At 72.8% G+C, this 55,082-nt stretch carries 52 protein-coding genes and 6 pseudogenes (1 of these 58 running past the window's edge); 31 read left to right on the top strand and 27 right to left on the bottom strand.

Translation table 11 applies throughout. From position 1 onward, the window contains the following. On the top strand, nt 1-58 hold the end of the coding sequence (locus AB0J04_RS16475) for a PIG-L deacetylase family protein (protein WP_363169110.1). The gene continues 686 nt to the left of window position 1, outside the view; the window shows 58 of its 744 coding nt (coding positions 687-744); its start codon lies beyond the left edge, outside the window; the stop codon is at nt 56-58. Between the two features lie 25 nt (nt 59-83). Continuing rightward, nucleotides 84-950: a pentapeptide repeat-containing protein gene (locus AB0J04_RS16470; protein WP_363169109.1), complete on the top strand. Its 867-nt coding sequence runs from the start codon at nt 84-86 to the stop codon at nt 948-950. Here the strand turns inward: AB0J04_RS16470 and AB0J04_RS16465 are convergent. Then, entirely contained in the window at nt 912-2,453 is a 1,542-nt protein-coding gene (locus AB0J04_RS16465) for a cytochrome P450 (RefSeq protein WP_363169108.1), read from the bottom strand. The genes AB0J04_RS16470 and AB0J04_RS16465 overlap by 39 nt on opposite strands. A gap of 108 nt (nt 2,454-2,561) precedes the next feature. Between AB0J04_RS16465 and AB0J04_RS16460 the strand changes: the two genes are divergently transcribed. The 3 genes from AB0J04_RS16460 to AB0J04_RS16450 are packed head-to-tail and all read left to right on the top strand — an operon-like array spanning nt 2,562 to nt 4,669. Continuing rightward, nucleotides 2,562-3,176: a TetR/AcrR family transcriptional regulator gene (locus AB0J04_RS16460; protein WP_363169107.1), complete on the top strand. Its 615-nt coding sequence runs from the start codon at nt 2,562-2,564 to the stop codon at nt 3,174-3,176. A gap of 23 nt (nt 3,177-3,199) precedes the next feature. After that, entirely contained in the window at nt 3,200-3,916 is a 717-nt protein-coding gene (locus tag AB0J04_RS16455; protein ID WP_363169106.1) for a hypothetical protein, read from the top strand. A gap of 27 nt (nt 3,917-3,943) precedes the next feature. Continuing rightward, nucleotides 3,944-4,669 carry a DUF2470 domain-containing protein gene (locus AB0J04_RS16450; protein WP_363169105.1) on the top strand — a complete coding sequence of 242 codons (726 nt, stop codon included), beginning with the start codon at nt 3,944-3,946 and terminating at the stop codon, nt 4,667-4,669. On the opposite strand, the gene AB0J04_RS16445 is transcribed toward AB0J04_RS16450, so the two are convergent. From AB0J04_RS16445 to AB0J04_RS16435, 3 genes are all read right to left on the bottom strand, one after another. Next, nucleotides 4,637-5,905 carry a lactonase family protein gene (locus tag AB0J04_RS16445; RefSeq protein ID WP_363169104.1) on the bottom strand — a complete coding sequence of 423 codons (1,269 nt, stop codon included), beginning with the start codon at nt 5,903-5,905 and terminating at the stop codon, nt 4,637-4,639. The genes AB0J04_RS16450 and AB0J04_RS16445 overlap by 33 nt on opposite strands. Before the next feature lie 103 nt (nt 5,906-6,008). Next, on the bottom strand, nt 6,009-7,067 hold the full coding sequence (locus AB0J04_RS16440; protein WP_363169103.1) for a hypothetical protein: 1,059 nt from the start codon (nt 7,065-7,067) through the stop codon (nt 6,009-6,011). Between the two features lie 45 nt (nt 7,068-7,112). Beyond that, entirely contained in the window at nt 7,113-8,366 is a 1,254-nt protein-coding gene (locus AB0J04_RS16435; RefSeq protein WP_363169102.1) for an FUSC family protein, read from the bottom strand. 253 nt (nt 8,367-8,619) lie between these two features. Here AB0J04_RS16435 and AB0J04_RS16430 point away from each other — a divergent pair, with 253 nt between their 5' ends. Then, nucleotides 8,620-9,996 (top strand): erythromycin esterase family protein, encoded by a 1,377-nt coding sequence (locus AB0J04_RS16430; protein ID WP_363169101.1) that lies wholly within the window; start codon nt 8,620-8,622, stop codon nt 9,994-9,996. Here AB0J04_RS16430 and AB0J04_RS16425 read toward each other — a convergent pair. From AB0J04_RS16425 to AB0J04_RS16410, 4 genes are all read right to left on the bottom strand, one after another. Then, nucleotides 9,960-10,076, bottom strand: coding sequence for a CGNR zinc finger domain-containing protein (locus AB0J04_RS16425; protein ID WP_363169147.1), 117 nt, complete (start codon nt 10,074-10,076; stop codon nt 9,960-9,962). The genes AB0J04_RS16430 and AB0J04_RS16425 overlap by 37 nt on opposite strands. Nucleotides 10,077-10,086: 10 nt before the next feature. Then, entirely contained in the window at nt 10,087-10,503 is a 417-nt protein-coding gene (locus AB0J04_RS16420; protein WP_363169100.1) for an ABATE domain-containing protein, read from the bottom strand. A gap of 278 nt (nt 10,504-10,781) precedes the next feature. After that, nucleotides 10,782-11,381 carry an HD domain-containing protein gene (locus AB0J04_RS16415; RefSeq protein ID WP_363169099.1) on the bottom strand — a complete coding sequence of 200 codons (600 nt, stop codon included), beginning with the start codon at nt 11,379-11,381 and terminating at the stop codon, nt 10,782-10,784. Nucleotides 11,382-11,404: 23 nt separating this feature from the next. Beyond that, nucleotides 11,405-12,199, bottom strand: coding sequence for an alpha/beta hydrolase (locus AB0J04_RS16410; RefSeq protein WP_363169098.1), 795 nt, complete (start codon nt 12,197-12,199; stop codon nt 11,405-11,407). A gap of 137 nt (nt 12,200-12,336) precedes the next feature. On the opposite strand from AB0J04_RS16410, the gene AB0J04_RS16405 reads away from it, so the two are divergent. Next, entirely contained in the window at nt 12,337-13,317 is a 981-nt protein-coding gene (locus tag AB0J04_RS16405; RefSeq protein WP_363169097.1) for an aminoglycoside phosphotransferase family protein, read from the top strand. A 19-nt stretch (nt 13,318-13,336) separates the two neighbouring features. On the opposite strand, the gene AB0J04_RS16400 is transcribed toward AB0J04_RS16405, so the two are convergent. Both AB0J04_RS16400 and AB0J04_RS16395 read right to left on the bottom strand, forming a co-directional pair. Beyond that, nucleotides 13,337-14,332, bottom strand: coding sequence for an SDR family NAD(P)-dependent oxidoreductase (locus AB0J04_RS16400; RefSeq protein ID WP_363169096.1), 996 nt, complete (start codon nt 14,330-14,332; stop codon nt 13,337-13,339). Between the two features lie 255 nt (nt 14,333-14,587). Beyond that, a complete protein-coding gene (locus AB0J04_RS16395; protein ID WP_363169095.1) occupies nt 14,588-15,598 on the bottom strand; it encodes a PHP domain-containing protein in 1,011 nt (336 codons plus the stop codon). Nucleotides 15,599-15,722: 124 nt separating this feature from the next. On the opposite strand from AB0J04_RS16395, the gene AB0J04_RS16390 reads away from it, so the two are divergent. After that, nucleotides 15,723-15,959, top strand: coding sequence for a hypothetical protein (locus AB0J04_RS16390; protein ID WP_363169094.1), 237 nt, complete (start codon nt 15,723-15,725; stop codon nt 15,957-15,959). Between the two features lie 10 nt (nt 15,960-15,969). Here the strand turns inward: AB0J04_RS16390 and AB0J04_RS16385 are convergent, their stop codons facing one another. Both AB0J04_RS16385 and AB0J04_RS16380 read right to left on the bottom strand, forming a co-directional pair. Beyond that, nucleotides 15,970-16,602, bottom strand: a complete 633-nt coding sequence (locus AB0J04_RS16385) for a VanZ family protein (RefSeq protein WP_363169093.1) — start codon at nt 16,600-16,602, stop codon at nt 15,970-15,972. A 47-nt stretch (nt 16,603-16,649) separates the two neighbouring features. After that, nucleotides 16,650-17,339, bottom strand: a complete 690-nt coding sequence (locus AB0J04_RS16380) for a DUF4230 domain-containing protein (RefSeq protein ID WP_363169092.1) — start codon at nt 17,337-17,339, stop codon at nt 16,650-16,652. Between the two features lie 299 nt (nt 17,340-17,638). Here AB0J04_RS16380 and AB0J04_RS16375 point away from each other — a divergent pair, with 299 nt between their 5' ends. The 4 genes and pseudogenes from AB0J04_RS16375 to AB0J04_RS16360 all read left to right on the top strand — a co-directional run bounded on the left by AB0J04_RS16375 (nt 17,639) and on the right by AB0J04_RS16360 (nt 19,952). Next, entirely contained in the window at nt 17,639-18,043 is a 405-nt protein-coding gene (locus tag AB0J04_RS16375; protein WP_363169091.1) for a hypothetical protein, read from the top strand. Beyond that, nucleotides 18,040-18,303, top strand: a pseudogene (locus tag AB0J04_RS16370) (alpha/beta fold hydrolase); the annotation flags it as partial. The gene AB0J04_RS16375 and the pseudogene AB0J04_RS16370, both read left to right, overlap by 4 nt. 169 nt (nt 18,304-18,472) lie before the next feature. Further along, nucleotides 18,473-18,787 carry a hypothetical protein gene (locus AB0J04_RS16365; protein WP_363169149.1) on the top strand — a complete coding sequence of 105 codons (315 nt, stop codon included), beginning with the start codon at nt 18,473-18,475 and terminating at the stop codon, nt 18,785-18,787. Between the two features lie 199 nt (nt 18,788-18,986). Next, a complete protein-coding gene (locus AB0J04_RS16360; protein WP_363169090.1) occupies nt 18,987-19,952 on the top strand; it encodes a ribose-phosphate pyrophosphokinase in 966 nt (321 codons plus the stop codon). On the opposite strand, the gene AB0J04_RS16355 is transcribed toward AB0J04_RS16360, so the two are convergent. Together AB0J04_RS16355 and AB0J04_RS16350 are read right to left on the bottom strand one after the other, a co-directional pair. Continuing rightward, on the bottom strand, nt 19,947-20,327 hold the full coding sequence (locus AB0J04_RS16355; protein ID WP_363169146.1) for an anti-sigma factor antagonist: 381 nt from the start codon (nt 20,325-20,327) through the stop codon (nt 19,947-19,949). The genes AB0J04_RS16360 and AB0J04_RS16355 overlap by 6 nt on opposite strands. A gap of 157 nt (nt 20,328-20,484) precedes the next feature. Further along, complete coding sequence (locus AB0J04_RS16350) at nt 20,485-20,877, bottom strand: MarR family transcriptional regulator (RefSeq protein ID WP_363169145.1); 393 nt, start codon at nt 20,875-20,877, stop codon at nt 20,485-20,487. 176 nt (nt 20,878-21,053) lie between these two features. On the opposite strand from AB0J04_RS16350, the gene AB0J04_RS16345 reads away from it, so the two are divergent. Both AB0J04_RS16345 and AB0J04_RS16340 read left to right on the top strand, forming a co-directional pair. Continuing rightward, complete coding sequence (locus AB0J04_RS16345) at nt 21,054-22,508, top strand: aldehyde dehydrogenase family protein (protein ID WP_363169089.1); 1,455 nt, start codon at nt 21,054-21,056, stop codon at nt 22,506-22,508. A gap of 44 nt (nt 22,509-22,552) precedes the next feature. Continuing rightward, nucleotides 22,553-23,659 (top strand): NAD(P)-dependent alcohol dehydrogenase, encoded by a 1,107-nt coding sequence (locus AB0J04_RS16340; protein ID WP_363169088.1) that lies wholly within the window; start codon nt 22,553-22,555, stop codon nt 23,657-23,659. A gap of 3 nt (nt 23,660-23,662) precedes the next feature. On the opposite strand, the pseudogene AB0J04_RS16335 reads toward AB0J04_RS16340, so the two are convergent. Then, nucleotides 23,663-23,893, bottom strand: a pseudogene (locus tag AB0J04_RS16335) (zinc-binding dehydrogenase); the annotation flags it as partial. On the opposite strand from AB0J04_RS16335, the pseudogene AB0J04_RS16330 reads away from it, so the two are divergent. Next, nucleotides 23,892-24,371, top strand: a pseudogene (locus AB0J04_RS16330) (helix-turn-helix domain-containing protein); the annotation flags it as partial. The pseudogenes AB0J04_RS16335 and AB0J04_RS16330 sit on opposite strands and share 2 nt — an antisense overlap. 61 nt (nt 24,372-24,432) lie before the next feature. Further along, nucleotides 24,433-25,296 (top strand): hypothetical protein, encoded by an 864-nt coding sequence (locus AB0J04_RS16325; RefSeq protein ID WP_363169087.1) that lies wholly within the window; start codon nt 24,433-24,435, stop codon nt 25,294-25,296. A gap of 7 nt (nt 25,297-25,303) precedes the next feature. Here the strand turns inward: AB0J04_RS16325 and AB0J04_RS16320 are convergent, their stop codons facing one another. Both AB0J04_RS16320 and AB0J04_RS16315 read right to left on the bottom strand, forming a co-directional pair. After that, nucleotides 25,304-25,867 carry a TetR/AcrR family transcriptional regulator gene (locus AB0J04_RS16320; RefSeq protein ID WP_363169086.1) on the bottom strand — a complete coding sequence of 188 codons (564 nt, stop codon included), beginning with the start codon at nt 25,865-25,867 and terminating at the stop codon, nt 25,304-25,306. Further along, nucleotides 25,864-26,226 carry a DUF1304 domain-containing protein gene (locus tag AB0J04_RS16315; protein WP_363169085.1) on the bottom strand — a complete coding sequence of 121 codons (363 nt, stop codon included), beginning with the start codon at nt 26,224-26,226 and terminating at the stop codon, nt 25,864-25,866. The genes AB0J04_RS16320 and AB0J04_RS16315 overlap by 4 nt, the downstream gene beginning before the upstream one ends. 92 nt (nt 26,227-26,318) lie before the next feature. Here AB0J04_RS16315 and AB0J04_RS16310 point away from each other — a divergent pair. Both AB0J04_RS16310 and AB0J04_RS16305 read left to right on the top strand, forming a co-directional pair. Then, a pseudogene (locus AB0J04_RS16310) lies at nt 26,319-26,747 on the top strand (GNAT family N-acetyltransferase); the annotation flags it as partial. 99 nt (nt 26,748-26,846) lie between these two features. Continuing rightward, complete coding sequence (locus tag AB0J04_RS16305; RefSeq protein ID WP_363169144.1) at nt 26,847-27,311, top strand: pyridoxamine 5'-phosphate oxidase family protein; 465 nt, start codon at nt 26,847-26,849, stop codon at nt 27,309-27,311. Nucleotides 27,312-27,496: 185 nt separating this feature from the next. On the opposite strand, the gene AB0J04_RS16300 is transcribed toward AB0J04_RS16305, so the two are convergent. Continuing rightward, nucleotides 27,497-27,958, bottom strand: coding sequence for a nitroreductase family deazaflavin-dependent oxidoreductase (locus tag AB0J04_RS16300; RefSeq protein ID WP_363169084.1), 462 nt, complete (start codon nt 27,956-27,958; stop codon nt 27,497-27,499). Between the two features lie 120 nt (nt 27,959-28,078). Next, complete coding sequence (locus AB0J04_RS16295) at nt 28,079-28,705, bottom strand: LysE family transporter (RefSeq protein WP_363169083.1); 627 nt, start codon at nt 28,703-28,705, stop codon at nt 28,079-28,081. A 354-nt stretch (nt 28,706-29,059) separates the two neighbouring features. Between AB0J04_RS16295 and AB0J04_RS16290 the strand changes: the two genes are divergently transcribed. Then, complete coding sequence (locus tag AB0J04_RS16290) at nt 29,060-30,292, top strand: cytochrome P450 (RefSeq protein WP_363169143.1); 1,233 nt, start codon at nt 29,060-29,062, stop codon at nt 30,290-30,292. Nucleotides 30,293-30,379: 87 nt separating this feature from the next. Then, nucleotides 30,380-30,574, top strand: coding sequence for a ferredoxin (locus AB0J04_RS16285; RefSeq protein WP_363169142.1), 195 nt, complete (start codon nt 30,380-30,382; stop codon nt 30,572-30,574). A gap of 1 nt (nt 30,575) precedes the next feature. Here the strand turns inward: AB0J04_RS16285 and AB0J04_RS16280 are convergent, their stop codons facing one another. Further along, the gene (locus tag AB0J04_RS16280; protein ID WP_363169082.1) at nt 30,576-31,121 is read right to left on the bottom strand and encodes a TetR/AcrR family transcriptional regulator; all 546 of its coding nucleotides are present in this window, start codon (nt 31,119-31,121) and stop codon (nt 30,576-30,578) included. 112 nt (nt 31,122-31,233) lie between these two features. Between AB0J04_RS16280 and AB0J04_RS16275 the strand changes: the two genes are divergently transcribed. The 3 genes from AB0J04_RS16275 to AB0J04_RS16265 are packed head-to-tail and all read left to right on the top strand — an operon-like array spanning nt 31,234 to nt 33,223. Continuing rightward, nucleotides 31,234-31,695 carry a nuclear transport factor 2 family protein gene (locus tag AB0J04_RS16275; protein ID WP_363169081.1) on the top strand — a complete coding sequence of 154 codons (462 nt, stop codon included), beginning with the start codon at nt 31,234-31,236 and terminating at the stop codon, nt 31,693-31,695. A 9-nt stretch (nt 31,696-31,704) separates the two neighbouring features. Continuing rightward, the gene (locus AB0J04_RS16270; protein WP_363169080.1) at nt 31,705-32,220 is read left to right on the top strand and encodes a flavoprotein; all 516 of its coding nucleotides are present in this window, start codon (nt 31,705-31,707) and stop codon (nt 32,218-32,220) included. Between the two features lie 34 nt (nt 32,221-32,254). Next, nucleotides 32,255-33,223 carry an aldo/keto reductase gene (locus AB0J04_RS16265; protein WP_363169079.1) on the top strand — a complete coding sequence of 323 codons (969 nt, stop codon included), beginning with the start codon at nt 32,255-32,257 and terminating at the stop codon, nt 33,221-33,223. A gap of 49 nt (nt 33,224-33,272) precedes the next feature. On the opposite strand, the pseudogene AB0J04_RS16260 reads toward AB0J04_RS16265, so the two are convergent. Beyond that, nucleotides 33,273-34,094 (bottom strand): annotated as a pseudogene (locus AB0J04_RS16260) (phytanoyl-CoA dioxygenase family protein); the annotation flags it as partial. 74 nt (nt 34,095-34,168) lie between these two features. On the opposite strand from AB0J04_RS16260, the pseudogene AB0J04_RS16255 reads away from it, so the two are divergent. Next, nucleotides 34,169-35,083 (top strand): annotated as a pseudogene (locus tag AB0J04_RS16255) (helix-turn-helix domain-containing protein). Between the two features lie 358 nt (nt 35,084-35,441). After that, on the top strand, nt 35,442-37,427 hold the full coding sequence (locus AB0J04_RS16250) for a ricin-type beta-trefoil lectin domain protein (RefSeq protein ID WP_363169141.1): 1,986 nt from the start codon (nt 35,442-35,444) through the stop codon (nt 37,425-37,427). Nucleotides 37,428-37,435: 8 nt separating this feature from the next. Here the strand turns inward: AB0J04_RS16250 and AB0J04_RS16245 are convergent, their stop codons facing one another. Then, a complete protein-coding gene (locus AB0J04_RS16245) occupies nt 37,436-38,731 on the bottom strand; it encodes an SLC13 family permease (protein ID WP_363169078.1) in 1,296 nt (431 codons plus the stop codon). 70 nt (nt 38,732-38,801) lie between these two features. Next, on the bottom strand, nt 38,802-41,210 hold the full coding sequence (locus tag AB0J04_RS16240; protein WP_363169077.1) for a SpoIIE family protein phosphatase: 2,409 nt from the start codon (nt 41,208-41,210) through the stop codon (nt 38,802-38,804). Nucleotides 41,211-41,446: 236 nt separating this feature from the next. On the opposite strand from AB0J04_RS16240, the gene AB0J04_RS16235 reads away from it, so the two are divergent. Further along, on the top strand, nt 41,447-44,533 hold the full coding sequence (locus tag AB0J04_RS16235) for a glycoside hydrolase family 2 TIM barrel-domain containing protein (RefSeq protein ID WP_363169076.1): 3,087 nt from the start codon (nt 41,447-41,449) through the stop codon (nt 44,531-44,533). A 68-nt stretch (nt 44,534-44,601) separates the two neighbouring features. On the opposite strand, the gene AB0J04_RS16230 is transcribed toward AB0J04_RS16235, so the two are convergent. Continuing rightward, the gene (locus AB0J04_RS16230; RefSeq protein ID WP_363169075.1) at nt 44,602-45,168 is read right to left on the bottom strand and encodes a cysteine hydrolase family protein; all 567 of its coding nucleotides are present in this window, start codon (nt 45,166-45,168) and stop codon (nt 44,602-44,604) included. 180 nt (nt 45,169-45,348) lie between these two features. Here AB0J04_RS16230 and AB0J04_RS16225 point away from each other — a divergent pair, with 180 nt between their 5' ends. From AB0J04_RS16225 to AB0J04_RS16210, 4 genes are all read left to right on the top strand, one after another. Further along, nucleotides 45,349-47,589 (top strand): glycoside hydrolase family 9 protein, encoded by a 2,241-nt coding sequence (locus AB0J04_RS16225; RefSeq protein WP_363169074.1) that lies wholly within the window; start codon nt 45,349-45,351, stop codon nt 47,587-47,589. Between the two features lie 121 nt (nt 47,590-47,710). Then, the gene (locus tag AB0J04_RS16220; protein WP_093770867.1) at nt 47,711-47,956 is read left to right on the top strand and encodes a hypothetical protein; all 246 of its coding nucleotides are present in this window, start codon (nt 47,711-47,713) and stop codon (nt 47,954-47,956) included. A 3-nt stretch (nt 47,957-47,959) separates the two neighbouring features. Next, a complete protein-coding gene (locus tag AB0J04_RS16215; protein WP_363169073.1) occupies nt 47,960-48,337 on the top strand; it encodes a toxin Doc in 378 nt (125 codons plus the stop codon). Between the two features lie 452 nt (nt 48,338-48,789). Beyond that, a complete protein-coding gene (locus AB0J04_RS16210; RefSeq protein WP_363169072.1) occupies nt 48,790-50,439 on the top strand; it encodes an RICIN domain-containing protein in 1,650 nt (549 codons plus the stop codon). A gap of 156 nt (nt 50,440-50,595) precedes the next feature. Here AB0J04_RS16210 and AB0J04_RS16205 read toward each other — a convergent pair whose 3' ends face one another. From AB0J04_RS16205 to AB0J04_RS16195, 3 genes are all read right to left on the bottom strand, one after another. After that, complete coding sequence (locus AB0J04_RS16205; RefSeq protein WP_363169071.1) at nt 50,596-51,765, bottom strand: lactate 2-monooxygenase; 1,170 nt, start codon at nt 51,763-51,765, stop codon at nt 50,596-50,598. Between the two features lie 123 nt (nt 51,766-51,888). Next, complete coding sequence (locus tag AB0J04_RS16200; protein WP_363169070.1) at nt 51,889-53,478, bottom strand: cytosine permease; 1,590 nt, start codon at nt 53,476-53,478, stop codon at nt 51,889-51,891. A 157-nt stretch (nt 53,479-53,635) separates the two neighbouring features. Beyond that, nucleotides 53,636-54,229, bottom strand: a complete 594-nt coding sequence (locus AB0J04_RS16195; protein WP_363169140.1) for a hypothetical protein — start codon at nt 54,227-54,229, stop codon at nt 53,636-53,638. A gap of 284 nt (nt 54,230-54,513) precedes the next feature. On the opposite strand from AB0J04_RS16195, the gene AB0J04_RS16190 reads away from it, so the two are divergent. Continuing rightward, nucleotides 54,514-54,948 carry a protease inhibitor gene (locus AB0J04_RS16190; RefSeq protein WP_363169069.1) on the top strand — a complete coding sequence of 145 codons (435 nt, stop codon included), beginning with the start codon at nt 54,514-54,516 and terminating at the stop codon, nt 54,946-54,948. The last annotated feature ends 134 nt before the right edge of the window (nt 54,949-55,082 follow it).

The following is a 55,082-nucleotide window of genomic DNA, read 5'->3' as shown; positions in this document are numbered from 1 at the left end:
CGTCGGCGAGCGGTTCGGCGGCCGCCCGGCCGTGGCCTTCGAGCTGTTCAACCGGTAGACCGCAGGTCAGTAGGGTGGACGGCATGCGAGACACGACGGCGGACGGTGCGGCGGACACGACGGCGGACGAGACGGCGGACCGGGCCGGACTGCGCGGGGACTGCGAGAACTGCTTCGGCCTGTGCTGTGTGGCCCTGCCCTTCGCCCGCTCCGCGGACTTCGCCATCGACAAGCCCGCCGGCAAGGCGTGTCCCAACCTGGGCGAGGACCACCGCTGCGGCATCCACGCCCGGCTGCGGCAGAAGGGCTTCACCGGCTGCACGGTCTACGACTGCTTCGGCGCCGGACAGAAGGTCTCGCAGCTCACCTTCGGCGGCCGGGACCGGCGCACGGCCTCGCGGGAGGACGCCCGCCGGATGACCGACGTGTTCCCGGTCGTCCGGCAGCTCCACGAACTCCTCTGGTACCTCACCGAGGCGCTCACCCTCCCCGCCGCCCGCCCGATCCACGGCGACCTGGGCCGGGCCCTGGAGACGACGGAGGCACTCACCCGGCTGGACCCGGACGACCTGGCCGCGCTCGACGTCCCGGCACACCGACAGAACGTCAACGTGCTGCTCCTGAAGACCAGCGAACTGGCCCGGGCCGGCATCGGCGGGCGCAAGAAGGAGCGCCGGGGCGCCGACCTGATGGGCGCCCGCCTCAAGGGCGCCGATCTGCGGGGCGCGAACCTCCGCGGCGCCTACCTGATCGCGGCCGACCTCACCGGCGCCGACCTGCGCGGAGCGGACCTGATAGGCGCCGACCTGCGCGACACCGACCTCACGGACGCCGATCTGACCGACGCGCTCTTCCTGACCCAGCCGCAGCTGAACGCCGCCCGGGGAAGCACGGGCACCCGCCTGCCCGAGTCAGTCACCCGCCCGGTGCACTGGACACCGCGGCTCTGAGGACGCCCCCGCGGCCTTCTCGTCGACCGGCACGCCTGCCGGCGTCGACGTCGACGCCGGCATCGGTGTGCGCCGCTCCAGGTGCATCCGCAGCCCGTCCGGCATCAGCGTCAGCCGTTCCGTGACCCGCAGCCGGTACGCCGGGTCCGGCCGCAGCTCGTAGCGGCGCAGCAGCAGCCCGAGCACCAGCGTGGCCTCGTGCAGCGCGAACTGCCGGCCGATGCAGGCCCGCGCCCCGGTGCCCCACGGCTTGTAGCTGTGCGCGGCACGCGCGCGTACGGCCGCCGCGTCGAAGCGGTCCGGGTCGAACCGTTCGGCGTCCGGCCCCCACGCCTCGGGATCCCGGTGCAGCATGGCGGTGAGGACCAGCGCCCAGCCGCCCCGCCGCATGGGATGCTCCCCGGCCAGCACCGTGTCCGCCCGGGCCTCCCGCGCGAAGGCGGGCGCCGTCGGCCACAGCCGCAGCGCCTCGTCGAGCACCCGGCGGACGTAACGCAACTTCGCCACCTGCTCGTACGCCGGCACGGCCGTGTCCCCCCACACCCGGTCCACCTCGGCGCGGGCGCGGGCCGCGATCGGCGGGTTGAGGGAAAGGTAGTGCAGGGCGAAGGAGAGCGCGCCGGAGGTGGTCTCGTGGCCGGCCACCAGGAAGGTGATGACCTGCCGCCGTACGTTCTGCGCCGACAGCCGTTCGCCGGTCTCGGGGTGGGCGGTGTCGAGCATCCGGTCGAGCAGATCGCCGTCCCCGCCGCCCGTGTCGCGCCGGGCCCGCACCAGGTCGTCGACGGTGCGGTCGAGGTACGCGATGTCGGCCTCGTTGCGCCGCGTCGCCCGCCGCAGCAGCGCGGGGGAGGGGACCGTGTTGAGGCGCTGGGCGTAGGTGAGGGTGCCCACCATCGCCGTCACGAAGGGGTGCGGCCGGGCGCGCTCGAAGGAGCCGAAGTCGTGGCCGAAGCCGGTGCGGGCGATCGTCTCCAGGGTCAGTTTGGTCATGTCGCCCGGCACGTCCACCGCCCGGCCCGCGGCCAGCTCCCGGTCCCAGTGGCCGGTGAGCCGCTCGGCCACGTCGAGCATCATCGGGTGGTAGGCCGCCATGGCCTCCCGGCTGAAGCCCGGGGCCAGGACGTCGTGCGCCAGCTGCCAGTTCGGCTCGTGGTTGTACGCGGTGAACAGCGCGTCCCCGACGACGGGCCGCAGATTGGCGATGCCGAGCCCCACGTGCTTGGCGAACCGTGTCTCGTCCGCCATGTCGGCGGCCGGCGCCGCGCCCCACACGAACACGAACTCCCGGCCGAACGCCTTGCGCCGGAAGATCGGCCCCAGCTGCCGGGCGTACCGCAGGGAGTCCTGGAGGGGCGTGCGCCGGCTCGCGCCCAGGATGTCGCCGAGCAGCGGGATCCGGCGCGGCGGATGCGGAATGCGCTCCAGCTCGGGCCAGCCCTGCTCCGCGCCGCGGAACCCCTTCGGCAGTCCGCCCTCGGTCGTCGTCCCCGTCTCCGCCATGACGCGATCTCCCTTGATGCAGCGGCAGGTTGAGCATGTTGTACGTGGGTTCAATAACGCGGCTCAGTCTGGTCCTGTCGTTGAACCGGCGTCAAGTAAAGTGCGGGCATGGCCGCGAACCAGGGCGAGCGCACCCGGCGCCGACTCAGCACCGGGGAACGCAGGGAACAGCTCCTGACGGTCGGCGCGCGCCTGTTCTCGGAGAGTCCGTACGACGAGGTCTGGATCGAGCAGGTGGCCGAGATCGCGGGCGTCTCCCGTGGCCTCCTCTACCACTACTTCCCCACCAAGCGGGACTTCTTCGCGGCGGTCGTCGAGCGCGAGAGCGAGCGGATGCTGCGCATGACGGCGGCGGTCCCCGGCATCCCGGTCCGCGAACAGCTCGCCTCCGGCCTCGACACCTACCTGGAGTACGTGGAGACCCACGCGCACGGCTACCGCGCCTTCCACCGCGCGGACGCGGCCGGCGACCAGGCCGTGCGCAAGGTCTACCGGCGGGCGCTCCAGGCGCAGGAACGCCAGATCCTGGCGGCCCTCGGCGCCGACCCGGAGTTCGGCCCGCTCTTCGGCGAGCGCCCCGACGTACGGCTGGCGGTGCGCGGCTGGCTGGCGTTCACGACGGCGGTCTGCCTGGAGTGGCTGCGCGGCTCGGACCTGTCGCGGGAGCAGGTCCGGGAGTTGTGCGCCCGGGCGTTGTTGGGGGTCATTTCCCCACCGGGATGATCGTCGGCGGGGGAGAATGGGGGATGACTTCCTCCGACGCCCCGGACTTCCTCGCGAGCGCCGAAGACATCCACGCCCACCTGGTCGAGCAGGTGAACTCGATGCTGAGACGCCTTGGTATGTACGGGGGCGAGGCGGCCTTGTGGGTGGCCTTCGGGCATCTGGCGTTCGTCGAGCGGGACACCAAAGCGTGGGACGAGCAGTGGCGGTCCTGGCTCGATCGCTCCGGGAGGAGCACGGGGGTGAAGGGCGTCTTCCGGGACATGGTGCCGGGCCACAGGGTCGACAACGACGAACCGGCGTCGGTGTACGCGGAGTTCGCGCGCCGACGCGGCTGGCTTCACCCGGACCGCGTCCTCGACGCGGACGCCCACGCGCGCGTGCGTGACCGGGCGCGCCCGTGGGCGGCCGAGGACCGCACCTGGCCGGACGTCACCACGGAGTTCGGGGAGCCGGCCCTGCTGCTGGGCGGCACCAACCCGTACTACGGCAAGACGCTCGGCTACTTCGGGCCGGATCCCGCGGAGCCGGTGGTGTGGTTCCACCTCTGGAACGGCACGGAGCCGGACGGGGAGTGGCCCCCGAAGCGCGCGCAGCCGATCCTGCTCGCCGTGCGCTGCGGCGACGAAGGCCCCTTCGACGACACCTTCACCTTCACTCCGGAAGGCCGGCGGCTGATGCCCGAACCCGACGGGTGTGGCCACGGCGGTTGGCGCGGGCACGGATCTCCGATAGGTTAGGCAAGGCTTACCTAAGGAGGTTTTGGGATGGGTGACAGCCAAAGCTGGGCTGCCGTGCCTGCCGCTGCCGAGCGGGCCCGTTCGGTGCTCGCGGCCTCGTGGTCCTGCGCGGTGACCGCGGACGGCGGGCGCGAGGAGTTCGTCGGTGCGCACACCGTCGACGAGGACGGGCGGGTGATCCTGCACGTGCCCGAGGACAGCGCCCTGCTCACCGCGGCGATCTGCGCGCCCCGCGGCGAGCCGTCCGCGGTGCTGGAGTTCGGCGACGTCGCCCCCGTCCCCGTCCGCAACCGTATCCGGGCCCGGCTCTGGCTGGCCGGCTGGTTCGCCCCCGAGGACGAGACGCTCGTCTTCCACGCGACCCGCGTGGTGCTGAAACAGCCCTCCGGCGCGGTCGTCGTCGGCCTCGACGAGTTCGCGGAGGCCGAGCCCGACCCCCTCGCCACCGCCGAGGCGCAGCTGCTCACGCATCTCGCCGACTCCCACCCCGACGCCGTGGAGCGGCTCACCCGGCTCGTCGACCGCGACAGCCTGCACGGCGCCGTCCGGGTCCAGCCGCTCGCCGTGGACCGGCATGGGCTGACACTGCGCATCGAGCGCGCCCGCGCCCACGGCGACGTACGCCTGCCCTTCCACAGGCCCGCCGACGACGTCTCCCAACTCACCGAGCGCATGCACGTCCTGCTCACCCAGGCGGCCGCCGCCTCCTGCCCGCGAGCCCTACAGCGGCAGCGCACAGACGGCGACGGGTGACGCGAACGGCTCGCCCGCGAGCCGCAGTTCACCCTTCGCGTCGTCCACCCGGAAGACGCTGACCGTGCCGGAGCGCTGGTTCGCGGCGAACAGCAGACCGCCGTCCGGCGAGAGCGCGAGCTGCCGAGGGAAGTCCCCCTCCACCGGTACCGTGCCGAGCAGCCGCAGCCGGGCCCCGTCCGCCTCCACCGCGTACCGCGCGAGGGTGTTGTCGCCGCGGTTGGCGAGGAACGCGTACCCGCCGTCCGGCGTGACCGCCAGCTGCGCCGGGTAGTTGGGGTCCGCCTTCGAGCCCGTGGACTGCGGCTTTCCGATCGTCAGCCGGCCGCTCGACGGGGTGTAGGAGCAGACCGCGACCGTGTCGTCGGCCTCGTCGGCGAGGTAGGCGTACCGGCCGCCGGGATGGAACGTGAGGTGGCGCGGACCGGCGCCCGACCGGGTGTGCGCCTGCGCGACCTCGGTGAGGGTCCCCGCCGTGCCGTCCAGGCGGTAGCTGTACACCGTGTCCGTGCCGAAGTCGACGGCGAGGACATGGCCGCCGTCCGGGGACGTGATGAACTGGTGCGCGTGCGGCCCCTGTTGGCCGGACCGGGGCGCCGGACGGCTGTGGACGACCCGGTCGGTGCGCTCGCCGAGCGCCCCCGAGGCTTCGATGGGGTGCACGGCCACACTGCCCGAGCCGAAGTCGGCGCTCAGCAGCCACCGGCCGCTCGGATGGACCGACACCTGGCAGGTGTGCGTCCCGCCCGTGGCCCTGCTGCCCAGCACCTTCCGATCCGACAGCCGTACGGCGGTCACGACGCCGCGCTCGCGTTCGTTCGCCGCGTACAGCGTGCCGCCGTTCGGATGCACCGCGAGGTACGACGGGTCCGGGACGCCGGTGATCGTGCCCCGGCCGGTGATCCGCCCCGAGGCGGGATCGTACGAGGCGACGCCGATGCCCTTCCCGCCCCCCTCGGCGGAGGTGTAGGTGCCCAGGTAGAGGGGCCGGGGGCCGGACGGACTCCCCGAGGCGGAGGGCGACGGCTCCTGCGACGCGGACGACGACGGCTGCTTCGGCGCGCCCTGCCGGGCCTCCCGCGCTTCCTGGGCCTCCGGGGTTCCCTGGGCGTCGGGCGAGTCGCCTTCGTTCCCGCACGCGGCCAGGGCCGAAGCCGCGGCCGCGCCGCCCAGCAGTCCGACGAAACGGCGCCTGCTCGGACCGCCGCCGCACGCCGCTTGCGTCCCACTGCCCATTGCCAGCACCTCAGGTCGTCGTCCGTCTCCGCCGTGACTGCCACCTTGACCCGGACCGGCCGTCGAACGCAAAAGCGGAAAACCCGAAGGCGGGGGAGCGGGGCTACCAGTCGCCGTCCGTCACCGGCTTCCCCGGCGTGTCCTTCAGGTGGTGCACCTGGCCGGGGGCGGGCGGCTGCCAGGGGTCGAGGTCGTCGCCGAGCCAGTCGCCGACCGGCTGCACCGCCGCCAGGGTGTCGCTGGGGGCCACGTCGTGCGCGTCGTTGTCGTAGTAGTCGTACCAGGGCAGCCCGGCCGCGGTGTACGCGGCGCGGTCCACCGGGGACGGCGGGGGCGCCTCGCCCGTGATGCGCCGCCACTCCGGCGGTGTCACCAGGTGCACGAAGACCCGGGCGCCGGGCGTCTGCGCGTAGTCCGCGACCGGACGGACGTCCTTGTAGACCTCCTGCCGCATCGAACCGCCCACCCCCAGGCCCATCGCCGCGGCCGCCCTGGCCCGCGGCGCGCTCCCCGGAGCGGGGGCGGCGGCAGGCATCATCGGGGCCGCGCCGGGCGCGGGCGGAGCGCCGTATCCGGCGGCCCGCACCGACTTCACGCTGCTCGTCTCCAGGGAGCGGCGCCGCTCCGCCTCGCGCCACTCGGCGCGCTTGCGCTCGTTCAGCGGGAACGACTGCAGCTGGACCCCGCCCCAGACCTCCTCGCCGGTGACCTGGCCCTCCACGGTCGCCCCCAGCCCCAGCGGCACCGCCACGAACTGGCGCACCGTGCCCCGGCCCGAGTTGATGCCGTCCAGCCAGGGCTGCCGGGGCAGCGTGACGTAGTTCTGCGGATCACGGGAGAGCCGGTCGCTCCACGGCTTGCCCGAGACCGCGCACACCTTGCCCGCGCCGACCTGGAGCGCGGCCGGCTCCGCCGAGCCCCCGAAGCTCAGCCACATCGCCTCGCGCAGGTACATCGGCAGCATCACGCCACCGCGCGCCAGCCAGTCGGCGGGCACCGTGTCGGGGTGGTCGGACACCCGCCGCACCGGGAACACGCCGAGACCCGGCGGCAGGTCGTGCGTACCGCTCTCCGGCAGTCGCAGGGTGCGCATGAACCGCACCGCCACCCCGCCCGGCAGCCTCAGCGTGTCCCCGTCGATCCGTACGGCTGTGTCGGCCATCGGCCCGCTCCCTCGCGTCGCGCGCCGGCCCCGCCCGGCGCTCCCTCAGTGAAAACGCCCGCCGATCCCCGTACGGTTCCGCCACAGCTGCTCCTGAACGCCCAGCCGCTCGCGCAGCCGGGTCAGCCGGGGCATCCGTTCGCGCTGCTCCCGTGACACCAGGTCCAGCTCCTCCAGGAGGCGGCGGGAGCGGTGCTCGGTGTCGAGCTCGTCGAGGATGCGGTTGACCTCGGTCAGCGCCGCGCCGTGCAGCTGCCACTGGCGGGCGTCGTGCTGGAGCTGCTCCAGCAGCAGCTGGGCGAGCTTGTCGCGGGTGGCCGCGGCCTGCCGCAGCTCGGCGCTGAGCCGGGCCTCGGCGGCGTCCGCGTTGAGGCTGACGGACGTGGTCACCAGCACCCCGAAGCTGACCACCGCGTCGGCGATCTCCGACAGCAGCCGCTCCACGGTCTCGCCGATCTCGGGCGGGAACAGCGGCTGCGGCTCGCGCTCCTTGGCGAGGTCGGTGAGGGTCCGGGCGAGCACCCGCAGCACGACCGTGCAGATCTCCAGCGTGTCCAGACCGGTGCGCAGCACCACCCGGTGCAGCAGCCCCTCCCGGACCCGCGGGTTGAGCCGCAGGCTGTCCTCGGCCTGCCGCAGGGCCGCGTCCACCGACACGATGTCGTGGTCCAGGCGGCGGGCCTCGTGCAGCCGGGCGGCCGCCTGCTCGACCGGCGTGCGTCCGGCGGCCTCCTCGCCGATGCGCAGCATCAGCTGCCGCAGCCGGCGGGCCAGCCCCTCGATCGACTCGCCCGCCTCCTCCACCCACACCGGCGGCGGCAGCAGCACATTGCAGGCGAGCCCGACGACCGCGCCGATCAGCGTCTCCACCACCCGCGCCCACGCCGTGTCCCCGACGGTGGTGACCCCCAGCACCAGCATGGCGCTGATCGCGACCTCGGGGACGTACTCGTCGACCCGCACCAGATGGCCCACCGCCAGCGAGGCGATGATCAGCAGCGCGAGGCTCCACCAGGTCAGCCCGACCAGGAGGCTGAAGGCGATGGCGACGAGCACGCCGGCCACCACCGAGTTCACCCGGCGGACCCCGTTGGTGAGCGTCGCGTACAGGGTGACCTGGACGACCAGCAGCGCCGTCAGCGGCGCGGTCAGCGGGAGCGATTCGGGGCTCAGGCGCAGCGCGATGACATACGCGACCGTGGCCGCGGCGGCGGATCGCAGCGCCTGGACGACACTGGGCTCCCGGTAGCGGCGTGCCCACCGCACGAGCGGCGCCGCACGCTCACGTACATCTCGCATCGCCAGTCCCGTTCCCTTTCCTCGGCAGCCTCGAACGTCTCTCCACCACCTCGCGGGACCCGACGGACCATCGGCTGCATCGAGGACCGGAACTGTCCGCGAGCGAGCCTAGATCGTTCTCACCGGCCGGGGAAGACACCGGGCGCACGCGGGCGCGGAGGGAATCCCCCGCGCTCACGCCCGGGCTGCCCGCCCCCCCCGGACGGTGGATCACAGGATGGTGTGCCGGGCGCCGGGACGGGACGCTCGGAGCATGAAACGTCACCGGACCGGCATCGCCGCCGGCATCGGCATCGTCCTCTCCCTCCTCGGCACCCTCTCCGCCGCGGCCCTCGCCGCGCCGGCCACCGCTTCCCTCTCCGCCGCGACCGCCGCGACCGCCGCGGACGGCACGGGCGTCGTCGCCGCCCTCGACCGCGCCGCCCACCCCCTGCACACCGTCGAACCGGGCGGCGACACCGGCGATCTGCGCGCCCTGGACCGGATGATCGGCGCCGCCCGGGTCGTCGGGCTGGGCGAGGCCACCCACAGCTCCCACGACTTCTTCGCCCTCAAGGACCGCGTCTTCCGCCACCTCGTCGAGGAGAAGGGCGTACGCACCTTCGCCCTGGAGGGCAGCTGGAGCACCGGACTGCGCCTGGACGACTACGTCCTGCACGGCACGGGCGACCCCGGGCGCATCATGAGCGACGAGTTCCAGAGCGAGTACCTCTGGTGGAACAACGCCGAGTACCTGCGGCTCGTCGGATGGATGCGGGCGTACAACGTCCGCCATCCGGGGGACCCGGTCCGTTTCATGGGCGACGACTTCGCCTGGACCGGCCCCGAACTCTACGACGACGTCACCCGGTACGTGGCCCGCGCCCACCCGGAGCTGACGAGCCGTCTCGACGCCCTCTACCTCGGCCTGCGGCCCACCGTGAAGGTGGAGACGTACATGGTGGGCTACTACGACCAGCCGCTCGCCGAGCGCCGGGAGAAGGCCGGGCGCACCGCCGAGGCCCTGGAACTGCTGCGCGGGCAGCCGCCGGGCGCGGACCGCGCGGCCCACGACCGGGCCGTGCAGTACGCGGCGGTCATCGACCAGACGGCCCGCTGGTACGCGTACGACTTCGCGGACCCGGAGCAGAACGCCGCCTCCCTGCTGTGGCGCGACCGGACGATGGCCGAGAACGTCCTGTGGTGGCGGGAGCACACCGGCACCAAGGTGCTGCTGTCGGCGCACGACGCCCACGTCGGCTACGAGAGCTTCGACCCGGCCACCTATCCCCGGATGCAGGGCGCGTTCCTGCGCGACCGGCTGGGGGCGGGGTACGTGAGCGTCGGGGTCACCTTCGACCGCGGCTCGTTCAACGCCCTGGACGCGGATCAGAACCTGCGGAAGTGGACGCTGGGCCCGGCCGGACCGGGCACCGCCGAGGCCGTGCTGGACCAGGTCCGGTACCGGGACTACGTCGTCGACCTGCGGTCGGTCTCCGCACCGGCCCGGGAGTGGCTCGACGTCGTGCGGCCGGTGCGGTTCATCGGCACCGACCACCCGGGACCGGAGTTCAGGATCGCCCTGGGCCGCAGCCACGACGTCCTGATCCATCTTCACCGGGTGGAGGCGGCCCTGCTGCGCGACCGGTAGCCGGCCACCTTCGCCTGGTTGCCGCAGCGCTCCATGGAGCGCCAACGGCGGCGGCGGGCCTGGGAGTCGTCGAGGAACAGCAGGGAACTGTCAGGGTTCTCGCACTTCTTGACCCGGTCCAGGGCGGGGGTCGCCCGGCCGGGGTGCGAGATGGGGCCGGGCGGCCGTCGCGTTGACCCGCTCGCCGTCGGCCGACTCCGGTTCCCGCCCGGCCGGCGCGGCACGGACCAGCCCGTACACGGCCTCGCGCGGGCCGCGGGCGTCCGTGAGGTCCCGGGCCGTGACCGGCGCCGGCTCGGGCGCCGGCTCGGGCGCCGCGCCCGGCCCGGCCTCCTCGATCCAGCGGGCCGGCGCCGTGGGGTCCGGCAGCCGTTCCGCCTCGGTGGTGTGCCGCCGGCCGAGCGTGGCGACGGAGTCCAGGCACGGCCGACCGCCGATGAAGGTGAACGCGACTGCCGGGTCCCGATCGAGACCGTGCCGCCGCCGCACCGGGCGCGCGGGGCGCACGAGCGGCTGGAGAGCCGGGACAGCCGGGGCAAGATCGTGCTCAACGTGCCGGGGGAGGGCCGCCGAGACCCGCCCCGGATCACGTCACGCAGTCCCGCCGGGCCCGCGAGCCCGGGGCGCGGCCGCCGACCCGCAGACGCCGGGTGAGGCGGCCCGCAGACGCGCGGGCCGGCGCCTGCGTCGGCCTCGGTCCTGGCGTCGGCCTCGGTCCTGGCGTCGGCCCCTTCACCGGGCGGCCACGGCGCGGACGAGCGGGCCGCTGCGCAGGTCTACCCCGCTCAGCCGTGGACGGAATGTGCCGCCTGCCAGGCCAGCCGCAGGTCCGCGTCCTCCCCGAGTCCGGTGAGGAACTCGTCGAGGTCGAGGAACTCCTGCCACACCGGCCGGCCTCCGGCCCGGGACAGCTCCGCCACGACGAGATCCTCCAGGTCGGCCACCCGCTTGTTCTTCCACACCTTGTCGGCCAGGCTCACCAGCAGGTCCTCCGGGCCGATGTCGGGGGCCGTCCACGAGGCGTGGGTCCCGGCGAACCGGGCGAGAGCGGAGCGCACGCCGTGGGTCAGCAGGAGTTCCCGCCCGGCCTCCTCGTGCCGGGCGCCGGGGCCGGACAGCTCGCCGGGGTGCAGGGCCTTGCCGATGTCGTGCGTGGCCGCACCGAACAGCACCGCCTCCCGGTCGACGGCCAGCCCCGGACAGTGGTCGCCGACCCAAGCGACGAGCTGTGCCGCGACATCGTGGACTGCCCGGAGGTGAGCGACCAGCCGGGGCGGCGCCCCGACCTCGTCCAACAGCGCGGCCGCCTCCGCGGGCAGCGGACGCAAGTCGGGGTCCGAGGTCTCGTCCAGGGCGATGGACAGCACGGTGGAGGCAGTGGTCATCCGGTCAGCCTATTCGGGGCGCCTCACGCGACGCCTGCGAGGAACTCGCGGATGGCGGGGGCGAGGGCGCGGCCGAGGTCCTCGGCGGTTCGCAGGTCGTCGCCGATCGCGGTCGTGGCCAGGCGTCCGTGGGGGAGGGTGGTGGCGGCCGCTTCGGCGAGGGCGGTGGGGTGACGTGGGTCGGTGCCGGGGAAGACGAGGGTCGGGGCGGTGATCGCGGCGAGTTCGTCGACGCTCCGGAAGGAGCGGTCATGGCCGATGGCGGCCGCGGCCACGATACTGGCGGGGTCCGAGCGGGGGATGGCGTCGCGCACCATGTCCCCGACGACGGGCGGGAAGTCGGCGAGGAGGGGCTCCCAGCCGGCCTCGATGCCGTCGGCCGCGACACGGGCGGCGAACGCGTCCAGGAAGCGGATCTCGGCCTCCTTCGCCTCGCCGTCCTCGATGTCCTCGACGCCGATCAGCACGGCGGCCCGGACCCTGGCCGGGTGCGCGGCGGCCGTCCGCAGCGTGATCGTGGAGCCCAGGCCCGCCCCGGCGAGCGCGGCGCCGGGCAGGTCCAGGTGGTCCAGGAGCCGGATCACGTCGTCGGTGTACTGGGCCCAGGTGTGGCGGGCCGGGTCGGTGCAGACCGAACGGCCGTAGCCCCGCAGGTCGGGGAGGACGACCGTCCAGCGGTCGGCGAGCCGCTCGGCCAGCGGCAGCATGCTCCGGTGGTCGGGGCCGCCGGCGTGCAGGAGGACGAGGGCCGGGCCTGCTCCGACGGTGGTGGCGTGCAGGGCGCAGTCGTCGGCCGCCCGGAAGCTGATCTCTGCCATGAAGCGAACCTAGACCGGGTGCGACCGGGTCCGGTACGGATAATCCGCCGACCGGTATCTCCATCCCGCCACTCGGCCGTCGTCCGTGCCCTTACCGTGATCGCGCTCCCGGCGGACCGGAGAAGGGTGGGCACACGGTGACGGACTCGAGTGACTCGACGGACTCCTGGGTACGGGCCAGGCAGGTGCTGAAGGCGGCGGCCGTCCCGCCCGACCGGCTGGCCCGGGTGCGTCCGCTCAGCGGCGGCACGTACAACACCGTCGAGGAACTCCGCCTGACGGACGGCAGCCGCTATGTGCTGAAGGTCGCGCCCGCCGCGCCGGGGCTGCGCTACGAGAGCCGACTGCTGCTCGGGGAGGCGGAGTTCTGCCGCGGGGCGGCCGAGGCCGAGGTGCCGGCGCCGCGGGTCGTGGCCGTCGACGAGCGGCTGCTGCTGATGACGGCGTGCCCGGGCGACCCGTGGGACGGCTCGCTCGACGCCGTCGAACAGAGAGAGCTGCGCACCGAGCTGGGCCGTCAGGTCGCCCGGCTGCACGAGGTGACCGGGCCCGGCTTCGGCTACCCCACCGGCGCGTTCGGCCCGCTCGCCCCCGACTGGCGCACCGCGTTCACGACGATGTTCGACGGCATCCTCGCCGACGCCCGCCGGCACGGCGCCCGACTGCCCCGGCCCGTCGACGAGGTGGCCGCCGTCGCCCGGACCGCGTACGACGCCCTCGACGAGGTCACCGTCCCGCGGCTCGTCCACTTCGACCTGTGGCAGGGCAACGTCCTGGTGGACCGCCGCGCCGACGGGAAGCCCCGGATCGGGGGCCTCATCGACGGCGAGCGCATGTTCTGGGGCGACCCCCTCGCGGACTTCGTCTCCCTCGCGCTGCTGGGTGACATCAGGAAGGACGAGGCGTTCCTCGAGGGCTACCACGACGCGGGAGGCCGGGCCGCCTTCGACCGGCCGGCCCGGCTGCGGCTCGCCCTCTACCGCGCCTATCTCTACCTGATCATGCTCGTCGAGACGATCCCCCGGGCGAGCGGCGCGGAGCACGACCGCTGGCTGCGGGAGGCGGTCGACCCCGAGCTCCTGGCGGCGCTGGACGAGATCGCAGGCCCGGCGATCTGACGACCCGAGAACCTGCGGGCTACCCCTGCGCGGGGAACGCGTTCACGCCCGTCAGCTCGGCGGACAGCTCCCACAGCCGGGCCGCCTGCTCCGGGTCCTTCGCCCAGGCCCGGACGCCGGCCCGGTCTTCGGCGTCCTCCACGGCGGGCTCGGCGATGTCGCAGTCCTCCAGGTAGACGCCGCCCATCCCGGCCAGCTGCGGCGAGGTCGCCGCCCACACCTGGGTGGCCGCGCCCTGCTCCGGGGACTTGAAGCCCTCGGGGTCGAGCAGGTTGCCGTCCTCGTCGATCCAGCCACGCTCCACCATCTCCTGCTTCGGCAGGTGCCGCTGGAGGGGCGTCAGGATGCCGCCGGGGTGCAGCGCGAACGCCCGTACACCCCGGTCCCGGGCGAGCTTGTCGAGGTGGACGGCGAACAGCACGTTCGCGGTCTTGGCCTGCCCGTACGCCGCCCACTTGTCGTAGCCGTGGCGCCACTGGACGTCGTCCCAGCGCATCCCCGCGAAGTGGTGGGCCCGCGAGGAGACCGAGACGATCCGGGCGCCGCCGGGCTCGATCGCCGGCCACAGCCGGTTCACGAGCGCGAAGTGCCCCAGGTGGTTGGTGGCGAACTGCGCCTCCCAGCCGGGGCCGACCCGGGTCTCCGGGCAGGCCATGATCCCGGCGCTGCCGATCAGGAGGTCGATGGTCCGGCCCGAGGCGAGGAACCCGTCGGCGAAGGCGCGCACGCTCTCCTGGTCGCCGAGGTCCAGCTCGTCCGTCTCGACGCCGTCGAGCCCGGCGAGGTTCTCGCGGGCCGTGTCCGGGCGGCGCGCGGGGACGACGACGCGGGCGCCGGCCCGGACCAGCGCGCGGGTGGTCTCCAGGCCGAGACCGGAGTACCCGCCCGTGACGACGGCCAGCTTCCCGGTCAGGTCGACGCCCCGGAGGACGTCCTCGGCGGTGCTCGTGGGGCCGAAGCCCGAGCCGATCTTGTGCTGTGCGGTGTCGCTGCTGCCCATGGCGCTGTTGTTCATGTCTGCAACGCTACGAATTGGAGTGCTCTCGAAGTCAAGCGCGACGCCCGGACAGCGGCCTCGGACAGGCCCGGGACAGGCCCGGGACAGGGGAAAGCCCCGACCGCGACGGGGGAATCACGGTCGGGGCGGTCTTCGGGGGTCGGCACCCGCGGGACACAGTGCCATCCGCACCCACAGTCGGTTCAACGATGAACTACCTATGGGTGTTCCCGGGCCCGCCGCACCGCGCGGTGAACTGCGTCACCGAGTGCGTCAGGCGTCTCTCGTCCAGGCCAGCAGCTCCGCGACCGGCCAGGTGGTCACGATCCGTTCCGCGGGCACCCCGCACTCCTCGGCCCGCGCGTAGCCCAGGACCTGCCAGTCCAGCTGGCCGGGCGCGTGCGCGTCGGTGTCGACCGAGAACAGCACGCCCGCCGCCACGGCCCGGCGCAGCAGCCGGCGCGGCGGGTCGAGCCGCTCGGGCCGGCTGTTGATCTCCACGGCGGTGCCGGACTCGGCGCACGCCGCGAACACCTCGTCCGCGTCGAACCGCGACTCCGGCCGCCCGCTCAGCAGCCGCCCGGTGCAGTGGCCGAGGATGTCGGCGTGCGGATCGCGCACGGCCTTCACCATGCGGCGGGTCATCGCACGGGCCTCCATCCGCAGCTTGGAGTGCACGGACACCACGACCACGTCCAGCCGCTCCAGCAGCTCCGGCTCCTGGTCCAGCGACCCGTCGTCGAGGATGTCGCATTCGATGCCGGTCAGCAGCCGGAACGGCGCCCAGGTCGCGTTGAGTTCCCCGACCGCGTCCAGCTGCCGGCGCAACCGCTCGGGAGACAGCCCGCGGGCCACCGTCAGCCGCGGCGAGTGGTCGGTGAGAGCGGCCCACTCGTGGCCGAGGGCGGCCGCCGCCCGGCCCATTTCCTCGATGGGGCTGCCGCCGTCCGACCAGTCGGAGTGGACATGGCAGTCCCCGCGCAGCAGCGCCCGCAGCCGTGACCCCGCGCCGTCCGTCAGCGGCAGACCCGCCGCACCGCCCTCCAGCTTCTCCAGGTAGGCCGGCGCCTGCCCGGCGAGCGCCTCGCGCGCCACCTGCGCGGTCTTCGGTCCCACGCCCTTGAGCGACTCCAGCGTCCCGGCCGCCGCCCGCTGTTCCACCTCCGCCGCGGGCAGCCGCGCGAGCACCCGGGACGCGGTACGGAAGGCGCGCACGCGGTAGGTCGGCGCCAGGGACCGCTCCAGCAGGAAGGCGATCCGGTCCAGGGCCTCGACGGGATCCATCGCCACCTCCTGGCTCCAGCGTTCCCCACCCGTGCCCGGACCGCACGACGGGCGTTCGGCCGCCGCCGGTTTCAGGGGGCACCCGGTGATTCGTCCCGAACAGTTCCGCTTTACTCTCTATGTCATGAGCGAAATCGCGAATCTCCGTGTGTCCCACCCGCGGATCATCGTGCTGGGGGTGCAGCCGGCCCCCGCTCCGTTCCGCATCGTGGAAATCGACGCCGAGGTGGTCGGTGAGGCGAGGGAAGTCACCGACGTCCTCGTGATAGCCGCCGCCCACGGCATCACGGTCCATGACCTCGACGACCCCGATGTCGTGCGGTGGGTGGGCGGGGACCGGTACACCTGGACCCCGCACTGAGCCGTCTCCGTCACCGGCGGTTCTCCCGCGCGTGCACCGCACGGCTCACCCTGCGGCCCAGCAGCAGGTAACCGATCAGCGCACCCGTGGTGTTGAGGATGACGTCGTCGACGTCGAAGGCGCGCCCGGTGACCAGCGCGCCCTGGGCGAACTCCACCAGGAGCATGACGGCCGCGGTCAGCAGCAGCACCCGCAGCAGTCCGCGCGCCCGGGGCGCCACGATCGGCACCAGGACCCCGAAGGGCACGCCGAGCAGCAGGTTCCCGCCGATCTGCCGCACGGCGTCACGCAGTTCCGGCTGGTCCAGATAGGCCCGCAGCGAGTCGCCCGGACGCAGGTTGGAGTGCACCAGCGCCTCGGAGGCGGGGGACGGCTCCAGTGTGACCCGGGCGAGCACGACGGCGAACGCGACCATGAACGCGAAGGCGAACAGCATCGCCAGCAGCCGCAGCGGGAACGGCAACGGCCGCCGCCCCTCGACAGGCGCCGCCTTTGCCGCCTTCGCAGCCTTCGGAGATTTCTCCCCCTTCTTCGCCTTCTTCGCCGTCGCCGCCTTCGGGGGTTCCTTCGGTGTGGTGGGCCCGTCGGTCTTGGTGGTGCGCAGGCGGAACGCGGTGAGTGGACGTAAGGCTGTACGGGCCATGCGGTCCTCCGGTCTTCGACTTCCCTGCGGGACAAGGCGGACGGGGATCAGGGGCCGTAGGCCACCTTCACCTCCTTGAAGCCGAGGGAGTGCAGCAGACCCTGGAGCATGTCGGTGGTGTTGGTCTCGGCGCGCGTGGTCAGCTCGCTCTCCTTCGCCGCGTCCCCGATGTGCCTGACCGCGAGCTTCTGCACGGCCTGCTCACCGTTGGGGTTGTCCGAGAAGAGATCGCCGAGTCGGTCGAGGAGACCGCGCTGCTTGGAGACCGCGTAGGAGCGGTCGGGATCGAGCGCCGGAGTGCCGAGCTGGGCGTGCGGCAGCCGGAGCGTGGCCGAGGTGCGGTCGCCGTTGACCGTCACGTCCTTGTCGCCGACCTTGCCTAGGTCGACGAAGGCGTCCACGGTGCCCGCCCCGACGTACAGGGTGCGGGTGCCGCGGAGCGCGTCGGGGAGGTACTTGGCGTCCTTCTCCAGGTCCACGACGACCTGGAAGTTGCCGGAGGCGGCGTCGTAGCGGCTCATGTCCTGGATGGACTTGAGCAGGGCGGGTCCGGAGCGGTCGCGGGTCTCGGTGCCGAAGAAGTCGCGCAGTCCCGGCAGCAGGCTGAGCCGGATCCCGGCGAACATCACGACGAGCACGACCACGACGGCGGTGAGCACCTTGGCCCAGCCGGGCAGCCGGGCGACCCGACGCTTGGAGGGCTTGGTGTCCTTGGCGGGCTCGATGGAAGTCGTCATGTGGACGGTCCTCCTTCCTACTGACCGGATGCCCGCCAATTCCGTTGTCAGACCGCCCTGTTGACAACCTGTGACGGTAGAGGCCGCGGAGGTCGCCGACGGTCATCCGCCCGGCGATCTCCGCGTTGGACAGGCCCCGGCCCCCGTCCGTCGCTCGTCGCCAGGCTCCCGTCCGTCGCTCGTCGCCAGGCTCCCGCCCGTTGCCCGTTGCCCGTCGCCCGTCGCCCGTCGCCAGGCCGCCGCCCGTCGCCCGTCCGCCGCCAGGCCGCCGCTCGCCGGGCGGGCCGACGCCGTCGTCCGTGACCCGGACGCCGACGCCGTCGTCCGTCACTTCGACGCCGACCGTCGCGTGGGCGGGCCGCGCGTGCCGGACGACGTCGGTGAGCGACTCCTGCACCACCCGGCCGACCGCCACCGTCACCGCTGACCTCGGCCTCCTCGCCGTGGCAGCCGTGGCCGCGCTCGTCGTGACCTGCGCGCTGCCCGTGTGCGCGGGCGTGCGCCGCACCGGCGTCGCCGTGCTCGTCACGGCTGTCCTCCTGGCGGCCGCCGCCACCGGGGCCCGGCTCACCGTGCTCCAGCCGCTCGACGAACCCCGCCCCGGCCGCACGCGCAGCCCACCGGCTACTGGAACCTGCCGACCGGCTCCCGCCTCGCCTGCACCCACCTGCCGGCCCGGGGCGTCGCGCGCCCGGCCCCGGTGATCGTGCTGCACGGGGGCCCCGGCACGCCCGGCGACGGCCCGGACCCGCTGGAGCGTCTGCTGGCCGCGCGCGGTCACGACGTCTTCTCCTACGACCGGCTCGGCTCCGGCCGCTCCACCCGGTCGGCCGATCCGACCGGCTACACGGTCGCCCGGCAGGTCGCCGACCTGGAGGCCGTGCGGACGCGGATCGGCGCCGAGCGGGTCGTCCTGCTGGGCGCGTCCTGGGGCGCGACGCCGACCGCCGAGTGCCTCGCGGCCCATCCCGACCGCGTTGAGCGCATGGTCCTGACCTCGCCCGGCGTGCTCTGGGCCCCGGCCTTGGGAGGGCCGCGCCGAGGGCGACATCCGGGACCGGCTCTCCGCCGACCAGCAGCGCCGGATCGACGAGCCGGAGGCGCGCCCGCGGCCGGCCGCCTGGTCGCTGCTGATGGAGGCGAACCCGCGCGCCGCGCACGCGCTCGTCCCCGACGCGGAGATCGACCCGGTCTTCGCCCGGCCGCTCGACATCGCGGCCCCGGCGGCCACCTGCCACCCCGACCGCCCCCTGGCCGGCCTCCCCGCCGCCCTGCCCGGCTTCCACGCCAACCAGCTCACCACCGCCGACCGGCTCATCGTCCCCGACCCGCGCCCCGCCCTGCGCACAGCCCGGGCGTCGGTTCCGGTGATCCGGGGCGCCTGCGACTGCAAGGACCCGGCATCGCCCGCGAGTACGACGAGGTCCTGCCGGACGCCACCCTGCTGACCGTGCCCGACGCCGGCCACCTCGTCGACTTCGAGCGGCCCGAGGTGTACCGGAAGGCCGTGACCGATTTTCTCGGTGCCTGAGGGGCGCAAGCGCATCCTTGGTCAGTTCTGGGCACTCCTGAGGGTGGGCAAAACGGGCGTGGTCCGTAGCATGAGAGATCCCGCCCCAGCCGGACATGATCAGCGAGGAGCCGATCGTGCGAGACATCTCCGTGTTCAGCGGTAGTGCCCACCCCGAGCTGGCAGCCGAGGTCTGTGCCCACCTCGGCGTGCCCCTGAGCCCCACCCGCCTCAGCCGGTTCGCCAACGACTGTCTGGAGGTCCAACTCCAGGCCAACTGCCGGGAACGGGACGTCTTCCTCGTCCAGCCCCTGGTCCGGCCCGTGCAGGAGCACCTCGTCGAGCTGCTGCTGATGTGCGATGCGGCCCGCGGGGCGTCGGCGGGCCGGATCACCGTCGTCATGCCGCACTATTCCTACGCCCGCTCCGACAAGAAGGACGCGCCCCGGATCTCGCTCGGCGGACGCCTGGTCGCCGACCTGATGGCGGCGGCCGGCGTGCACCGCGTGCTCGCGATGACCCTGCACTCGCCCCAGGTGCACGGCTTCTTCTCGATGCCCGTCGACCATCTGCACGCCCACCGGGAACTGGCCGCGCACTTCCGCCGCTACGACCTGACCCGCACCACGGTCGTCTCGCCGGACCTCGGCAACGCCAAGGAGGCCGCGGCCTTCGCCCGGATGATCGGCGCCCAGGTGGCGGCGGGCGCCAAACAGCGGTACGCCGACGACCGGGTCAGCATCAGCGCGGTGATCGGCGAGGTCGCCGGGCGGGACGTCATCGTCCTCGACGACGAGATCGCCAAGGGCAGTACGGTCCTCGAACTCCTCGACCGCCTGCGGGAGTTGGAGCCGCGCTCGATACGTGTGGCATGCACGCACGGGCTGTTCGCGGCCGGTGCTCTCAAGCGGCTCAGCGAGCAGAACGACGTGCTGGAGATCGTGTGCACCAACACCGTGCCGGTGCCCGCCGAGGAGCACACCGACAAGCTGCGGATCCTGTCCATCGCCCCCGCTCTCGCCGAGGCCGTGCGCCGTATTCACAACGGTGAGTCCGTCAGCGCCCTGTTCGACGCGGCGCGCGAAGAGAGGGCGCGGTCATAACGTGCCGGAGGCGGCCTCGGGCTGTTCCAGGGCCGCGTCCAGCGTCGTGGCGGGCGGCAGCAGCCGGGTCAGCCCGGTGGCCCGCAGGATCCGCAGGGTGAGCGGATGGGCGCAGACCAGGTGCAGATGTCCGCCGCGGTCGAGGACCCGGCCGCGCGCCCGGAACAGCAGGCGCAGTCCGGAGCAGTCGAAGAACTCGATCCGGGTCAGGTCGATCACGATCCGCGGGGCCGGCCCGACGGTCGCGTCGTCGAGCAGTGGGCCGATCTCCGTCGCCGCGACGATGTCGATCTCGCCGTGGAACTCGAGCACCGTGTATCCCCGGTCCTGGCGTATGCGCAGATGGGGGGTGTCCGGTGCGGGTTCCTGCTGCACGACGACATCGCCTCCAACCCGCTCCACCGGTCGGGAGCCTCCAACGGCCGGGGAGTGCACAGCAGTTCCCCGCTCCAGCAAGTTACCCCCGATGGAGTGAATTCCAGCATGTTCGATTGACATATGTCTTCGAAATGCAACCGACTCTGGCCGAGTTTTACGAGAGTGCGTGCCACGCCTTGGAGAGAGCTGTGCGCAGCTGCTCCGACTGGTGGGCCGTGAGCCCCCGCACCATCCGCTCCTCCAGCTCCCGCACCGGCCCCGCGTGCCGGTCGAGCAGCTCGCGCCCGTCCTCGGTGAGCAGGATCAGCAGCTCGCGCCGGTTGCGTGGATTGCGCTCGCGGCGGATCAGGCCGCGCCCCTCCAGGGAGCGCACCAGGTCGGCGATGGACTGGGCGGTGACGAAGGAGTCCCGGGCCAGCTGAGCCGCCGACAGTCCGTCGTGCCGCTCCAGTACGGTGAGTGCCGTGTACTGCAGTGCGGTGATTCCGGACGGCTTGACCAGCTCGTCCAGATGCGATCGCACGACCAGCTCCACCTGCTTCACCATGTAGAGCAGGGACGGAGGTGCCCGGTGGGGCGAGGGTGCGGACGCTGCGTTGCTCGTCTGGGTGCCGACCATGAGTCCGAGCGTAGAGCATTGACAGGAAACCTGTCTGTAAAGAGACTGCGAACCAGCAGGAATCCTGTTGATTGAAATCTTGGCGACGATGCTGAGGAGTGGCGATGACCACCTTCGAGATCGACCCCGGTCGACTGTTCATCGGGGGACAGTGGCGCGAGGCCGCGGACGGAGCGCGGACCGAGGTGGTCGACCCGTCCCGGGGCGCGGTCGTCACCACCGTCGCGGAGGCGGGCGCCGCCGACGTGGACGCGGCGGTACGGGCGGCCCGCGCGGCCTTCGACTCCGGCGCCTGGTCCGGACTCAGCGGCCGGGAGCGCGGCCGCGTCCTGCTGAAGATCGCGGAACTGATCCGCGCGGAGGCGGACGACATCGCCCGCCTCGAGAGCCTGGACGTCGGCAAGCCGATCACCCTGGCGCACGCGGTCGACGTCACGAACGCGGCCAACGACTACGAGTACTTCGCGACCCTCGCCTTCTCCCTGGAGGGCGGCAACCGCGACACCCCGATGAACGCCCTCGCGTACACCAAGCGCGGACCGATCGGCGTGGTCGCGGCGATCACCCCGTTCAACTTCCCGCTGATCCTGGCCGGCTCCAAGATCGCCCCGGCCCTGGCCGCGGGCAACACGGTCGTCCACAAGCCCGCCGACGAGACCCCGCTCAGCGCCCTGTACATGGCCGGGCTGTTCCAGCGGGCCGGCGTCCCGGACGGCGTCGTCAACGTCGTCACCGGCAGCGGACCGGTGGCCGGCGAGGCGTTGCTGCGCCACCCCGGCGTCGACAAGATCGCCTTCACCGGCTCCACCGCGGTCGGCCGGCACGCCGCGAGCGTCGCCGGGGAGAACCTCAAGCAGGTCACGATGGAGCTCGGCGGCAACGCGGCCCACATCGTCTTCGAGGACGCCGACCTGGAGAAGGCCGTCGGCGCGGTCATCAAGGGCTTCGTCTTCAACACCGGCCAGTTCTGCATGGGCGGCCCGCGCCTGCTGGTGGCCCGCCCGGTCTACAGCACCCTGCTGAACATCCTCGCCGAGGCCGTCCCCGGCGTGCCCGTCGGCGACCCCCGCGCGGTGGAGACCGTCGTGGGCCCGATGGCGGGGGAGAAGCATCTGCGCAAGGTCGAGGAGTACGTCGACCTCGCCCGCAAGGAGGGCGCCCGCATCGTCTGCGGCGGCGAGCGGCTCGACCTCGACGGCGGCTACTACTACAAGCCGACCGTCATCGCCGACCTCGCGAACGACTCCCGGGTCGTCCAGGAGGAGATCTTCGGCCCGGTCCTCACCGTCCAGCCCTTCGACGACGAGGACGAGGCGATCGCCCTCGCCAACTCCACGCCGTACGGGCTGGCCTCGGGCGTCCAGACGGGCAACCTGGCCCGCGCCCACCGGGTCGCCGACCGCCTCCAGGCCGGCATCGTCTGGGTCAACGACTGGGCGATTCTCGACCCCGCCGTGCCCTTCGGCGGCGTCAAGGACTCCGGCTTCGGCCGTGAGTACGGCCCCGAGGCGCTCACCTCGTACACCAAGGTCAAGTCCGTCGTCGTCTCGCTCGACTGAACGCGGTCGCCCAACAGCCTGCGCAGCAAAGGGAGTTCATTCTCATGCCCATCACCACCCGCGCCGCCGTCGTCGAGTCCGGCGGAGCGCCCTTCACCCTCACCGAGGTCGTCCTCGACGACCCCGCCCCGCACGAGGCGGTCGTCCGTCTGGTGGCGGCCGGCCTGTGTCACACCGACCTCGGCGTGGCGAGCGGCGGACTGCCTTTCCCGCTGCCCGGAGTCCTCGGCCACGAGGGCGCGGGCGTCGTGGAGGCGGTCGGCTCGGCCGTCACCGGCGTGGCCCCCGGCGACCACGTCGTGCTGTCCTTCACCTCCTGCGGTGACTGCCGCAACTGCCACGGCGGCCACCCCGCCTACTGCGCGACCTGGCTGCCGCTGAACCTTCTCGGCGGGCGCCGCGCCGACGGCACCAGCACCATCAGCCGGGACGGCGCGGACCTCGGCGGCCACTTCTTCGGCCAGTCGTCCTTCGCCGAGCGGGCGTTGGTCGACGAGCGCAGCCTGGTCAAGGTCGACCCCGAGGTACCGCTGACGTCGATCGCCCCGCTGGGCTGCGGGGTCCAGACCGGCGTCGGCGCCGTCTGGAACGTGCTGAAGCCGGTGACCGGATCCACGATCGTCGTCCTCGGCGCCGGCGCGGTCGGCCTGTCGGCGGTCATGGCGGCCGCGCTCACCCCGGCCACCACGATCATCGCCGTCGACAGGGTCGCCGAACGCCTCGAACTGGCCGGGGAGTTGGGTGCCACCCACACCGTCGACGCCGGTCAGGCCGCTCTCGGCGAGGCCATCGCGGAGATCACCGGCGGGCAGGGCGCCGACGGCATCGTGGAGACCACGGGCAGCACGGCCGTCCTGCGCCAGGGCGTCGACGCGCTGGCCGCCCGCGGCACCCTGGTCATCGTCGGCGCGCCGGCCTTCGGCACCGAGGTCGCCCTCGACGTCAACGGGATGCTGGGCGGCAAGCAGGTCGTCGGTCTCACCCTCGGCGACAGCGAGACGCAGAGCTTCATCCCGGCCCTGGTCGAGCTGGTCAAGGCCGGGCGGCTGCCGCTGGACCGCCTGATCGGGACCTACGCCTTCGAGGACATCGGCCAGGCGGTCCAGGACATGACCTCGGGCAAGACCATCAAGCCGGTGCTCACCTTCTGAGCGCTACTCCACGACCAGGACCAGCTTTCCGGTGGTCCGGCCGGTGTCGCCGAGCCTGTGCGCCTCGGCGGCATCGGCCGGCGGGAAGGTCCCCGCGATCGCGGCGCGCAGCTTCCCCGCCTCGACGAGCTCGGCGACGGCCCGCATCCCCGCCCGGTCGGCGTCCACCAGCATCCGCACCGCCCGGACCCCGAGCCGCGCGGCCTCCTCGTGGAGCTCGGCCGACCCGACCGGCGCGGCCTCCGGCGTCGACGTCTGCCTGCACCTCGTCCGCACGGACCACGGCCATGAACTCGCCAACAAGGTGGCCCGCCGCTGCGTCTGGCCGCCGTACCGCGACGGCGGCCAGGCCCAGTACATCGAACAGCCGGTGCCCGAGGCCGGCGCGGCGAGCACGGCGGCCACCCGCGCCTGGGCCCTGCAACGCCTCGACGAGTCCCTCACCCTCGCCGACCTCGCCGGACACGCCCGGATGAGCCCGCGCACCTTCGCCCGCCGCTTCCACGACGAGGTGGGCCTGAGCCCCGGCCGCTGGCTGATCCAGCGGCGCGTGGTGCACGCCCGGCACCTGCTGGAGGCCAGCGACCTCTCCGTCGACCAGATCGCCGGCCGTGTCGGCTTCGCCACCGGCGCCTCGCTGCGCCAGCACCTGCACGCGGCCATCGGCGTCTCCCCGCAGGCGTACCGCAGGACGTTCCAGGCGGTCCGCTGAACGTTGCGGACCGCTCGGGCGTCGCAGGAGTGCAGGAACGGCCGGTGGAACGGGGACGGGTATGCGCAACGGGTTCGTGGCGGTGGCACTGCTGACGCTGGCGGCGGCCGTGGGATGCCGGGCCGAGGGGGGCGGCGAGGGGGACGTGATCATCGACTACGGGCCGGCGGCGACCCCGTACAGCGGCCCGCTCCACCTCGCCACCGAGGAGCAGTCGGACGAGGACGCCCCGCAGGCCCTGCTCCTCGCCTCGGGCGCCGCGGGCCGTGCGCTGGAGTGCGACGGCGAGATCTCCTGGGGCGGCGGTCCCGACGGATGGAGCGAGGGTGACGGCGGTGACACGCCCGAGGACGGGCTGCGGCTCTACTTCGACCTGTTCGAGCGGCCGGCTCCGCACGCCGGATTCCGGGTGGAGCGCGCGGAGTCCGACCGCGTCCTGTACTCGTACGACGTCGACGGCCGGACGAAGGTGGCGGTCGTCGTCGCCAAGGACCAGAAGGACAGGCCGGGTTGGGGCCCGGAGACCAACGCCTCCTGCGATCCCGCCGAACTCCCCGCGAGCGTCACCGACTCCGGCGACCAGGAGATCTGGACCGACCGGAACGGGAAGCGGATCCCGACCACCACACTGAGCGGCTACGCCGGCGCGGAGCACTGCGACTGGGAGACGGTGCACTTCCTCGGGACGGGCAGAGGCAAGGACCACCGGCAGTACGTCCGCGACCCCGACGGCGCGCTCCCGAGCGAACTGCTCACCGCCCCCTACGACGGTGACGTGTCGATGCCGGCCGATGCGCGCGACACCGGATACCGCTACCGGGACCGGCAGTTGTGGCTGACCGACGACCGCAGGACGGCGTACGTCCGCACGCCCGACGGCGTCGAGGCCTGGCCGCTGGCGAAGGAGACGGTGGCCTGCCTCTGACGGTCGCTCAGCGGCTCGCGTGCAGCGCGACGAGCAACTGCCACACCTGGTCGGCGATCTCACCGGGGGCGCCGTCGAGATCGCCGTGCAGCCAGTCCGCCAGCACTCCGGCGAAGGTCGCGGCGACCGCCGAGGCGACCAGCGGCGCGTCCGCGGCGCCCGCCCGCGTCCGCTGCCGCAGGCTGTAGGCCCGCAGGTCCCGGTGCAGCACCCGGCCGAGCGGCCCGCCGCCGCCCGGCGCGAGCAGGGTGCGGTACAGCGCGGCGTGCGGGGTCAGCGAGCCGAAGAACTCCGCCAGCGCGGCCGGCGCCCGCACCGGGTCCGGCCGCCCCTGCCAGGAGTGCAGGGCCTCCACGGCCTCCCGCACGACATCCGCGCAGGCGTCGACCGCGAGGGCCTCCAGGTCGGGATAGTGCACGTAGAACGTGGCCCGGCCGACCCCCGCCCGCCGCGCCAGCGCGGCCACCCCGACCTCCTCCAGAGGCCGCTCGGCGCACTCCTCGAGCAGCGCGGAGCGCAGCCTCGCCCGGGTGCGGGCCGCCCGCGGGTCCTCGGGCTCGCCGCGGGTCACTGTGCGATCAGGACGGCGGCCAGCGCGAGCGCGCCCGGCAGCGCCTGCGCGACCAGGATCCGCCGGTTCGCCGTCACCGCGCCGTACACGCCCGCGACGATCACACAGGACAGGAAGAACACCTGCGCCCGGTATCCGGTCGGATCGGCCGCGATCAGCCCCCACACCAGCCCGGCCGCCAGAAACCCGTTGTAGAGCCCCTGGTTGGCGGCCATCGCGGCGGTCCTCTTCGCCATCTCCGCATCGAACCCGTGAAAGCCCGTCCCCGGCTTCTTCTGCCACAGGAACATCTCCATCACCAGGATGTAGACATGCAGCGCAGCCACCAGAACGACGAGCACGTTCGCCAGGATTTCCATGATCTCCCTCAACTTCTTGGACAGGTGTCCCGTTATAGTGGACACCTGTCCAAGAAGTCCAGCTGTCGGTGGCGACCGCCGGCCTGCGGCGCATGACCGACGAACGTGTACGTGCGGCCCGCGCGCAGGACATACCGGGGCTCGTCGCCTCCAGCGCGGGGCTCTTCGCCGAGGACGCCGGCATGAGAGACCCGAGCGTGGACGCGAACCGGCCGCGCGAACACGGCGCGGTCTCCTTCGCCGCCGCTCTCGAGGACCGGTCCCGCCTCGTGCTGGTCGTGGAGCAGGACCGACAGGTGGCCGGCCATCTGACGGGATCGGTGACCGAACCCTCGGCCATGCGGCCGGTCAAGTCGGCCACGCTCGTGAGCATGTACGTCCGCCCCGCCCACCGCCGCTTCGGCGCGGGCGCCCGACTCGTCGAGGCCTTCTTCTCCTGGGCGGCCGAACAGGGGGCCGGGCAGGCCGAGGTGACCGCCTGCGCGGCCGACGCCGACGCGATCCGCTTCTGCGAACGCCACGGCTTCGCCCCGCGCTCCCTCACGCTGCGCAGCACCCTCTGGCGGCCACCCGCGAGGCGTGGACTGCGCCGGGGCGCGGATCGCGGGCACACTGAGAGCATGACGCCTGTACCCGCTCGCGCCGCGAAGCAGCGCAAGATCGACAGTCTGTATCGGCTGGAGCACGACGTCGACGCCTGGGTCGCCACGGCCGGGGTGGAAGGGGCGGAGCCGTATCTGGTGCCGCTCTCCTTCGTCTGGGACGGTGCGACGCTGCTCTTCGCCACGCCTGCCACCAGCCCCACCGGCCGCAATCTGCTGGCCACCGGCGTCGCGCGGATCGCGGTCGGTCCGACCCAGGACGTCGTGATGATCGAGGGCGCCGCGGTGGCCGTGCCGCCCGCCGAGCTGCCGGAGGAGGACGCGGAGATCTTCGCGGGCAAGACGGGCTTCGACCCGCGCGTACTGTCCGCGCCCTACCTGTACTTCCATGTCCTGCCCCGCCGGATCCAGGCCTGGCGTACGGCCGTCGAGATCCAGGGGCGGGAGCTGATGCGGGACGGGGAGTGGCTGGTGGCCGACTGATACCGGCGAGTCCGCGCGTTCGCGGGGCCGCCCGCGCGGTGGGTTCGTGTTCCGGTCTCCTCGACGTGACCGCCCGCCCCGCGCCCGAGGCGCGAAAAAGCCCCGCCGCGACGGGGGAACGCGGCGGGGCCTGACTGACGGGTGCCCGGTGGGAGCACCTTCATGCATCCCCGCGGCAGATTTTTCTACGGAATCTCGGGAGCGCCGCCGTCCGCTTCCAGCACGAACACCGGGATCACCCGGTCCGTCTTCTCCTGGTACTCGGCGTACGGCGGATACGCCGCGACGGCGCGCTCCCACCACTCGTCCTTCTCCGCGCCGGTGACCTCGCGGGCCGCCATGTCCTGCTTCCGGGGCCCGTCCTGGAGCTCGACCTGCGGATCGGCCTTGAGGTTGTGATACCAGACCGGGTGCTTCGGCGCCCCGCCCTGGGAGGCGACCAGGGCGTACCGGCCGTCGTGCTCGACCCGCATCAGCGGCGTCTTGCGGAGCTTCCCGCTCTTCACGCCCCGGGTCGTCAGCAGGATGACGGGCATCCCGGTGTCCATCAGCGTCGTCCCCTTGGTGCCCCCGGAGCTCTCGTACAGCTCCACCTGTTCGCGCACCCACTGCGTCGGGCTGGGTTCGTACTCGCCTTCGAGAGGCATGGCATCCGTCCCCTTCGTCGTCGTGCCGTCACTGTCGTCGCGGCGGCCGTGTCACTCACGTCGGACTCGCACCGTGCTTCAACACCGGTACCCGCGCGATTCATCCGCCCGTGGACATGTCTACGCCACCATCCGCACGGCCAGCACCGTCATCACCCCGCTCGACACCAGCGCCGTCACCAGCCGCCCCCGGTGACCGGTCAGCGCCCTGCCCAGCAGCGCGCCGCCGCCGGCGAGCGCGAGTTGCCAGCTCGCGGAGGCGGCGAAGGCCGCCAGCACGAACACGCCCTGCTCCAGGGGCCGTACGGAGTCGGCGGCGCCGCTGCTGCCGAGGACCAGCGCGGCGAAGTAGATCACGGTCGTCGGGTTCAGGAGGGTGATGCCGAGAAAGCTCAGATACGCCCGGGTCGGGCTCGGCGGAGGCGGCGTGGACCGGGTGGCGAGCCGGTGCGCCCGGTACCTGCGTACCGCCGTCAGCGCGCCCAGCGCCGCCAGCACCAGCAGGACCAGCGCCGAGGCCCAGCTCAGCGGCGTCAGCACCGGCCGCAGCACGGCGGCGACGGCGGCGCCCCCGACCGTGGCGACCAGGGCGTAGAGCCCGTCGGCGGTGGCGACGCCGAGCGCGGCGCACATGCCGGTGCGCAGGGAGGTGCGGGCGGTGAGCGAGACGAGGTAGGTCCCGACCGCGCCGACCGGCACGGCGATGCCGTAACCCGCGACCAGGCCCGCGACGAGCGCGGCCGTCACGGTCGTGCGGCGTAGGTCCTCCGGGGACGGCCGGGCTGCTGTCGGCCCGTCGCCGGAAGAGCGGCGGCGGACGGCAGTGGCGGAAGAGCGTCGAATGTGGCCATGGCCGGATCCTGTGGGCGACGACCGGCCGACGGCAACCGGTTTTCCCGACGCCGTCCCAAGAGTGCCGTTTCGGAGCGAATGGTTCCGGCCGTTTCGTCCGATTGGTCGATCTGGCCGAACTGCACGTCGCTCCATAGATGCCCGGGGCATCTAATGAAGATCGGCACGATCGGCACGACGCACCCTTCGTCTGCGAGGTCACCCATGACGGACACGACGGACACGACACATACGACAGACACGACCGGCATGCCGGACGCGACAGGCGCGGCAGATGTGGCACCCGCGGCAGATCCGACGGCCGTCGCCTTCCCTCAGGACCGCACCTGCCCCTACCGGCCGCCCGCCGCCTACGACCCCCTGCGCGCCTCCCGTCCGCTGGGCCGCGTCACCCTCTACGACGGCTCCACCGCCTGGCTGGTCAGCGGGCACGACGCGGCCCGCGCCCTGCTCTCCGACCCCCGCCTGTCCACCGACCGCACCCGCCCCGGCTACCCGGCGACCTCGCCCCGCTTCAAGGCGCTGCTCGACCGCCGGGCCGCCCTGCTCAACGTCGACGACCCCGAACACCACGCCCAGCGCCGCCTGCTGGTCGCGAACTTCACCCTCAAACGGGCCACCGCCCTGCGCCCGGCCATCCGGCGGATCGTCGACGAGCGGATCGACGCGATGCTCGCCCAGGGACCGCCCGCGGAGCTCGTGAACGCGTTCGCGCTGCCCGTGCCGTCCACGGTGATCTGCGAACTCCTCGGCGTTCCGTACGCCGACCACGAGTTCTTCGAGGAGCAGTCCCGACGGATGCTGCGCAGCCGGGACCCGGGGGAGGTGCGCGACGCCCGCGACCGGCTCGACGCCTACCTCGGCGCCCTGATCGACCGCAAACTGGCGGCCCCGGCCGGCGGAGGCGTCCTCGACGCCCTGGTCCGCGAGCAGTTGACCGACGGCACGGTGGACCGGGAGGAGGCGATCGCCCTGGCCACGATCCTGCTGGTCGCGGGCCATGAGACGACCGCCAACATGATCTCCCTCGGCGCCTACACCCTGCTCCGGCACCCCGAGCGGCTCGCCGAGCTGCGCGCCGACCCCGCGCTGCTGCCGGCGGCCGTCGAGGAGCTGATGCGGATGCTGTCCATCGCGGACGGGCTGCTGCGGCTGGCCACCGAGGACATCGAGGTGGCCGGCACGACGATCCGGGCCGGCGAGGGCGTCGTCTTCGCGACGTCGGTCATCAACCGCGACGAGAGCGCCTACCCGGCGCCGGACACCCTCGACTGGCACCGCTCCGCCCGCCACCACGTGGCGTTCGGCTTCGGCATCCACCAGTGCCTCGGCCAGAACCTGGCCCGCGCCGAGCTGGAGATCGCCCTGGGCGCCCTCTTCGAGCGGCTCCCCGGCCTGCGTCTCGCCGTCGCGCCCGACGAGGTCCGCTTCAAGCCCGGCGACACCATCCAGGGGATGCTCGAACTCCCCGTGACCTGGTAAGAGGCTCCCTGGATGCACAGCGACGAGAACGGCCCGCACGCCGACGACGACACGTATCCCGACGACGACACGTACCCCGACCCCCACATCCGCATCGACACGGACGTCTGCATCGGCGCCGGCCAGTGCGTCCTGTCCGCGCCGAGCGTCTTCACCCAGGACGACGACGGCTTCAGCGCCCTGCTGCCCGGCAGGGAGGACGGCGGCGGCGATCCGATGCTCCGGGAGGCCGCGCGGGCCTGCCCGGTCGGCGCGATCAAGGTGTCCGAGACGGCCCGCTGACTCACCCCAGCAGCAGCCGCGCCGCCTCGCGGGCCTCGGCCGCCGGGGCGGCGTCGCCGCTGATCCCGGCCGTCGCCATCGCCCCCTCGGCCAGCAGGAACAGCGGGCCGGTCAGCGCGGGCGGCAGCCCGGCGTCGGCGACCAGGCCGGCCAGGTAGTCGCGGAACTCCCGCTTGTGCGCCCGCACTTGGCGGGTCACCCGCTCCGAGGTGGCGCCCAGTTCGCCGTACGCGTTGATCCAGGCACAGCCCCGGAACCCGGGCTCACGGAACCACTCCTCCAGCCAGTCGAACACGGCCGGGATCCGCTCCCGGGGGTCCTCCCGCCGGGCGACGGACTCCGCGAGCGACCCGCGCCAGCGCGCGTCCCGCCGCTCCAGATAGGCCTCCACCAACTGCTCCTTGGCCGGGAACAGCCGGTACAGCCGCTTGAGCGAGACCCCCGAGGAGCCGCGGACGTCGTCCATGCCGACGGCCTGCACGCCGCGCCCGTAGAACAGCGTCTCCGCGGCGTCGAGTACCTGCTCACGGGCTGTTGCGCTGTCCATGGGCGACCACCGATCCTCAGGGCTTCCTTGACGGGAGAACGAGCGTTCTCTACGTTAGCAGCCGCGAGGGAGAACGCCCGTTCTCGCTCGGTTTGGGAGCTGAGGAGAAGCCATGTCGGACGCCCGTCCACCCCTGCCGCCCTTCACCCGGGAGACCGCGGCCCGAAAGGTCCAGGCGGCCGAGGACGCCTGGAACACCCGCGACCCGCAGAAGGTCGCGCTCGCCTACTCCGAGGACTCGGTCTGGCGCAATCGCGGCACCTTCCTCACCGGCCGCGCCGCGATCGTCGACTTCCTCACCGCCAAGTGGGCGCGCGAGCACGAGTACGCGCTCCGCAAGGACCTGTGGGCCCACGACGGCAACCGCATCGCCGTCCGCTTCCAGTACGAGTCGCGCGACGCCGACGGGCAGTGGTGGCGCAGCTACGGCAACGAGCTGTGGGAGTTCGACGAGCGCGGGCTGATGACCCGCCGCGAGGCCGGCATCGACGACGTGCCGATCGAGGCGGCGGACCGCCGGATCCACGGCCCGCGCCCCGAGACCGAACGCGGCCGGTCCTTCCCGCTTGAGTAGGGTTCCCGGGTGAGCCAACAGGACGAACAGCCGCCCTTTCTCTACGTCGTCGTCTGCGCCGCAGGCATCGCCGCGGACGTCGGCAAGCTGATCACCGCCGCGCAGGAGCGGGAGTGGCATGTCGGTGTCATCGCGACGCCGCACGCCATGAACGGCTTCTTCGACACAGCCGCCGTCGAGGCGCAGACCGGGCGTCCGATCCGCTCCGCCTGGCGGCGCCCGGGCGACCCACGGCCGTTCCCGGAGCCCGACGCGGTGGTCGTCGCCCCGGCCACCTTCAACACCGTCAACAAGTGGGCGGCCGGCATCGCCGACACCCTGGCCCTGGGCACCCTGTGCGAGGTCTGCGGCCTCGGCGTCCCCGTAGGCGTCCTGCCCTGCGTGAACGAGACCCTCGGCGGCCACCCCGCCTACCAGGACAGTCTGATACGGCTGCGCGGCATGGGCGTCCGGTTCGGGTACCCGTACGACGGTGCGGCGGGCGAGGAATTCGGGTGGGAGCGGGCCCTGGACCTGATTGAGTGAACATGTACCCACACTGATGTCAGGAGCGGCGACGATGCAGTACGTGAAGCTCGGTTCGACGGGTCTGGACGTGTCGCGGATCTGTCTGGGCTGTATGACCTACGGACTCCCCGACCGGGGCGCGCACGAGTGGACCCTCGACGAGGAGGCGTCCCGGCCGCTGATCCGGCAGGCGCTGGACGCCGGCATCAACTTCTTCGACACGGCGAACGTCTACTCGGACGGCACCAGCGAGGAGATCGTCGGCAGGGCGCTGCGCGAGTTCGCCCGCCGGGACGAGATCGTGCTCGCGACGAAGGTGCACGGCCGGATGCGGCCCGGCCCCAACGGCGGCGGTCTGTCCCGCAAGGCGGTCCTGTCCGAGATCGACCACAGCCTGAGCCGTCTCGGCACCGACTACGTCGACCTGTACCAGATCCACCGCTTCGACCCGCACACCCCGGTCGAGGAGACGATGGAGGCGCTGCACGACCTGGTGCGGGCGGGCAAGGTCCGCTACCTCGGGGCGAGTTCGATGTACGCCTGGCAGTTCGCCAAGATGCAGCACGCCGCCGAGCGGCACGGCTGGACGAAGTTCGTCTCCATGCAGAACCACTACAACCTCCTCTACCGAGAGGAGGAGCGCGAGATGCTGCCGCTCTGCGCGGACCAGGGCGTCGGCGTGCTGCCCTGGAGCCCGCTGGCCCGCGGCCGCCTCACCCGCGACTGGGGGACGCGGACCGGGCGCAGCGCCACGGACGGCTTCGGCGACACCCTCTACCCGGAGGGCGACCGGGCGATCGTCGAGGCGGTCACCCGTATCGCCGAGGCCCGGGGCGTGCCCCGCGCCCAGGTGGCCCTCGCCTGGCTCCTCCACCAGGACACGGTGACGTCCCCGATCGTCGGAGCCTCGAAGCCCCAGCACATCGAGGACGCGGTGGCGGCAGTGGAACTGACCCTGACCGAGAAGGAGTCGGAGGAGCTCCAGCAGCCCTACACGCCCCATCCGATCGCCGGCCACTGAACCTTCCCGTCGCTTTCGCCGGGCCCGGGGTGGGCTCACCACGGGCTCCGTGCGGGCCCTGCGGTGCGAATTCGGCGCCGCAGGGACCCGCGCCCTCGCTGACGGCCAGCGGCACCGGCTCCCCGCTCATCGACACCGTCCGGTAGAAGGAGCCGATGCGCTGCGCGGAGCGGCCCACGTAGTGCCCGATGAACGACCGGCGGAACCGGTCGGCGCTGCGGTTGGGCCGCGAGCCGTGCACCAGGCTGCCGTTGAAGAACAGCACGTCGCCCGGTTCCATGTCGACCGGCGCCGCCGTGAGCCCGGGCGGCGGGGGCACGTACTCGCGCGCGAACGACAGCTCCGCGTCGGCCTCCTCCGGGCAGTACAGGTCCATCCGGTGGGTGCCGGGCACCACTTCCAGACCGCCGTTGTCCCGGTCGATCACGTCACAGGCCAGCCAGGCCGCCACGCAGGTGCCCGGCTCGACCCGCAGATAGAAGTTGTCCTGGTGCAGCGCCTGCCCCCGGGCGCCGGGCGGCTTGAAGTAGAACATGCTCTGCGCGGCCGGCGGCTCCTCGCCGAGCAACTCCGTCAGCACACCCCGCAGCCGGGCGTCCAGCAGCGCCCGCCGGGCCGGGGCGCTGATCTCGTGCGGGTTCATCACCCTCGGGTAGGCGTGCAGCGGATCGGCGGTCCCGGGGCCCGGCTCGAAGTGGCCGGGAACCGGCCGCCCGGCCGCGTGCAGCGCCGCGAACTCCGCGCACAGCCGCCCGACTTCGCCGTCCCCGAACAGTGCGCGGACGACGGTGAAGCCGTCCTCCCGGTACTGCCGCAGCCCGGCCCGGGTCAGGATGGCCGTTCCCGCGGCGTCGATGCCCGTGACTGTCATGCGTGCCCTCCTCGGTCGTCAACTGTCCTCGACACCGTCACGCCAGGCCGACGCACCCCACCCGGAGGATGTCCATGCGTGCTGACGACCTGCCCGGGACTGCCGCCTCGGGGGTTCCCTCCCCGCCGCCCGGCCTGGTGGTGGTCGGTCACTTCGACGAGGGGGCCGGTTACGGCATCGACCGGCCCCGGGGCTCGGACAGTTGGCTGTTCGCCTGGACGACGGACGGGGGCGGCCGGCTGTGCCAGGGCGCGAGCGAGGTGCGGGCCGGCGTCGGTGACCTGGTGGTGCTCGCGCCGGGCGTCCCGCACTCCTACGGCATCGAACCCGGGGCCCGGAACTGGCGGTTCTGGTGGGCCCACTGCCAGGCCCGCCCGTCCTGGACGCCCTGGCTGCGCCCGTACGACACCGGGGACGGCCTGTACCGCGTCGGCCCCGTCCCCGCCGCCCTGCACGACCGGATCGGGGCGGCCTGGCGGCGCGTGTGCGCCGACGCCCGGTGGACCGGCGGGGAAGAGCCGGCCGGCGGGGACGGGATCGTGGTGGCGCAAGGGGCCGCCGCGCGGGAACTCGCCCTGTGCGCGCTGGAAGAGGCCGTCCTGCCGGCCACCGCCTCGGCGCGCGCCCCGCGCCGCCGGCCGGCCTCGACGACCGGGTGCGCCGGGCGCAGGCGCGGATGGCGGCCGACCCCGGCGCCCCGCACACTGTCCGCTCGCTCGCCGAGGAACTCGCCCTGTCCCCCTCGCGGTTCGCCCATCTGTTCACGGAACAGGTAGGTCAGGCCCCGATGCGAGTCCTGCGCGAGACCCGACTGCACTGCGGCACGGCTGTTGCAGGCCACCGACCTGCCCGTGGAACGCGTGGCGCGGGCCTCGGGCTTCGCGAGCGCCTTCCACTTCAGCCGCGTCTTCCGCGCCCGCTACGGGACACCCCCGGGCGCGTACCGGGACGGAATGCGCCCGGCAATTACCGACCCGAAAGGGACATGAACAGGGCATCAAAAGGGACACCGATACAGTGACCGCCCCGCCAGGGCTCGGAAGCGACGCCGGGACCCCGAACCCGGATTGACGTTTCGTCAAAATTCTTCGCCGCGCACACTATGCACGAAACCGTGAGATCCCTTGTTCCTCCTGGTTCGGCTGTGCAAAGGTGGACGGGTCGGCGCACGGACAACGTTTCTCCACCGTGTGCACGAGACACCTCACGTTCACACCCCCCTCGCTTCAAAAGAGCGGTCCCCCCACGGACGTCAGAGGTGCCGAACCTTGTGTGAGTCGATGCCGCCTCGTGGGCGGGATCGCATACCCGATGGTATGGACTTTATGCCGCATGCCTCCGGAAGGAATGCAGACCGTGAATGACGCAGGCCTGTCGAATTCCGCTTCGGCGCGCCGCTTCGACGCGACGGACGAACAGCTGAGCTCGGAGCTGAAGAAATGGACGGGAGCGTCACCCGCGCTGCATCCCGTCGGTGAGCTGCTGGACCGTCACTGGGAGGCCGCCTTCGCCTATGCACGGCTGTGCACCCACGGCGAGCGCGCGGCCGGCATGCTCACCACCGCCGCCTTCACCAGACTCTTCGGCGAGACCCTCCGGCAGAACGGGCCGACCGCCGCGTGGCGCCCCCACCTGCTGGTCACCGTGCGCCGCGTCGCCGCCGAATGGGACGCCGACGGCCGCCGCGACCTGCTGCATCCCGCGCTGCGCTCCGAGGGCGAGGACGGCGAGCGCGCGGCCGCCCTCCTGCTGCCGCCCGTGCACCGGCGCATGCTGTCCCGGGCGTTCCAGCGGCTGCCCGAGTCCGCCCGCTGCCTGCTCTGGCACACCGAGGTCGAGGCCGAGCCGCTGGCCGTCCCGGCCGGTCTGCTGGGCATGGAGGAGGAGGGTGCCTGCGTCGAACTGGGCCGGGCCCGCGAGCGGTTGCGCGAGGAATGCCTCCAGGTGCACCGCGAACTCGCCACCGACGACGAGTGCCACCGCTACCACCGACTGCTGGACGTCACCTGCCGCCGCGGCGGCGTCGACCTCGACCCCGACCTGCGCGGCCACCTGGAACAGTGCCGGCACTGCGCCCACACCGCCGACCAGCTGCACCAGTTCGAGGGACTGCTCGGCGCGGCGCTGGCCGAGGGGATCCTGGGCTGGGCCGCCGCGGCCTACGTGGGCATCAGGGTGGCCGGCGACGGCGAATCCGCCGACCCGGCCGCGGAGCAGACCCACGGCTATACGGGCGAGGCCTTCGACGGCGCCCAGGCGGTCGTCGCCCGCGGCACCGGCGGAGACGCAGGCTCGGTCTCCCGCGGCGGACTGCGGGCAGGCGCGCTGGCCCGGATCGGATCGGGCTCCGGCGTGGTCGCCCGCACCGGCGCCGCGTCCGGCGCGGAAGCCCCTCCCGGATCGCGTCGCTTCGCCCAGAAGGCGGCCCGCCGCGCCCGCCGCCGCAACCTCGCCGCCGCCGTCCTGACGGTGAGCGGTCTGGTCGTCCTGCCGCTCGTGGTGTGGGCCGCCATCGGCTCCGGGGAGGAAGTCGCCCCGACCGCCAACAGCGACACGGCGACCCCGGCCCCGGGCACGGACACGGCCACCACCGACCCGATCCTGAGCGGCGTCGGCGAGGACGCCCAGGGCACCCTGCGCGGCCGGCTGCACAACGTGGCCTCCGGACTGTGCATCGGCATCGTCGGCGACAAGGCCGTCAGCGGCACCGAGGTCACCCTCGCCACCTGCTCCTCGGCGGCCGGCCAGCAGTGGTCGTACGAACCGGACGGTCTGCTGCGCAGCGCGGCCAACGCCGACCTGTGCCTCGACTCCAGCCTCGGCTACTCGATCCGGCTGGCCGCGTGCGCGGGCGCCGACCAGCCCGATCCCAAGAACGTCCGCTACGACTTCACGCTCCAGGGCACGCTCGTCCCGCGTTCCGGCCAGAACCTGGCGCTGGCGCCCGCCGCCACCGACGGGTCGGGCGCCCTCGTCCTGAAGAACCGGGTGGACAGCACCGCCCAGCGCTGGGTGATCGACACCTCGCAGCCCGACCCGCAGATGCAGTTCGTCAACTGGGGGATCGACAGCACCTCCTCCGACACCCCGGAGCCCACCCCCACCCCCAAGTCGGCCAAGCCGCCCACGGCCACGCCGACGCCGTCCGCGACCTCGACGACCAAGGCGCCGTCGAGTTCGTCGTCCGGCTCGAACAACACGTCCTGCACGTACCCCTACTGGTACTACTGCTCATGGGGCGGCCAGTCGGCGGACTCCTCCGGCGGCTCCGGATACGGCTACGGCGGCTGGGGCAACGGCTCCGGGGGGTACGGCTACGGCGGGCGCCACTGACCGAGAGGTCAGCCGCCGATCACCTGGAGCGAGGCCCACAGCGCCACGACGGCCGGGATCAGCGCGGCGGGCACGCTGAGCAGGCCCAGGCGGGTGAACTCCCCGACCTCGACCCGCTCCGCGTGCTCCTGCACCACCCGCCGCCACAGCAGCGTCGCCAGCGACCCGGCGTACGTCAGATTCGGGCCGATGTTCACCCCGAGCAGCACCGCGAGCACCGCCCCGGTCCCGGCCGGGGCGGCGAGCGGCACCAGGACCAGCACCGCCGGCAGGTTGTTGATCAGGTTCGCCAGGACGGCGGCCAGCGCGGCGACGCCCAGCAGCGTCAGCAGGCCCGAGCCGCCGGGCAGGACGTGCCGCAGCGCGTCGTCGAGCCCGTTGTCGACCACCGCGCGCACCACGATCCCGAGGGCCAGCACGAACGCCAGGAAGCCCGGCGCGGCGGCCCGCACCACGGCGACCGCTGTCACCCGTCGCCGCACCAGCGCGCGCCCGGCCATGACCAGGGCGCCCGCGAACGCGGCCCACGCCGGTTCGATCCCGACGGCCGAGGCCACCACGAACCCGGCGAGCGTGCAGCCGACGGTGACCAGCGCGAACAGCGGCAGCTCGGGCGCCGGGCCGTCGTCCACGACCGGCTCGACGGCGGGCAGATCGTCGGCGAAGAAGCGCCGGAAGACCAGGTACTCGGCGCCGACCGCGACCACCCACGGCAGCGCCATCAGCGCGGCGAACCGGGTGAAGCTCAGCCCGCTCGCGGTGAACGCCAGCAGGTTGGTGAGGTTGGACACGGGCAGCAGCAGCGAGGCCGTGTTCGACAGGTGCGCGCACGCATGGACGTGCGGCTTGGACCGTACGCCCATCCGCGCCGCGGTGGCGAACACCACCGGCGTGAGCAGCACCACCGTCGCGTCCAGACTGAGCACGGCCGTGATCACCGAGGCCAGCACGAACACCGCGACCAGCAGGCGCCGCGGGCGGCCGGCGGCCCGCCGGGCCATCCACGCCCCGCACGCCGTGAACAGTCCCTCGACGTCGCACAGGTGCGCCAGCACCAGCACCGCCGCGAGGAAGCCCACGACCGGCCCGAGCCGCTCGGCCTCCGCCAGCGCGTGCTCCGGCGACACCGCCCCGAGGACGATCGCCACGGCCGCGGCGGGGACGGCGACCAGGGCCTCCGACCGCCCGGCGGGACGCAGCACCGCCCACCCGAGCGCGGCGACGAGCAGGACGACGGACAGTGTTTCGGCGAGCGAGGTGTTCAGGGCGGTACTCCGGGACGGGATCTGGCGGTGCCCGCCCATCGAAGAGGTCCGGGTGCTCCTCCATCAAAACACGGGAGGGTAAGAGCCCCGGACACGCTGCCCGGCGCCCTCACTCCTCCTCGAACAGCGACAGCTCCGCCCAGATCGTCTTGCCCTCGGGGGTGTGCCGGCTGCCCCAGCGCTGGGTGAGCTGGGCCACCAGCAGCAGTCCGCGGCCGCCCTCGTCCCAGGTCTTCGCCCGGCGCAGATGCGGGGCGGTGTGGCTGTTGTCGGACACCTCGCAGATCAGCGTCGTCGTGTCGTGGATCAGCCGCAGCCGGATGGGGCGCGAGCCGTACCGGATGGCGTTGGTGACCAGCTCGCTCACCACCAGCTCGGTGGTGAACGACGCCTGGCTCAGCTCCCAGTTCGACAGCTGCTCGACGACCTGCTTGCGGATCGGCGCGACCAGCGCGGGGTCGGCGGGGATGTCCCAGGTCGCGACCTGGGAGGCGGGCAGGCCCCGGGTGCGCGCGAGCAGCAGGGCCACGTCGTCGGCGGCGCCGCCGGGCGGCAGCAGGGTGTGCAGGATCCGGTCGCAGGTCTCGTCCAGGGAGTCCGAGTGCGCCGCGAGGGCCTCGGACAACAGCCGGTGACCGGTGTCCACGTCCCGCTCCCGGGACTCGATCAGACCGTCGGTGTAGAAGGCGAGGACGCTGCCCTCGGCGAGCTCCAGCTCGGCGGACTCGAACGGCAGTCCGCCCAGGCCCAGCGGGGGACCGGCGGGCAGCTCGACCTGCCGGGGCATGCCGTCCGCCCGGAGCACCACCGGCGGCGGATGCCCGGCCCGCGCCAGGACGCAGCGCCGCGACACCGGGTCGTACACCGCGTACAGACAGGTCGCGCCGACCTCGCCGGGGCTGCCCTCCCCGCCGGCCTCCTCCGACAGCCTGAGGACCAGGTCGTCGAGGTGGGTCAGCAGCTCCTCGGGGGCGAGATCGATGTCGGCGAGGGTACGCACGGCCGTCCGCAGCCGGCCCATGGTGGCGGAGGCCTGGACGCCGTGCCCGACGACGTCGCCGACGACCATGGCGACGCGCATCCCGGACAGCGGGATCACGTCGAACCAGTCGCCGCCGACCCCGGCGCGGGCGGCCGGCAGATAGCGGGAGGCGGCTTCGACGGCGGCCGTCCGGGGCAGGGTGCGCGGGAGCAGGCTGCGCTGCAGGGCGAGGGCCGTCTCGCGCTCCCGGGAGTACCGGCGGGCGTTGTCGATGCAGACCGCGGCCCGGGCCGTGACCTCCTCGGCCAGCAGCACGTCGTCCGGGGTGAACGGGTCGGGCCGGCGGAACCGGGTGAGGACGGCGACGCCCAGGGTCACGCCCCGCGCCCGGATGGGCACGGACATCGTGCCGTGGATGCCGAGCTCCCGCACCCGGGCGGCGCGCGCGGTGTCCCAGGTCAGCCAGGCGTCCAGCTCGCCGCCGGCCACCGTGCGGACGATGCTGCGCCCCGCGACCAGCGAGTCGGCCTGCGGCGACCCCGCCGGGTAGTCCTGCGCCTCGCCCGGCCGGGCCACGGCCTCCGGGGTGCCGGGGCTGACCGAGTCGTGCGCGGTGCGCCGCAGCCGCACGGGCGGTGCGAACCGGGCCGGGGGTTCCACGCCGTCCTGCGGGTCGAGCAGATCGACGCTGACGAAGTCGGCGAGCGCGGGGACGCAGAACCGCGCCAGCTCCTGAGCGGTCCGGGTCACGTCGAGGGTGGTGCCGATGCTCAGGCTCGCCTCGTTGACCAGCCGCAGCCGCTCGCGGGCGAGGTAGTGCTCGGTGAAGTCATGGCCGGTCAGACAGACGCCCTGGACCCGGCCGGCGGCGTCGGTGAGAGGGGCGAGCCGGGTCAGATGAGCGGAGGCGTTCCGCAGGCCGCTCGGGCGGAGGTAGTTCTCGATGTCCCGCGGCCGGCCCGTCGCGAGCACGTCGTTCAGCTGCTCCTCGAGTTCCGCGTTCTCCCGGCGGACGCCGATGTCGGTGATCCTGAGACCGGTGACCGGGTGGGTGGGCAGGTCGATCAGTTCGGCCATCCGGTCGTTGATCCAGCGCAGCCGCAGCTCTCGGTCGCAGACCAGCATCGGGCAGGGGGACTGTCGCATCGCCTCCGAGGTCAGCGCGTCGTCCGGCGGGTGGAGGTCCGCGGTCGCCGGCGGGACGACGGCCTGCCAGCCGTGCGGCGGCCGGCGCAGGGCGAGCAGCCAGACGGACACGGTGTGGCCGTCGCGGTGCCGCAGGGCCAGCGTGCCGCTCCATCGAGGGCCGACCGGTACGGCGAGCGGGCTCGCGCCGACGTCTCCGTCCGCGTCCGCGTCGGTGATGACGTCGGCGTCGGCGTCGGCCAGGAAGTCGGCGGCGGGACGGCCCACGGCCTCGGCCGCCTCGTACCCGAGCAGCCGACGGGCGCCGGCGCCCCACCGGACCACGTTCCCCCGGTCGTCGATGACGGCCCGCGCGGTCGAGGCATCGTCGAACGGATCCACCGGGCTCATCGTCGCCGCTCCATCGCCCTTACGCACAGTGAACAAGTGCATAACTCGGGCTCCAGCCTAGTGCGTGAGGCTCCCGCGCGGCCGCCTGCCCCACGTCCCCCGCCCGCCTCTCTCCGCACGGTCTGGATGGAACGCGCTTTCCGCGCCCTTGACGGGCCGGAGTGGCGCGTCGTCAGATTCTGTTTGTTAACGATCAGTTGTGAGTACTTCTGGTTCCTGATGAGGGAGAGCCGACCATGACGGTCACTCGCAGATCGGTCCTACTCGCCTCCGCGGCCGCACCCGCCGCCGGAGCGCTCCTCGGCATCCCGGCGGCGCAGGCCGCCGAGGGCCTCGCGAGCGCCCCCGGTCGACGCACGGTCCCGCTGCGCGACGGCTGGCGGTTCGCGCTGGCCAACCCGGGCGGGATCACCGACCCGACCGGGCAGTACGCGGACGCCGCCGCCCCCGGCTACGACGACTCGACCTGGCGCGCGGTGGCGGTCCCGCACGACTGGAGCATCGAGCAGACCCCCACCACCCAGCACGGCACGACCAGCGGCACCGGCTTCTTCCCCGGCGGCCTGGGCTGGTACCGCCTCGTCTTCACCCTGCCGCCCGCCGACGCCGGCCGGCGGATCTCGGTCGAGTTCGACGGCGTCTACATGGACTCCTACGTCTACTGCAACGGCACCGAGGTCGGTCGGCACCCCTACGGGTACACCGGCTTCGCCTTCGACCTCACCGATCTGCTGCACACCGACGGCGTCACCGAGAACGTCATCGCGGTCAAGGTGCAGAACCGGCTCCCGAGCAGCCGCTGGTACTCCGGCAGCGGCATCTACCGCGAGGCCCGGCTCGTCGTCACCGAGCCGGTGCACGTGGCCCGCTGGGGCACCTGTGTCACCACCCCCGAGATCACCGAGGAACGGGCCGTGGTCCGGGTCGCGACCACCGTCGCCGACGCGTCCGGCGCCGGCGCGGACGTCGAGGTCGTCTCCCGGATCCTCGCCCCGGGCGGCCGCACGGTCGCGCGCACCTCCTCCACGGTGGCCGTGACCGACCGGGTCACGGAGACCCACGAACTCACCGTGACAGACCCCCTTCGCTGGGACTTCGAGACCCCGCACCGCTACACCCTGGAGACCGAACTGCGCGTCGCCGGCCGACGCACCGACACCTACCGCACCCCCTTCGGCATCCGCACCTTCCGCTTCGACCCGGACGAGGGCTTCCACCTCAACGGGACCCACGCCAAGATCAAGGGCGTCGACCTCCACCACGACCTGGGCGCGCTCGGCGCCGCGATCAGCGTCGACGCCGTCCGCCGACAGATGACGATCATGAAGTCGATGGGCGTCAACGCCTTCCGCACCTCCCACAACCCGCCGTCGCCGGAGATGATCCAGGTCTGCGAGGAACTGGGCATCGTGATGCTGGTGGAGGCCTTCGACTGCTGGAAGACCGGCAAGACGCGGTACGACTACGGGCGGTTCTTCGACGAGTGGTGCGAGAAGGACGCCACCGAGATGGTGCTCGCCGCCCGCAACTCGCCCGCCGTCCTCCTGTGGTCCATCGGCAACGAGATCACCGACTCCACCTCCACCGCCGGTCTCGCCATGGCCGACCGCATCATCACCGCGATCAGGGCCGTGGACGACACCCGCCCGCTGATCATCGGCTCGGACAAGTACCGCACCCCGCCCGCCAAGGGCTCCGCCGCCGACCTGATGCTCGCCAAGCTGGACGGCCTCGGCCTGAACTACAACACCGCCAAGTCCGTGGACGTCCTGCACGCGACCTACCCGCACCTCTTCCTCTTCGAGTCCGAGTCCTCCTCGGAGACCTCGACCCGCGGCACGTACCAGGAGCCCCAGCACCTCAACACCGGCGAGAACCACACCCCGGGCAAGCGCGCCACCTCGTCCTACGACAACAACCTCGCCTCCTGGACGATGAGCGGCGAGTACGGGCACAAGAAGGACCGCGACCGGAAGTGGTTCACCGGGCAGTTCCTGTGGTCCGGCATCGACTACATCGGCGAGCCCACGCCGTACAACGTCTTCCCCGTGAAGGCGTCCTTCTTCGGAGCGGTCGACACGGCCGGCTTCCCGAAGGACATGTACCACCTCTTCCGCAGCCAGTGGGTCGACGAGCCGATGGTCCATCTGCTGCCGACGACCTGGAACCACGCGGCGGGCGACACGGTCGAGGTGTGGGCGTACTCCAACGTCGACACCGTCGAGCTGTACCTGAACGGAAAGTCCCTGGGGGCGCGGAAGTTCGACACGAAGAAGACCGTCGACGGCCGCCGCTACCTGGAGACCACCGAGGCCACCGGCGACGACAAGACCTTCACCACGGGCCCCTACCCCGGCAGTTACACCAGCCCCAACGGCAGCGCGGGCAAGCTGCATCTGACCTGGCAGGTGCCGTACGCGCCGGGTGAGCTGAAGGCGGTGGCGCGCAGGAACGGCCGCACGGTCGCCGTCGACCGGCTGCGCACGGCCGGCGCCCCGCACGCCGTCCGCCTCACCGCGGACCGCAGGTCCCTGCCGGCGGACGGGCGTTCACTCGTCTTCGTCACCGCCGACGTGGTCGACGCACGCGGGACCGTGGTGCCCGACGCCGAACACCTCATCTCCTTCGAGGTGACCGGCGGCTCCCTCGCCGGCCTCGACAACGGGCGGGAGGAGAGCGCCGAGCGGTACCAGGCCAGCACCCGCACCGCGTTCTGCGGCAAGGCCCTCGCCATCGTGCGCTCCGGGACCGGGGCCGGCGCGCTGAAGGTGACCGCGCGCGTGGACGGTCTGCGCAAGGGCACGGTCGCCGTACGCGCCACGCCCGCCCGCTCGACGGCCGCCACCCCGGCCGCCGCCTTCGCCCCCGACCTCCCGGGGCCGGCGAACTTCCCCTCCGCGGACGCCGGTTACTCAGGCCGCCCGGACACCCTGCCCGCCGCCATGCTGGACGGCGACCCGGCCACCGGCTGGTCCAACGCCTTCGCCAAGGCGGCCACGGCCCTGCTGCCCGCCTTCAACGGAGCCCGGCCCGAGGACTGGGTGTCGGTGGACTACGGGCGCGCCCGGGACTTCGGCCGGGTGGAGGTGTCCTTCACCGTCGACGCCACGCACAGTCTGCCCGCGTCCGTCGAGGTCGAGGTCTTCGACGGCGAGCGGTATGTGCCGGTCACCGGGGCCGCCGTCGACTGGGCCACCGCCTCGGACGCGCCGACGGCACTCACCTTCGCCCCCGTGCGCGGCTCGAAGCTGCGGCTGACGCTGACCAGCAGCGCACCCGGCACGGTGCAAGGGGCCGTTCGCATCAGCAGGTTGGAGGCGTAGCCGATCCGACCGGGCAGGGGCAGGCGGTGTTCGGGCCGAAAGGAACCGGCTGGACACCGCCTGGCCCCTCAGCCCGCCTCGGCCGCCTCGAACGTCACCTTCGCCGTGTCCACCGTGCCCGCGCTGCGGCCGGGCGCGCTCTGCCAGGACCAGTACAGGTTGGTGTGGGCTATCACCTGCTCCGGGGCCGGAGCGCCGTACTCGCTGAGGTCCTCCGTGGTGTGCGCGTCGCCCACCAGCGTGACGTCGTACCCCCGCACGAAGGCGCCGTGCAGGGTCGAGCGGATGCACGCGTCCGTCTGCGCCCCCGTGACGACGATCCGGCCCACCCCGCGCTCGGCGAGCAGCGACTCCAGCTCGGTGTCCTCGAAGGAGTCGAAGTAGGTCTTGTGGACGAGCGGTTCGGAGCCGAGCCGGACCAGATCCTCGACGTACTCCCAGTTCTCGCTGCCGCGTTCGAGGTCGTCGTCGGAGTGCTGCACCCAGATCACCGGCACGTCCTGTGCGCGCGCCGCGTCGATCAGGGTGTCGATGTTGGCGATCACCTCGTCGCGCCGGGGCGTGCCCGCCATCACGCCCTTCTGGATGTCGATGACGAGCAGGGCGGTGTTCGGCCGGTCGGGCAGGGTGGTCATGGCGGTTCCCGTTCCTCTTCGTGTGCGCGACGAGTGCTCCTGCCGCCGACAATAGGACGCACCACTGACAACGGCCCCGAGGTCATCTCGTCCGACCTGTTGACGGAGTGTCATGACTGCAACAAACATGTCCTGCGACCCCTCCCTGGGAGCGCTCCCACTGGACCGAGGAGCCCGGACGTGAAACGACGCAGCACCGCCCTGCTGTCCCTCGCGGCCCTGCTGGGCGCGGCGCTCACCGCGCTGCCCGTGCAACAGGCCGGCGCCGACGAGGTCGAGCAGGTCAGGAACGGCGGCTTCGACACGACCGCCGACCCGTGGTGGACCAGTAACGTCACCGGCGCTCTCACCGACGGCCGACTCTGCGCGGACGTGCCCGGCGGCACCGTCGACCGCTGGGACTCCGCCGTCGGCCAGGACGCGATCACCCTGGTGAAGGGGTCGTCGTACCGCTTCTCCTTCAGGGCCTCCGGAGTGCCCGAGGGGCACGTGGTGCGGGCGATCGTGGGCCTCGGGGCGGCCCCGTACGACACCTGGTACGAGGCGAGCCCGGTGCTGGACGCGGCGGGGGGCTCGTACTCCTACACGTTCACCTCGCCGGTCGACAGCGCACAGGGGCAGGTCGCCTTCCAGGTCGGCGGGAGCGCGGATCCCTGGCGGTTCTGCCTGGACGACGTCTCGCTGCTGGGCGGGGTGCCGCCGGAGGTCTACGAGCCCGACACCGGGCCGCGGGTGCGGGTCAACCAGGTCGGCTATCTGCCCGCCGGGCCGAAGAACGCCACGCTCGTCACCGACGCCGCCGCGAAGCTGCCCTGGCAGCTGAAGAACGGCGCGGGGGCGACGGTCGCGCACGGCTGGAGCGTGCCGCGCGGCCTCGACGTCTCCTCCGGCCAGCACGTCCACTCCATCGACTTCGGCGCCTACCGCAAGCCCGGCGCCGGCTTCGCACTGGTCGCCGACGGCGAGACCAGCCACCCCTTCGACATCGGCGCGGCCGGCTACGAGCGACTGCGGCTGGACGCGGCGAAGTACTACTACACACAGCGCAGCGGCATCGCGATCCGGGACGACCTGCGCCCCGGCTACGGCAGGCCCGCCGGGCATGTGGGCGTGGCCCCCAACCAGGGCGACTCGGCCGTCCCCTGCCAGAGCGGGGTGTGCGACTACACCCTTGACGTCACCGGCGGCTGGTACGACGCCGGCGACCACGGCAAGTACGTCGTCAACGGCGGCATCGCCGCCTGGGAGCTGCTGAGCACCTACGAACGCTCCCTCGTCGCCCGCACCGGCCGCCCGGCGAAGCTCGGCGACGGCGCGCTCGCCCTCCCCGAGAGCGGCAACCGGGTGCCGGACATCCTCGACGAGGCCCGCTGGGAGCTGGACTTCCTGCTGAAGATGCAGGTGCCGGACGGGCAGCCCCTCGCAGGCATGGCCCATCACAAGATCCACGACGAACAGTGGACCGGTCTGCCGCTGCTGCCGAGCGCAGACCCGCAAAAGCGCGAACTGCACCCGCCGACCACTGCCGCGACCCTCAACCTGGCCGCGACGGCCGCCCAGGCGGCCCGGCTCTACCGGCCCTACGACAAGGCGTTCGCGGCGAGGGCCCTCACGGCGGCGCGCAAGGCCTGGACGGCGGCCCTCGCCCACCCGGCCGTCCACGCCGACCCGGCCGACGGCAACGGCGGCGGCGCCTACAACGACGACGACGCGACCGACGAGTTCTACTGGGCGGCCGCCGAGCTGTATCTCACCACCGGGGAGAAGCGGTTCGCCGACCATGTGCTGAACTCCCCGGCGCACACCGCCGACATCTTCGTCCCCAACGGCTTCGACTGGTCCCGTACGGCAGCCGCCGGCCGGCTCGACCTCGCGACCGTCCCGAACAAGCTGCCCGGCCGGGACCAGGTGCGCCGCTCGGTGGTGCGGGGCGCCGACGCCTACCTCGCCACGCTGGCCGCACAGCCGTACGGCATGCCCTACGCGCCCGACGGCAACCGCTACGACTGGGGCTCCAGCCACCAGGTCCTCAACAACGCCGTGGTCATCGCCACCGCCTACGACCTCACCGGCGCCTCGAAGTACCGGGACGCGGCCGTCCAGAGCATGGACTACGTCCTCGGTCGCAACGCGCTGAACATCTCCTACGTCACCGGCTACGGCGACGTCGACTCCCACAACCAGCACAGCCGCTGGTACGCGCACCAGCTCGACCCGAACCTGCCGAACCCGCCGGCCGGCACCCTGGCGGGCGGACCGAACTCGAGCATCCAGGACCCCTATGCGCAGAGCAAGCTCCAGGGCTGCGTGGGCCAGTTCTGCTATATCGACGACATCCAGTCCTGGTCGACGAACGAGACGGCGATCAACTGGAACGCGGCGCTGACCCGGATGGCGTCCTTCGTGGCGGATCAGGGATAGACCCGCTCCGATCAGGAGCGGGCAGGGCGGAGCACCGGTAGACCACCTTGCGGTACCGCGCGGTCATCAGTTTGACCTGGGGATATTTACGAGTAAGTACCCGCGCGGTACCGTGAAGGGCATGCCAGCCCTCAATGTGGAGTTCAGCGATCGCGAGCTGGAGGACCTGCGGCAGATCGCCAAGGAACGCGGCACGTCGATGAAGGCACTCGTGCGAGAGGCGGCCGCGGCCGACATCGCGCGGCACCGGGCGCTCCAGGAGGGCGCGGAGGCCTTCCGCAGGTTCTTCGCGTCCCATGCCGACGAATTCGCAGCCGCCTTCCCCGACGACGAACGTTCCGTCCAGGGCGAGGGGCGGGTCGCCTGACCGATGACATCCGTCATCCACATCGACGTGCCCTGGCTGCTCCAGCGCCACGAAGAAGTACTGCCCGAGCAGCCCACCGTCAACGACTTCTCGGCGCTGGTCGCCGCCGTCGCCCGGCACCGGGTCGACCCGCCGAAACTCGGCGTGGACTCCGATCCGGCCTGGCGGGCCGCCGCGCTGCTGCACACCCTCACCCTGCTCAAGCCGCTGCCCTCGGCCAACGCCCGGTTCGCCTGCGCGACGGCGGTGGCGTACATGTTCACCAGCGGAGTCGGCATCGACCCGCCCTACGGCGCGCTCGTCGACCTCGCCCGGGACCTGATCGACGGCAAGACCGACGTCTACGGCGCGGCGGACCGGTTGAGGTCCTGGCAGATATAGGCGCGCGCCGACAGTGCTGTGGGCCGCCGGCCCCGGGCGGGAGGAGCAGGGCCGGCGGCCGTTTCGCGCAGGAGAGCCGCCGTCCTGCGCGGGGCCTCCGAGGAAGTGGCCGGTTCCAGCCAACTACGCGGGCCGGTGGGCCGGGAGCGTGCGCGGGACTCCGCCGCGTGCGCGTGATTCACACGGGGCGCAGGGGCGGATGTCGGCCCGGACGCCGGCGCGGTTCCTCAAGGCCGCAGAAAGGCGCGACCAACGGTGGGAGTTGATTTACGCTTATCGACTTTCCATCAACAAAGCGCGGCTTCGGCGGCCGCCTTGTTGCGCACGACTTAGTTGTGCAAAGGTGAACCACCCGTGCGGGGGGTCGAGGCCGGGTCCCCTGCGTTCGTCGGCGGAGGCGAACTCGCGCTCCCTGCCGCACCGAACAGGTACGTACCGAAGGAACTCGCTCAGTGCCCACCGCTCAACCTCCTCTTCCGCCGTACCCTCCGCCGGGCGCGGGCCCCGGAGAATCCGACGAGTCCCTCGCCGCCGGGATACGCGGCGGCGCGGACAGCGAGGTCGCCCAGTCCACCGCCCTGCTGATCGCCCGGCACTGGCGGCCGGTGCACGAGTACGCGGCCATCTGCCTCGCCTCCTCCGGCAACGTGGCCTCCATGCTCACCGCGGGCGCCTTCCACCAGGTCCTCGACCGGCTCAAACTGGGCGAGCCCGGAACCGCGCTGCGCCCCCGGCTGCTGGTGACCGTGCGGGATATGGCCGGGATGTGGTCCGCCGACGAGGGGCTGTCCGGCGTACTGCCGGTGCTGCGCAAGCCGGCCGGCGCGCGGGGAATGCGGGCCGCGAAGTCCATGACGCCGGAGAACCGGGTGCTGGCGGAACGCTCGTTCCAGAGCCTGCCCGCGGTCGCCCGCTGCGTCCTGTGGCACGTGGAGGTCGAGGCCGAGCAGATCACCGTCGCCGCCGGGCTCCTCGGCATGGACACCGACGCGGTGGCCGCCGCCCTCGAACAGTCGCGGGAAAAGCTCCGCGAGGGCGTCGTCCGCGCCCACGCGGAACTCGCGCCGAGCAAGGACTGCCGCTTCTACAACCGGCTCCTCGACGCGCCCATCCGGCGCGGCGGCGATCTCCTGCCGGACGTGCGCAAGCACCTGGACGAGTGCCGCTACTGCCGTTCCGCCGCCGAACAGCTCGGCCACTTCGAGAGCGGCCTCGGCCTGCTGCTCGCCGAGGCGGTGCTCGGCTGGGGCGCCCGCCGCTACCACGACACCCGCCCCGGCCGCACCAAGCAGCAGCCCGTACGGCTCAAGGGCTCCGCCCGGCATCGCGGCGGGGGCGGCACGCGCGGAAAGCGCGGCGGCAACCTGCTCTCGCGCATTCCCTCGCCCCGCCGCCGAACGTCCGGGGAGGAGCGCTCGCCGCGCTCCCCGCGCGCCCTGTTCACCGGCGTCGGCCTGGCCTCGGCCGGGCTGCTGACGACGCTGCTCGCGGCCGGCATGTGGTCCGACGACGGCGGCGCCGACCCGGCCGCCTCCACCAGCGGCAGCGTCCCCGGCGTCGACTTGCCGTCCGTCACCGCCGGGCCGACGGCCCCCGACACCGCCCAACTGCCCACCGCACCGCAGCAGACCCGGCTGCGCAACGCCGCCGCCGACCTGTGTCTCGACATCAACGGCGAGGCGGAGTCGGGGGCCACCGTCGAACTGGCCGCCTGCTCGTCCGACGACACGCAGTTGTGGTCGTACAGCGACGACGGACAGTTGCGCAGCGCGGCCCACCCCGACCTGTGCGTGGACTCGCACGTCGACGCCGGCGTGGTCATGCTCGGCGCGTGCGCGGACGCCACCGACGCCCGCGGCGACGACGTCCGCTACGACCTCACGGTCCAGGGCGAGTTGTTGCCCCGCTGGGACGACGCGCTCGCCCTCGCGACCGCCGGTGAGGTCGCGGGCTCCGACGTCGTCGTCAAGGTCCGCGACCACTCCACGGGCCAACGCTGGCTGACCGACACCCCCACCGCCACTCCCGGCTCCCTGGCGGTCACCGGCACGGACGCCCCACCGTCGGCCCAGCCGATCGAGTTGGCAGACGGAACGGCCTGAGCGCCCGAACCCCGGCCGCCGACGAGCCGCCGACCTCGTGGGCCGTTGCGTGCCCGCGGGCGGATCGGCCGTCGGCCGTCGCCGGTCCGGCGGGGTTTTGCTGCCCGGGCGCGGCGCGTGGGCGCTGCGTCCCGGCCGCGTGGCGTCAGTCGGAGCTCACCGTGGCTCGTCGGCCAGGTCTGTCGGGCCGACGGTCGTCGGGGTGGCGTGGCCGGACAGGGCCAGGGTGAGGTCGAACTCGGCGAGCAGGCAGCGGATGACGTGCTCGACGCCGGGTTGTCCGTCCAGGCCGAGGCCGTACACGTAGGGCCGGCCCAGCAGGACCGCCCGCGCGCCCAGAGCCAGGGCTTTGAAGACGTCGTCGCCGGTGCGGATCCCGCTGTCGAACAGGACGGTCAGCCGGTCGCCCACCGCCGCGGCGATCCGGGGCAGCGCGTCGGCGGCCGCCACCGAGCCGGCCACCTGGCGGCCGCCGTGGTTGGAGACCACCACGCCGTCCATGCCCGCGTCGGCGGCGAGCCGGGCGTCGTCCGGGTGCAGGACGCCCTTCAGGACGATCGGGCCGTCCCAGTTCTCCCGGAGGAACGCCAGGTCCGGCCAGGTCTTGGCGGGGTCCGCGAACAGGCCGACGAAGTGCAGGACGGCCGCGTTCGGGTCCTCGTGCGGCGGCTTGGCCAGACCCGCCAGGAAGGCGGGGTCGGTGAAGTGGTTGGCGGTGCCGACGCCGTGCAGGAACGGCAGATACGCCTGGTCCAGGTCGCGCGGCCGCCACGCCAGCATCGGGGTGTCCAGGGTGACGACGAGCACCGTGAACCCGCTCGCCTTCGCCCGGCCGAGGAAACTCCGGGTCACCTCACGGTCCTTGGACCAGTACAGCTGGAACCAGCGCTCGGCGTCCCCCATCGCCTCGGCGACCTGCTCGATGGGCGTGCTGGACGCCGACGACAGGATGTACGGCACCCCCTGCGCGGCCGCGGCCCGGGCCGCCGCGGACTCCGCCTCCGGGTGCATGATCGACAGCACGCCCACCGGCGCGAGCGCCAGCGGGGCGGGCAGTGCGCGGCCCAGCACCTCGACCGACAGGTCCCGCTCGTGCACGTCCCGCAGCATGCGCGGCACGATCCGGCGGCGCTCCAGGGCCGCCCGGTTCGCCCGCGCCGTGCTGCCGTCCCCCGCACTGCCCGCCACATAGCCGACCGGACCCGGCCCGAGGCGCTGCTCGGTGAGCTCCTCCAGCCGGGTCAGGTCGGTGGGCAGCCGGGGCACCGCGCCCGTCATCCCGTTGAGATAGATCTCGTACTGGAAGTCTCCCCAGTGCTTGGCCATCCGGTCGGTCCCGCCTCTCGTCGTCCGTGGTCGAGCGCGTCGAGCGTGCGTCGCACGGCGACCATACCGGCGGGTACGCGCGGGGGACCGGTCAGCAGTTCAGCAGTTCAGCGGTTCCGCGGGTCAGTGGCGAAGCGGCTCGGTCGCGCGTTCTTCGGTCGGCGCGCCCGGTCCGGTGATCGGCGGCACCGGCACCTCCACGGTCCGGGCCAGCCGCGGCCCCCGCGGGCCGTACACCGCCCGGGGTTCGGGGAAGATCCGCAGCAGCGTCAGGTAGAGCACGGCGGCGACGGCCAGGGACAGCGGCAGGCCGATGTCGATGCCGTTCGCCAGGTCGCCGAGCGGGCCGACGAACTGGCCCGGGATGTTCGTGAACAGCACCCCGAGGACGGCCGCCACCCACCACGCGGTCATGCCCCGCCAGTTCCAGCCGTGCGCGAACCAGTAACGGCCGCCGCGCTGACGGCGGTTGAAGACCTGGAGGGCCTCCGGGTCGTACCAGCCGCGGCGGGTGCAGAAGCCGAGCATCATGACGACCATCCACGGCGTCGTACAGGTGATGATCATCGTGGCGAACGTCGAGATGGACTGGACGAGGTCCAGCCCGAACCGGCCGACGAAGATGAAGACGATCGACAGCACGCCGACCAGCACGGTCGCCTGGACGCGCGACAGTCGCGGGAACACCGAGGAGAAGTCCAGGCCGGTGCCGTAGAGGGAGGTCGTGCCGGTGGACATGCCGCCGATCAGGGCGAGCAGGCACACGGGCAGGAAGAACCACGTCGGCGAGATCGCCAGCAGCCCGCCGACGAAGTCGGGGGCGGCCGGATCGACGTACTCGGGGACCTTCGTCGCGATGATGCTCGCGGTCGTCAGACCGAAGAGGAACGGCAGCAGGGTCGCGATCTGAGACAGGAACGCGGCGCCGATCACCCGGCGGCGCGGGGTCGTCGCCGGGATGTAGCGCGACCAGTCGCCGAGGAACGCCCCGAACGACACCGGGTTGGACAGCACGATCAGGGCCGCGCCGAAGAACGACGGCCAGAACAGGGCGTCGGTCGCCGCGTCCGCGGAGTCCGTGAAGACGCCCGCGTACGACGGGTCGAAGTCGCCGGCGAAGGCGATCGCGCCGAGCAGGAACAGCAGGGTCGCCGAGGTCACGGCGACCTTGTTGACGAAGAGCATGAACCGGAAGCCGTACACGCACACCGCGAGGACCAGCCCGGCGAACAGGGCGTAGGCGACGGCGTAGGTCAGATCGCTGCGGGAGAGGCCGAAGAGCCGGTGCGCACCGCCGACCAGGGCGTCGCCGGAGCTCCACACCGAGATGGAGAAGAAGGCGATCGCCGTCAGGAGGGAGAGGAACGAGCCGACGACCCGGCCGTGCACACCGAGGTGCGCGGATGACGAGACCGCGTTGTTGGTGCCGGTGACCGGGCCGAACACCGCCATCGGGCACAGGATCAGCGCGCCGACGACGACCCCGAGGAGGGTGGCGGCGAGCCCCTGCCAGAAGGAGAGGCCGAAGAGGATCGGGAACGAGCCGAGAACGCAGGTGGAGAAGGTGTTCGCGCCGCCGAAGGCGAGCCGGAACAGGTCGAGCGGGGTCGCGGTGCGCTCGGCGTCGGGGATGCGGTCCACGCCGTGGGTCTCGACCTCGGTGAGGGAGGGCGCAGGCGTGGACGGGGCGGGTTCGGGAGGCGGCGGGGTCAAGGGGGCTCCAGCAACGGGGCGGTCGACGGCGGAGCGCGGGGTGGCGCGGTACACGGGACGGCCGTCTCGTCGCGGGGGTGGGCGACGCGGAGGATGCCGTCCTCATCGGGGTCTGCCGAAGGTACGGCGCTGGGACAGACCCCGGCCAGAGGACGAATCATCCTTCTTGGGCGTTGAGATTGGACGAATCAGCCACGTCCTCCGCGTTCGGGTCCGAGTCCGGATCCGTGTCCGCGTCCGGCCCCTGGGCGCGTACCCGCTGGACGTGTTCGAGGGAGTCCCGCAGTTCGGTGAGCCAGTCGTCGGTGTGGCGCTGGACCAGCCGGACGCACCAGGCGAGCGCGTCGCTGCGGCTGCGGGCCACGCCCGCGGCGATCAGGGTGTCGAGGACCTGACGCTCGGGCTGCCGCAGCCGGGTCATGACGGGCGCGGCCACGTGGGTGAACAGGGCGCGCTCCCCGTCGCACACCACGCCCCAGGACACCTTCCGCCGGAACCGGTGCTCCGCGTCTCGGGCCACGGCCATGCGGTCCTCGCGGGTGCGCTCCCGGAACTCCTGGATCCGGGCGGCCACGGCGGCCTCCCGTTCGGCGGCCGGAGCGTCCTCGGCCAGCCGGGGCGCGGGGATGCGGCCGACGACGGTGATCTCCTCGCGGTCGACCGCCACCTCGATCAGCTCGTCGAAGAGGTCGTCGGGCAGCCGGCCCGCGAACCAGCCCCTCAGCTTCTCTTTCTGCTCTGCTGTAATTATGTAATCAACATTACTCCGCTCGCGAGCGGAATGTTTCAGGCCGATTAACGGAGCTATGAAAACCGGTCATCGGGTCGACCGAAGGGATCATGAAGCGCTTGCTTCCGGCGTTGGAACGTTCGAATTCCGTAACTTCACGCCACTGATTCAATACGCAAGGTTACTGAAACCCGTGGGGTCGATGTGAGATTCGGCGGCGGACTCGGCAGACTCGCGCTCGTCGCGTTCGGCACCGATCGGAGCCGGAGCGGCACACCCCCGAATCGAGCGGAAGGATGCACACAATGCGGAACACCGCGCGCTGGGCAGCGACCCTCGGCCTCACGGCCGTCACCGTCTGCGGACCCCTCACCGGGTCCGCGCTCGCCGCCCCGGCCGCAGCGCCGACCTCCCTCTACGCCCCGTCGGCACTCGTGCTGACCGTGGGCCACGGAGAGAGCTCCGCCACCGTCGACGCCGCCCGGGCCGTGACCCTGAACTGCGCGCCGAGGCCCTCCGGCACCCACCCCGCCGCGGCCCTCGCCTGCGCCGAACTGCGCGCCGCCGGCGGTGACCTGGACGCCCTGGCCGGTCCGGGCGACGGCATGTGCACCAAGCAGTACGACCCGGTGGTCGTCACCGTCGACGGCGTGTGGCAGGGCAAGCGCGTCTCCTTCGAGCGCGCCTTCGCCAACGAGTGCGTGAGGAACGCTGCCGCGAGCAGCCTCTTCGCGTTCTGAGAGCCGGGATCGCCTGGGTCCCCGTGGGGACGGCCGAGGCAGGCTCGTGACGTGGGGAGTGCGAGCCTCTGGCACGGGACCACGGCGATCCCGCACCAGGAGGCCGGCGGGTGGTGTGGGGCCGCCCGCCGGCC

The sequence above is a fragment of the Streptomyces sp. NPDC050263 genome, from assembly GCF_040655955.1.
Taxonomy (GTDB): domain Bacteria; phylum Actinomycetota; class Actinomycetes; order Streptomycetales; family Streptomycetaceae; genus Streptomyces.
Note: the sequence above shows the minus strand (reverse complement) of the source record. Positions and strands in the feature narration are given on the sequence as shown.

What these genes read in the sequence shown, in the direction of transcription:
- AB0J04_RS16470 (WP_363169109.1), top strand. Translation starts at nt 84, where the DNA reads ATGCGAGACACGACGGCGGACGGTGCGGCGGACACGACGGCGGACGAG.
- AB0J04_RS16465 (WP_363169108.1), bottom strand. Translation starts at nt 2,453, where the DNA reads ATGGCGGAGACGGGGACGACGACCGAGGGCGGACTGCCGAAGGGGTTC.
- AB0J04_RS16460 (WP_363169107.1), top strand. Translation starts at nt 2,562, where the DNA reads ATGGCCGCGAACCAGGGCGAGCGCACCCGGCGCCGACTCAGCACCGGG.
- AB0J04_RS16455 (WP_363169106.1), top strand. Translation starts at nt 3,200, where the DNA reads ATGACTTCCTCCGACGCCCCGGACTTCCTCGCGAGCGCCGAAGACATC.
- AB0J04_RS16450 (WP_363169105.1), top strand. Translation starts at nt 3,944, where the DNA reads ATGGGTGACAGCCAAAGCTGGGCTGCCGTGCCTGCCGCTGCCGAGCGG.
- AB0J04_RS16445 (WP_363169104.1), bottom strand. Translation starts at nt 5,905, where the DNA reads ATGGGCAGTGGGACGCAAGCGGCGTGCGGCGGCGGTCCGAGCAGGCGC.
- AB0J04_RS16440 (WP_363169103.1), bottom strand. Translation starts at nt 7,067, where the DNA reads ATGGCCGACACAGCCGTACGGATCGACGGGGACACGCTGAGGCTGCCG.
- AB0J04_RS16435 (WP_363169102.1), bottom strand. Translation starts at nt 8,366, where the DNA reads ATGCGAGATGTACGTGAGCGTGCGGCGCCGCTCGTGCGGTGGGCACGC.
- AB0J04_RS16430 (WP_363169101.1), top strand. Translation starts at nt 8,620, where the DNA reads ATGAAACGTCACCGGACCGGCATCGCCGCCGGCATCGGCATCGTCCTC.
- AB0J04_RS16415 (WP_363169099.1), bottom strand. Translation starts at nt 11,381, where the DNA reads ATGACCACTGCCTCCACCGTGCTGTCCATCGCCCTGGACGAGACCTCG.
- AB0J04_RS16410 (WP_363169098.1), bottom strand. Translation starts at nt 12,199, where the DNA reads ATGGCAGAGATCAGCTTCCGGGCGGCCGACGACTGCGCCCTGCACGCC.
- AB0J04_RS16400 (WP_363169096.1), bottom strand. Translation starts at nt 14,332, where the DNA reads ATGAACAACAGCGCCATGGGCAGCAGCGACACCGCACAGCACAAGATC.
- AB0J04_RS16395 (WP_363169095.1), bottom strand. Translation starts at nt 15,598, where the DNA reads ATGGATCCCGTCGAGGCCCTGGACCGGATCGCCTTCCTGCTGGAGCGG.
- AB0J04_RS16390 (WP_363169094.1), top strand. Translation starts at nt 15,723, where the DNA reads ATGAGCGAAATCGCGAATCTCCGTGTGTCCCACCCGCGGATCATCGTG.
- AB0J04_RS16385 (WP_363169093.1), bottom strand. Translation starts at nt 16,602, where the DNA reads ATGGCCCGTACAGCCTTACGTCCACTCACCGCGTTCCGCCTGCGCACC.
- AB0J04_RS16380 (WP_363169092.1), bottom strand. Translation starts at nt 17,339, where the DNA reads ATGACGACTTCCATCGAGCCCGCCAAGGACACCAAGCCCTCCAAGCGT.
- AB0J04_RS16365 (WP_363169149.1), top strand. Translation starts at nt 18,473, where the DNA reads ATGGAGGCGAACCCGCGCGCCGCGCACGCGCTCGTCCCCGACGCGGAG.
- AB0J04_RS16350 (WP_363169145.1), bottom strand. Translation starts at nt 20,877, where the DNA reads ATGGTGAAGCAGGTGGAGCTGGTCGTGCGATCGCATCTGGACGAGCTG.
- AB0J04_RS16345 (WP_363169089.1), top strand. Translation starts at nt 21,054, where the DNA reads ATGACCACCTTCGAGATCGACCCCGGTCGACTGTTCATCGGGGGACAG.
- AB0J04_RS16340 (WP_363169088.1), top strand. Translation starts at nt 22,553, where the DNA reads ATGCCCATCACCACCCGCGCCGCCGTCGTCGAGTCCGGCGGAGCGCCC.
- AB0J04_RS16325 (WP_363169087.1), top strand. Translation starts at nt 24,433, where the DNA reads ATGCGCAACGGGTTCGTGGCGGTGGCACTGCTGACGCTGGCGGCGGCC.
- AB0J04_RS16315 (WP_363169085.1), bottom strand. Translation starts at nt 26,226, where the DNA reads ATGGAAATCCTGGCGAACGTGCTCGTCGTTCTGGTGGCTGCGCTGCAT.
- AB0J04_RS16305 (WP_363169144.1), top strand. Translation starts at nt 26,847, where the DNA reads ATGACGCCTGTACCCGCTCGCGCCGCGAAGCAGCGCAAGATCGACAGT.
- AB0J04_RS16300 (WP_363169084.1), bottom strand. Translation starts at nt 27,958, where the DNA reads ATGCCTCTCGAAGGCGAGTACGAACCCAGCCCGACGCAGTGGGTGCGC.
- AB0J04_RS16290 (WP_363169143.1), top strand. Translation starts at nt 29,060, where the DNA reads ATGCCGGACGCGACAGGCGCGGCAGATGTGGCACCCGCGGCAGATCCG.
- AB0J04_RS16280 (WP_363169082.1), bottom strand. Translation starts at nt 31,121, where the DNA reads ATGGACAGCGCAACAGCCCGTGAGCAGGTACTCGACGCCGCGGAGACG.
- AB0J04_RS16275 (WP_363169081.1), top strand. Translation starts at nt 31,234, where the DNA reads ATGTCGGACGCCCGTCCACCCCTGCCGCCCTTCACCCGGGAGACCGCG.
- AB0J04_RS16265 (WP_363169079.1), top strand. Translation starts at nt 32,255, where the DNA reads ATGCAGTACGTGAAGCTCGGTTCGACGGGTCTGGACGTGTCGCGGATC.
- AB0J04_RS16250 (WP_363169141.1), top strand. Translation starts at nt 35,442, where the DNA reads ATGCAGACCGTGAATGACGCAGGCCTGTCGAATTCCGCTTCGGCGCGC.
- AB0J04_RS16245 (WP_363169078.1), bottom strand. Translation starts at nt 38,731, where the DNA reads ATGGGCGGGCACCGCCAGATCCCGTCCCGGAGTACCGCCCTGAACACC.
- AB0J04_RS16240 (WP_363169077.1), bottom strand. Translation starts at nt 41,210, where the DNA reads ATGAGCCCGGTGGATCCGTTCGACGATGCCTCGACCGCGCGGGCCGTC.
- AB0J04_RS16235 (WP_363169076.1), top strand. Translation starts at nt 41,447, where the DNA reads ATGACGGTCACTCGCAGATCGGTCCTACTCGCCTCCGCGGCCGCACCC.
- AB0J04_RS16230 (WP_363169075.1), bottom strand. Translation starts at nt 45,168, where the DNA reads ATGACCACCCTGCCCGACCGGCCGAACACCGCCCTGCTCGTCATCGAC.
- AB0J04_RS16220 (WP_093770867.1), top strand. Translation starts at nt 47,711, where the DNA reads ATGCCAGCCCTCAATGTGGAGTTCAGCGATCGCGAGCTGGAGGACCTG.
- AB0J04_RS16215 (WP_363169073.1), top strand. Translation starts at nt 47,960, where the DNA reads ATGACATCCGTCATCCACATCGACGTGCCCTGGCTGCTCCAGCGCCAC.
- AB0J04_RS16205 (WP_363169071.1), bottom strand. Translation starts at nt 51,765, where the DNA reads ATGGCCAAGCACTGGGGAGACTTCCAGTACGAGATCTATCTCAACGGG.
- AB0J04_RS16190 (WP_363169069.1), top strand. Translation starts at nt 54,514, where the DNA reads ATGCGGAACACCGCGCGCTGGGCAGCGACCCTCGGCCTCACGGCCGTC.